The organism is Streptococcus sp. LYSM12, assembly GCF_004569635.1.
In the GTDB taxonomy this organism is placed as follows: domain Bacteria; phylum Bacillota; class Bacilli; order Lactobacillales; family Streptococcaceae; genus Streptococcus.
The window spans coordinates 1-44709 of record NZ_SPOZ01000022.1 but is presented as its reverse complement, the minus strand read 5'-3'; the positions used below and the strand labels follow the sequence as shown (position 1 = coordinate 44709).

Genomic DNA, 44709 nt, shown 5'->3' with positions numbered 1-44709 from the left:
TCATATGTATGGGAAGTAGCTCAGCTTGGTAGAGCTCAAAGCACGGCTTTGAGGTTGGAGATAGGGATTTACGGCGTAAATCGTCCTTACAAGTACTCTACAAGTGAGGTCTGACCACTCATTATTTACGGGAAGTAGCTCAGCTTGGTAGAGTACTTGGTTTGGGACCAAGGTGTCGCAGGTTCGAATCCTGTCTTCCCGATTGTAGCAACCTGGATACAGGTTGTTTTTTCTTGCTCGGTTTTCATTTTAGTAGGGTGAACCAAATGTGTTATAGCCGTTTCGTTTATTTTTAGTACTAGGCAAGGAGTCGCAGGTAGTTGAAATAGTTGATAACTATTTCAAGTGACAGATAAGAAAAGTGTAACTTTTCTCAATGGTACAGCAAGACGAGTGAACGAAGTAATAAAAGATAAATGAAAGGACTATAAAAGGCAGAAAATAGGTTTCACTTTACTTTTTCATGCTTGTCCTGTCACCTAAATAGAAGCTGGATGACAATAGTTGTGAGAAAATTGGCTTCTTAGCCAACAGACAGGATTTTGTGGGACACTTGTTTGATGTTCTATTGTGTAGGTGTCAGTATGACATAGAGGAAATATCTGACCAATAGCTGATGGATAGGCTTCGTTAGTTATCCTTGATAGTTTTTTGAAACGAGCATTGAAATGGGGCTTAGCCAGCTGGAATTGTTGGTTTAGTGAAAATATGTTGAAAACGCATGTAACTAGCCTTTGCTTCATGTGATGCCTATGGAGTGACTCGTGATGAGTGGACATGGTACTTTTTAGATTTTTTTGTTATAATCATGGTATGATTAGTTTAGACGATAGATTAACAGCCCTACCTGGTGTGGGTGAGAAGTCGGCTGAGAAATTTCAACAATTAGGATTAGAAACGGCAGAGGATCTGCTATGTTATTATCCTTTTCGTTATGATGATTTTGCTGCTCGGTCGGTGTTAGAGCTGGAAGATGGTGAAAAAGCCTTGGTTTCTGGTCTTGTAATGACACCTGCGACTGTACAATATTATGGTTTTAAGCGCAATAAGCTACGTTTTTCACTCAAGCAGGGTGAGGTAGTTGTTGCGATTTCATTTTTTAATCAGCCTTATCTTGCTGAGCGGATTAAAGTGGGTCAAGAAATAGCTGTCTGGGGGAAATGGGATAAGACAAAGGCTGGGATAACAGGGATGAAGTTAGTGGCTCAGTTAGAAGATAAATTGCAGCCAATTTACCATGTTGTGCAAGGAGTCTCGCAAGCTAGTATTGTAAAATTGGTCAAGGCAGTATTTGATAAGGGATATGATGCATTATTAGGAGAAAATCTGCCAGAATCGCTTAAGGAACGTTACCGGTTAATGGAACGAAGACAAGCGGTGCGTGCGATGCATTTTCCAAAAAATCTAGCAGAGTATAAGCAAGCGTTGAGGCGTGTCAAATTTGAGGAATTATTTTATTTTCAGTTGCGTTTGCAGCAGTTAAAGGTAACCGATAAGGTGGCTTCAGATGGAGTGGCTATTTTATATCATGCTCATAAGGTGAAAGAAAAAATTGATTCTTTACCATTTTATTTAACGGAGGCACAAAGAAGAGCTTTAGATGAGATTTTAGCGGATATGAAATCGTCACATCATATGAATCGTCTTTTACAAGGAGATGTGGGTTCGGGGAAAACGGTAGTGGCCGCTTTGGCTATGTATGCAACTTGTACGGCTGGGATGCAGGCAGCAATAATGGTGCCAACTGAGATTTTAGCTGAGCAGCATTTTGAGAGTTTGTCTCAACTCTTTCCTGATTTATCCATTGTTCTCTTGACGGGTAGTATGCGGGTAGGACCTCGTAGGGCTGCTTTGCTGGCGATTGAATCTGGGCAAGTGGATATTATCGTAGGAACACATGCCTTGATTCAGGACGGAGTGATTTATCATCGTTTAGGTCTTGTGGTCACGGATGAGCAGCATCGTTTTGGGGTCAAACAACGGCGATTGTTGCGAGAAAAAGGGACCAATCCTAATGTTCTGATGATGACAGCAACACCTATTCCTCGAACGCTTGCGATTACTTCTTTCGGTGATATGGATGTTTCAATTATCAATCAGCTTCCAGCAGGGCGCAAGCCTATTGTGACCCGCTGGGTCAAGCATGAGCAGTTTCCAGCTGTATTGGAATGGTTAGAAAAAGAGGTGGCTAGGGGAGCGCAAATCTATGTTATTTCGCCGCTGATTGAAGAATCAGAAGCGCTTGATCTGAGAAATGCTATTGCTTTGGAAGAGGAATTGGTAGCTTATTTCAAGGAAAAAGCGACGGTAGCTTTGCTACATGGTCAGATGAAAAATGATGAGAAAGATGCGATTATGCAGACCTTTAAAAAGGGGAATATAGATATTTTGGTATCTACTACAGTGATTGAGGTCGGTGTCAATGTACCTAATGCAACGGTTATGGTTATTATGGATGCAGATCGTTTTGGACTGAGTCAACTTCATCAATTACGAGGGAGGGTTGGTCGTGGTCAGAAGCAATCCTATGCGATTTTGGTAGCCAATCCCAAAACAGATTCGGGCAAGGAACGGATGCGGATTATGACGGAAATAACCGATGGTTTTGTATTGGCAGAAGAAGATTTGAAAATGCGGGGATCTGGAGAAATTTTTGGGACGCGTCAGTCAGGTTTACCTGAGTTTCAAGTGGCAAATATCATTGAAGATTATGCCATTTTAGAAGAGGCAAGGCGAGTCGTGGCTCATATTGTGTCAAAGTCGGACTGGCAAAGTCAACCAGAATGGCAGGTTTTGCTACCGTATTTAACCAAAGAAGAGAGATTAGATTAACAAACAACTTCTAGGACAAAAGAGAACCGCCTTAAAGGTAGCTAGGAAAAGTCTACCTTTAGGGCGGTTCAAACTTTTGAATTTTTAAAATATAGTCCTTTCGTTTACTTTTAGTACTAGGCAAGGAGCTGCAGGCTGTACTAGAGTACGGCAAAGCGAGTGAACGAAGTAACAAACGATAAACGAAATGACTATATTAGGGTACAAACAATGTGACGCAATAGTCAGGGGACTAACATAATCCAGTGGATTGCGGTTAGCCTGAGCCTGGAAACTAGAAGACGAGGTACTCTAGACTTCAAAATCACAGTTTCGTTTTATTCCCCAAATCGACATACTTAGAGAATGAGGGCAGGTGATTTTCCTGAAATCACAAGGTCTTCTTTCGGTTTTTAATTGTCTTCATCAGCCCTCCATGTATTCTTTCAATTCGGCTCCGCTTAAGCCAGCGTTTAGCGCGATGAGAAGTTTAAGGCGGGCTTTAGGTGCATTGAGCTCTTTAACAAAGAAGATACCATCTTGGCTCAATTTCACTCCTCCACCAGCGTAGGCATAGACGGGTTCTGCAATGCCGTTGAAACAGCGAGAAACAAGAGCGATTGGAATCCCAGCTTCAAGGAAGCTGCGGAGTTTTCTTGCAACTTCCTGCGGAAGATTTCCTGCGCCAAATGCTTCAATGATAAGACCGTCTAGTTTCGTACTATCTAGCATATCCAGCAATTCCGTCTTCATACCAGCATAGGCAGGGATAATCGGAATAAAGCCGGAAATCTTATCTAAATCAAAACGCACGCGGGGCTCTGCATTTTTGAAGTAGAGAATTTCATGTTTCATCACCAGGCCAAGTGGTCCATGGGTCGGTGTTTGGAAAGTCCCGACATTGGTTGTGTGGGTCTTTGTGACGTATTTTGCAGCATGAATTTCGTCGTTCATGACGACGAGGACACCTTTATCCCTTGCCTTGTCATGACTGGCTACCCGTAGGGCATTGAGGTAGTTGTAGACACCGTCGCTGCCTAACTCATTTGATGAGCGCATAGCGCCTGTTAAGACGACGGGAATATGGGGCAATTCCATCGTGTCAAGGAAATAGGCGGTTTCTTCAAGAGTATCTGTCCCATGTGTGATAACGACTCCATCATAGTGGGCAGCTTCTTCCTTCATCTTGTGGTAGAGTTGGAGCATGTGAGTCGGGGTCATATAAGGACTAGGAAGATTAAAGATGTCTAGTGCTGTGACTTGAATTCCATCGAGTGGCACAGAAACGTGATTCATAGGATTTTCTTGATTTGTGGTAACCTTTCCTGTGCTATCAGCCTGCATAGAAATGGTCCCACCTGTATGTAAGACAAGAATATTTTTCATAAACTTTCAGATTCTTTCCAAATGTGGTATACTAATTGTACCATAAAATACAGGAAAGTAGGTGGGATGTTGGAGATTAAGGCTGTTTTTTTTGATATAGACGGGACCTTATTGACTGATAATCGAACAATCAGCCCTTTGACGATCTCAGCTATCAATCAGTTGAAGAAACAAGGAATTCTGGTGGGGTTGGCTACTGGGCGTGGTCCTCGTTTTGTCCTTCAGTATATGGCATCATTGGGTTTGGATTTTGCAGTGACGTATAATGGGCAATACATTCTATCGCGAGAAAAGGTTCTCTTCATGCAGGAGTTACCAAAAGAAGATATGCCGGCCTTGATTGAGTATGCTAAAAAATATAAAAAAGATCTCTCTTTTGGGACGGCTTTTGGAGTAGCGGGTAGTCGAATTATGAGTTTTGGTGGAGGTAATCTCGCTTATCGTCTGACTCGGATGATTCCAGCTTCATGGGCGGGACTAGTCAATTTTATCTTCAACAGATTTGTGCGAAAAGTGAGCCCTCAAGATAAGGAACAATTACGGATTATCTCTGAGCGTTCAATCTATCAAATGATGCTATTAGCAACAGAGAGAGAAACGAGAAAATTAGCTTTGCAGTTTCCCAATTTGGGTTTTACACGCTCCAGTCCCTATGCGGTGGATATTATTTCCAAGGGAAATTCGAAGTTGGAGGGGATTAAACGTGTTGGGGCGCACTACCAATTTACGATAGATGAAGTAATAGCTTTTGGGGATTCCAACAATGATTTGGAAATGCTAGCAGGTGTTCCCTATTCAGTTGCTATGAAAAATGGGACAAAAAAAGCCCGACAAACAGCTTTTTATGTGACAGATAGCAATAACCAAGATGGTATTTTTAAAGCTTTAGAGCACTTTGAACTTATCAAAGGAGGGGTTGATGTTTCGCAGTAAAGATGATCAGTTCAATGCAGTCAAGAACTTTCATGCTAAAATGGACGGGATGACCCAAGAGTGTCCGAAAGCCTACGATGCAAAGACAGCTCTACACAGAGCAGACTTTAAGTTGGAGGAACTGGTTGAATTTTTATATGCTACTTCAAGGAATAACGAGGAATTTGCAGACCTGCTTCAGGAACTTCATCAGGCGTTAGATCGGGCAGCGGCAAAATCGAAAAAGAAAGTCAGACCTAGGAGTTTATTGCTGGGTCAAGTAGATGCCTTGCTTGATTTGCTTTACTTTACCTATGGTTCTTTTGCTTTAATGGGAGTAGATCCCCAGCCGATTTTTGATATTGTTCATCGGGCTAACATGGGGAAGATCTTCCCAGATGGACGAGCGCATTTTGATCCCGTTACTCATAAAATTCTAAAACCAGATCATTGGGAGGAAGATTATGCACCTGAGCCTGCTATTCAAGAAGAATTGGACAGGCAAGTGAAAGCTTGTCAGAAATCAGAAGTAAATGGGGATTAAGTTTAGATTCCTAATGTTGTAGAAATCTGCGGTTCTATTTCGTTTTTCTTGTTGTTTGAGCTGAATAGACGCTACTTGATCGGTTGTTCTAAGGTTTTATCGGTAGTCCCACGTTTGGATGGTGAGTCAAACGCTTCATATTCGTCACCAATCAACTGTTTCCAGCCTTACCTCACCTTGTTGAACTTCCGTTCTACCTTTGGTGCAGAGGGGGAGGGCTTTGCTATTTTTTCACATTCTTAACGGTGAAAGTTAGCTAGATGTGGCTGTTGATAGAGTATCAGATTATAAATTCAAACGAGGTTGGAAACCTGTATCCCAACCTCGTTTATATTATATTGTTTTGTCTTTATCACGTACAACCAGCAGATCAATAGAAGTGTGGCGTAGGATATATTCGGAAGAAGAGCCGATGAGGAGACGTTCAAAGGTATTGAGCCCTGTTGCACCTAGGAGCATTAAATCAGCACCTGTTTCTTTTGGAATATCGTGGGCAAGTAGGGTCTTAGGATTACCGAATTCAAGAACGACTTGTACGTCTGATAGACCAGCCTGCAAGGCTTTCTCTTGGTATTCCTTGAGAAGCGTTCGAGCTTCCTGCTCAAGTGTTTCATAGATGTTAGCATCGAAAACTGCAACGCTGGTAAGCGCACGTGTGTCAATGACATGGGCAATAATCAGTCGTGCCTGGTTGCGTTTTGCAACGTGAATAGCTTTGTGTAGAGCCAGTTCCGCTTCTTTTGAACCATCGACAGCGACCAATATCATTTGATAAGACTGTGTCATAAGTCGTCACCCCCCTTTTTCATATATATTATAACATCTTTTTTTCGAAAGTTGAAGTAATTCTTGTTATTTTAAGGGATTTAGGCTAAAATAATACCAGTAGAAAGGCGAGGTAATCTTGATGAGACAGTTTAATAAATCAATGAAATTAGATGATGTAGCCTATGATATTCGTGGACCGGTCTTAGATGAAGCCATGCGTATGCGAGCAAATGGTGAGCAGATTTTACGCTTAAATACGGGAAATCCTGCTGAGTTTGGTTTTACAGCGCCAGATGAAGTGATTCATGATTTGATTCACAATGCGCGAAAATCAGAAGGATACTCTAATAGTAAGGGGATTTTTTCTGCCCGTAAGGCCATTATGCAGTACTGTCAGTTGAAGAAGTTTCCGAATGTGGATATTGAAGATATTTATTTGGGAAATGGGGTCAGTGAGTTAATCGTCATGTCCATGCAGGGACTTTTAGACAATGGTGATGAAGTCTTGGTGCCGATGCCCGATTATCCCCTTTGGACAGCAGCTGTCAGCTTGGCAGGTGGACATGCGGTTCACTATGTCTGTGATGAGGCAGCGGATTGGTATCCAGATTTGGCTGATATTGAAGCGAAGATTACTTCCCGAACCAAAGCGCTTGTTTTAATCAATCCGAATAATCCCACTGGTGCTTTATACCCGAAAGAAATCCTTGAGGGAATCGTTGATATTGCGCGTCGACATGAGCTCATTATTTTCTCAGATGAAATTTATGATCGTATGGTCTTTGACGGGGCGGTGCATATTCCCATAGCAACCTTGGCGCCAGACTTATTTGTTGTGACCATGAATGGTCTGTCAAAATCTCATCGTATCTGCGGTTTCCGAGTGGGGTGGATGGTCTTGTCTGGACCCAAACGGCATGTAAAAGGCTATATTGAGGGAATCAATATGCTGTCTAATATGCGTCTGTGTTCCAATGTATTGGCTCAACAGGTTGTGCAAACCTCACTCGGTGGCTATCAGTCAGTTGATAAGCTCTTAATGCCAGGTGGCCGTCTTTATGAGCAACGGGAATTTATTACAAAAGCGATCAGTGACATTCCTGGACTGTCTGCCGTAAAACCGAGGGCTGGATTGTATATCTTTCCGAAAATTGACCGTGAAATGTATCGGATTGATGATGATGAGCAGTTTGTATTGGAGTTCTTGAAGCAGGAGAAGATCTTGCTTGTCCATGGACGGGGTTTCAATTGGCAAGAACCTGATCATTTCCGGATTGTCTATCTCCCGCGTGTGGATGAACTAGCGGAAATTCAAGAAAAAATGACGCGATTCTTGCGACAGTATAGACGTTGAGGTCGGTCAAAAAATTTCAAGCTTGAAACTAATAGCAAAGAAAATCGCTTAAATGAAAGACTGAATGACTTGATTTAAGCGATTTTTCTATTCCAGAAGATGCCTGGTTTTGGTATTTGAAACCTAATACTGATCAAGCATCAGCTTCATCTGTCGTTTGTTCACTCACCTTGTGGAACTTCAGTTCTACTGTTGATTTTATAGAGCATCAGCAAGCTGGGTTGTATCTATCGTTATTAAAATGGTTCAATTATGGATAGTTGTTCTGTATGAATTGTCATAGATTTTAGAACAATATGTAATTTTCTGATAATTGTTGAAATTCATACCTCTTTTTGGTATAATGAAAGCAATTACAGAGTAAAGAGGAAAATATGACTACATTATTAGAAAAGACGCGGGATATCACGTCTATTTTGAAGCGCTCAGAGGAGCAATTATCAGAGGAACTTCCTTACAATACGATTGCGGAACATCTTTCTGAAATTATTGATTGTAATGCCTGCATTATCAATAGTGAGGGAGAGGTCTTGGGCTATTACATGAAATACAAGACCAATAATGATCGTGTGGAAGAATTCTTTCTGACCAAGCAATTTCCAGACGGTTATGTCAAGGGAGTGGCGCAAATCTATGATACGCAAGTCAATCTTCCAGCAGATAGCGAATTGACAGCGATTCCGGTGGAATCTCGCTCTATGTATCCTAATAGTCTGACTACGATTGCTCCAATTCATGTGACGGGGATTCGGTTTGGAACCTTGATTATATGGCGTAATGATGAGCAGTTTGATGAAGACGATTTGATTTTGGTTGAAATTGCGTCGACAGTAGTAGGAATTCAGCTCTTGAATTTCCAGCGGGAAGAGGATGAGAAAAACATCCGTCGCCGTGCAGCAGTTAATATGGCGGTCAATACCCTATCTTATTCAGAAATGAAAGCTGTTTCAGCTATTTTAGGCGAGTTGAATGGTGATGAGGGACAGTTGACTGCTTCTGTTATCGCAGATAGGATCGGGATTACCCGTTCGGTGATTGTCAATGCTCTACGGAAATTAGAAAGTGCAGGCATCATCGAAAGTCGTTCTTTAGGAATGAAAGGGACTTATTTGAAAGTCTTGATACCAGCTATCTTTGATGAAATTAAGAAACGAGATTATTAATATGACGAAGGCCCTTATTTCGATTGACTATACGGTAGATTTTGTAGCAGACAAGGGGAAGTTGACGGCAGGAGCTCCAGCTCAAGCGATTTCACAAGAAATCTACAATGTAACTAAGCAAGCCTTTGACCAAGGGGACTATATCTTTTTTGCCATTGACTTGCATAAAGAAGACGATCCCTTTCATCCAGAAAGTCGCCTTTTTCCTCCGCACAATATCAAGGGAACGAGTGGTCGGCATTTGTATGGTCCCTTAGCAGATTTTTACAGGGAGCATCAGGATGATACGCGGGTCTTTTGGATAGACAAGAGCCATTATTCAGCTTTTTCTGGGACGGACTTAGATATTCGTTTGCGGGAAAGACGGGTAGATACAGTGGTCTTGACAGGTGTTTTGACGGATATTTGCGTGCTTCACACGGCTATTGATGCCTATAATCTTGGTTATCGGATTGAGATTGTGGCTTCAGCCGTGGCTAGTCTAACAGAAGAACGGCATCAATTTGCCCTGAGACACTTTGAACAGGTCTTAGGAGCAACCATACGATAAAATTGCAGAGGCTGGGCTTGGTGCTTAGTCTCTTTTAGATGTTAGAAAAACTCTAATCGGCTTCTATTGTATTGTCAACTCATCCTGCCTAGCTTCTGTTATAGTCATTTCGTTTATCTTTTATGACTTTGTTCACTCGCTTTGCCGTACTCCAGTACAGCTTGCAGCTCCTTGCCTAGTACTAAAAGGAAACGAAAAGACTATATTTCTGTGGGACGTTTCCTATTCGGTGGCAGGTGTTTAACTCAACCAGTATCACCCAAAGACTATCTTTATCCGTCAGCGAATATCGTCTGGTTATGCTACAGCAGCAGGAGAGTTTGTATCTGCAATATTCCCATACTAGAAGCAAAGTGGAAGTCTATAATAGAAAGATGCGTTTTAGAATGATATTTCATTGAGGAAGCCAAGAGATTTGTGGTAAAATAAGAGGGATACGATATGGGAAATCAATAGAAAAATCGGAGTTTAACGGTTTTTGATTTTCTTTTGAGTATGAGGAAGAAAGGATACAATGATGAAAATTACACAAGAAGAAGTTCGTCATGTGGCTAATCTATCAAAGTTGGCCTTTAGTGAGGAAGAAACAGCAGCGTTTGCGACAACCTTGAGTAAGATTGTCGATATGGTTGAGCTGTTGAATGAAGTTGATACAACAGGTGTTCCTGTGACAACGACAATGGCAGAGCGCAAAAATGTGATGAGAGAAGATATCGCCCAAAAAGGCGAAGCCAGAGAAGAACTTTTTAAGAATATTCCTGAAGCTCACAATCATTTTATTAAAGTTCCAGCTATTTTGGACGGAGGAGGAGAGGCTCAATGAGTTTTAATCACTATTCTATTGATGAGTTGCATGACCTTCTTTTCAAGAAAGAACTGTCGGTGGTTGAATTAACGAAAGCGACCTTGAAAGATGTCAAAGCGCGTGAAGAAGCAGTTGGTAGTTTCATTACTATTGCAGAGGAAGAGGCCTTGGCTCAAGCTGCGAAAATCGATGAAAAAGGAATTGATGCAGATAATGTCATGGCAGGGATTCCGCTAGCGGTCAAGGACAATATTTCTACCAAGGGAATTTTGACAACGGCAGCTTCGAAGATGCTCTATAATTATGAGCCGATTTTTGATGCAACATCGGTAGCCAATGCCTATGGAAAAGATATGGTTGTCATCGGAAAAACCAATATGGATGAGTTTGCTATGGGGGGCTCAACTGAAACCTCTTACTTTAAACAGACCAAGAATGCTTGGGATCAAACCAAGGTGCCAGGAGGATCATCAGGTGGTTCTGCCACAGCTGTGGCTTCTGGTCAGGTACGTTTATCGCTTGGTTCTGATACGGGTGGCTCCATTCGTCAACCGGCTGCTTTTAATGGTGTTGTCGGTATGAAGCCAACCTATGGAACGGTGTCGCGTTTTGGATTGATTGCCTTTGGTAGTTCGTTGGATCAGATTGGTCCATTCTCGCAAACAGTCAAAGAAAATGCTCAGTTGCTCAATGTGATTGCAGGTCACGATGCTAAGGATTCGACATCAGCTCAGCGTGCGGTGACAGATTATGCTAGCAAGATTGGTCAAGACATCAAGGGGATGAAGATTGCACTTCCGAAAGAGTATATCGGAGAGGGGATTGATCCGCAAATCAAGGACTGCATTTTACAGGCAGCGAAACACTTGAATAGTCTGGGAGCAGTCATTGAGGAAGTCAGCCTGCCCCATAGCAAGTATGGTGTAGCGGTTTATTATATTATTGCTTCATCTGAGGCCAGCTCAAACTTGCAACGTTTTGACGGAATTCGCTATGGTTTCCGTGCAGAAGATGCGACGAATTTGGACGAGATTTACGTTCGTACGCGCAGCCAAGGTTTTGGTGAAGAGGTGAAACGCCGTATCATGCTTGGAACCTTTAGCTTGTCATCTGGTTATTATGATGCCTACTACAAAAAAGCGGGTCAGGTTCGCAGCTTGATTATCCACGATTTTGAGCAGGTATTTGCCAATTATGATTTGATTTTAGGGCCAACTGCTCCAACGGTTGCTTATGGTCTTGGAACCATGAACCAGGATCCTGTTGCGATGTATCTAGCTGATATATTGACCATTCCAGTTAACTTGGCAGGTTTACCAGGAATTTCGATTCCTGCCGGTTTTGTAGAGGGATTACCAGTTGGCTTGCAGTTAATTGGACCGAAACATAGTGAGGAAACCATTTACCAAGTGGCAGCAGCTTTTGAGGCAACGACAGATTACTATAAGCAACAGCCTGCGATTTTTGGAGGTGAACGTTAATGAATTTTGAAACCATCATTGGACTAGAAGTCCATGTTGAATTGAATACCAATTCAAAAATTTTCTCTCCGTCGTCTGCGCACTTTGGAGAGGATCCAAATGCCAATACCAATGTTGTTGACTGGTCTTTCCCGGGTGTCTTGCCTGTTTTGAATAGGGGCGTTGTAGACGCAGGGATTAAGGCGGCTTTGGCCTTGAATATGGATATTCACCAGCACATGCATTTTGACCGTAAGAACTATTTCTATCCAGATAATCCTAAGGCCTATCAAATTTCTCAATTTGACGAGCCGATTGGTTACAATGGCTGGATTGAGATTGAATTAGAAGATGGCTCTACCAAGAAAATCCGCATAGAGCGGGCACATTTGGAAGAAGATGCGGGGAAAAATACCCACGGAACAGACGGTTATTCTTATGTTGATTTGAACCGTCAGGGGGTGCCCTTGATTGAGATTGTTTCTGAAGCGGATATGCGTAGTCCAGAAGAGGCGTATGCCTACTTGACAGCACTGAAAGAAATTATCCAGTATACAGGCATTTCAGATGTGAAGATGGAAGAGGGGTCGATGCGGGTCGATGCGAATATCTCTCTTCGTCCTTACGGTCAAGAAGCGTTTGGTACTAAAACGGAGTTGAAAAACCTGAACTCCTTTAACTATGTAAAAAAAGGTCTGCAACATGAAGTGGAACGCCAAGCTAAGATTTTACGTTCTGGTGGTCAAATTCAGCAGGAAACACGCCGCTATGATGAAGCAACGGGCGAAACGATTCTCATGCGTGTCAAAGAAGGATCAGCTGATTATCGTTATTTCCCAGAACCAGACCTGCCCTTGTATGAGATTGACGATAGCTGGATTGCCGAAGTGGCCTCAACCTTGCCGAAGTTTCCGAAAGAGCGCCGCGCAGATTATATGGAGCACTTGGGCTTATCAGCCTATGATGCTGGGCAACTGACAGCAACGAAGACCTTATCAGATTTCTTTGAAGCAGCGATTGCACTTGGTGGAGATGCCAAACAGGTGTCTAACTGGTTGCAAGGTGAGGTGGCTCAGTTCTTAAATGCGGAGCAAAAGACCTTATCAGAGATTGCTCTTTCACCAGAAAGTTTGGCTGAAATGCTTGGCTTAATCGCAGACGGGACGATTTCCTCAAAAATTGCGAAGAAAGTCTTTGTGCATTTAGCAAAAAATGGTGGATCTGCGCGTGAATATGTGGAAAAAGCTGGTTTGGCGCAGATTTCAGATCCATCTGTCTTGATTCCAATCATCCATCAAGTCTTTGCAGACAACGAAGTGGCTGTAGCAGACTTCAAGTCTGGCAAACGGAATGCGGATAAAGCCTTTACTGGTTTCTTGATGAAAGCAACCAAAGGGCAAGCCAATCCACAGGTAGCGCAGCAATTACTAGCCCAAGAATTGCAGAAATTACGGGATTGATCGGTGGTGTTTGTGACAGATCAGACGTACTGAGGTTACACACTATATTTTTCAAAATCTTGCTCGTTCCCCTCAGACTATGGATTAGAGTTTGCCGATTATTTGGCAAGGCTGAATGGGGAACGAAGACGTTAATTTTGACAGGATATAGTCATTTCGTTTATATTTTTATTACTTCGTTCACTCGTCTTGCTGTACCATTGAGAAAAGTTACACTTTTCTTATCTGTCACTTGAAATAGTTATCAACTATTTCAACTACCTGCGACTCCTTGCCTAGTACTAAAAATAAACGAAACGGCTAGAAAAGGCTTAAGACCAATACATGGATTGTTGGTCTTAAGCCTTTTCTAGTTGGTTGGAGTTTACAAACTGCTTTCTCTCAGAGTTAATTGTGTCCCTAACTTAACCATACGTGGGTGATAGGTGGTCGGTTTTTGAAGCATGGCATCGACTAAGTCAACTGCTTGGATTCCCATTTCTTCAGTAAAGACTGTGATACTTGATAGGGCAGGATATACTTGTTTGGTAATGGGTGTGTCGTTAAAGGTGATGAGTTGGACACGATTGGGAACTGTGATTTGAGCTTCTTGCAAGGCACGGAGGGCCCCGACTGCTAGGCTATCATTTGCAATGAAAAAGGCGGTCGGTAAGTCCTCTCCTAAGCTATCAATCGCATCTTTCATTAATTGGTACCCTGCTTGACTGGTAAATGGACCGGTAAAGACAAATCGTTTCTGGTAAAGATGATGATCAGACAGGTATTGCTTAAAGGTTCGGAGTCGTGGATCTAACAAGGTCATTTTTTTATCATAGGTTTCTTCCTGACCTGCAATCATACCGATTTCCGTAATCCCCTGCTCCAGATAATGGTCAATGACCCGAATGACAGAGCGATTGAAATCTGTTGTCACACAGGAAAATCCCTCTGCCAGCGTATCGAAATCTACAAAGACCAGCTGTTTGTGCTGCTTTGCCAGTTCAGTCATTTGTTGCTGGCTGAATTTTCCGATAGCAATCAAGGCATCAACCTCTTTTAGCAGAGGCGAGGAAATATCGTGGAAACAGCGAACGATGTCATAGCCTAGTGCAAAGGCATGTTGTTCTAAGCTAATCCGAATAGAGTAGTAGTAGAGGTCATCCAATTCTCTGCTTTCTGTGTACCATTGAAGGATACCGATCTTTCGCGTGCTACTATCTAGCTGCTGCTTGTTCAAATGTTTGGTATAGCCTAACTCTTGGGCAATAGTAAATACCTTTTCGCGCGTATCAGGACTGACAGATAAACTTGCATCTTCTTTCAAGACACGAGAAACTGTTGCAGTAGATAACTGTGTTTTTTGTGCAATATCTTTTAAAGTCACCATAATTCTTCTCCTCAGTTCTTTTTCATTATACCATAATTGAAAAAGAATAGATTATAAAGAAAATGTTTTTAGTAAATTTTACTAAATATATTGACAAACAAATCGAATCAGTTTACAATAAACTAAAAACGGTTACAATGGAGGATTGTATATGAAAACAGTAGAACTTCAACAGGCTTTTCAAAGGATTTTTGGACAGGAAGCAGATGCGACTTTCTTCTCTCCGGGACGGATTAATTTGATAGGAGAGCATACAGATTACAATGGCGGGCATGTCTTTCCTGCTGCGATTACCTTAGGGACCTATGGTGCAGCTCGTAAGCGTGAAGATCAAGCCCTGCGTTTTTATTCTGCTAATTTTGAGGACCTTGGAATAATAGAGGTGAATTTGCAGAACTTGGTCTATGATAAGGCAGATAATTGGACGAACTATGCCAAAGGTGTCTTAAAATATTTACAAGAAGCAGGGCATAGGATTGATACAGGTCTCGATGTCTTTGTCTATGGGAATATTCCCAACGGTTCTGGTCTGTCATCTTCTGCTTCTTTGGAATTATTGATTGGGATTATCGCTGAGGAACTGTTTGATTTGGAATTGAGCCGCCTTGATTTGGTTAAGATAGGGAAACAGACAGAGAATGAATTTATCGGGGTTAATTCAGGTATTATGGATCAATTTGCTATTGGTATGGGAGCGGACCAGCGGGCTATTTATCTGGATACCAATACACTTGAGTATGAATTGGTGCCACTAGACTTAGGAGAGCATGTCATCGTCATCATGAATACGAACAAGCGCCGTGAATTGGCAGATTCGAAGTACAATGAACGCCGGGCGGAATGTGAAAAAGCACTCGAAGAATTAAATGTTGCTTTAAACATTCAAACCTTGGGTGAGCTAGATGTACAGACCTTTGATGAATATAGCTACTTAATCCAGGATGAAAACCGTCTTAAACGGGCCCGCCATGCTGTTTGGGAAAATCAGCGGACCTTGCAGGCAAGACAGGCCTTGGAAGCAGGAGATTTGCAACAGTTTGGTCGCTTGGTTAATGCTTCACATGTATCTTTAGAGTATGACTATGAAGTAACAGGATTAGAATTGGATACCTTAGCACATACAGCCTGGCAACAAGAGGGGGTACTTGGCGCGCGTATGACAGGTGCTGGTTTTGGTGGTTGCGGTATTGCTATCGTGGAAAAGAATAAGGTTGATCGGTTTATGGAAAATGTCGGTAAAAGGTATGCGGACATTGTGGGCTATGCCCCAAGCTTTTATATTGCTGAGATTGCAGCAGGTTCCCGCGTCTTATCTAGAAAATAAGTAGGTAGAATGAATGATAAGAAGTGTACTAGACAGGTTTGTGGACTGTATCATCTCAGAAAGTAATTATGAGGAATTAGATCGTACCTATCTTGGTAATCGCATTATGGCCCTTGTCGGTGAAGCAGGCTTGGAGAGAAAAAGTCATGCCGAGACAATCGCGGAGTTCAAGGATGAGTTGGTTGCGATTGCTGTTGAAAATGGTCTTGTTGGTGCCTTGCTTGAAGAGCAGGAAATGCTTGGTGCAGCGCTAATGGATTTGATGACACCAATCCCTAGTCAGGTCAACCAGCAATTTTGGCTTCAGTATGAGCGTAATCCTGACCAAGCTATTGCGGATTTTTATGACCTTAGCAAGCGCAATGATTATATTAAGGTCAAGGCGATTGCCAAAAACATCTATTATCAAGTATCGACAGAGTATGGTGATTTGGAAATAACGATTAACTTATCCAAACCCGAGAAAGACCCCAAGGCCATTGCAGCTGCGAAATTAGTAGAAACTTCTCATTATCCGAAATGCCTTCTCTGCATGGAAAATGAGGGCTATCAAGGGCGGGTTAATCACCCTGCGCGCGCCAATCACCGGATTATCCGTCTGGATTTGGGAGAGGAAAAATGGGGCTTCCAATATTCACCCTATGCTTACTTTAATGAACATGCTATTTTCTTACATACAGAGCATGTGCCAATGGCTATTACACGAAAAACTTTTGCACAACTGCTTGATTTGGTAGAGTTGTTGCCGGGTTATTTTGTGGGGTCTAATTCGGATTTGCCCATATCAGGCGGATCTATTCTTACCCATAATCATTATCAAGGGGGACGGCATCGCTTTGCTATGGAAAAGGCAGTAATAGAGCGTAGGCTAACCTTTGCAGGCTTTGAAGAAGTAAGTGCTGGACTTGTCAAATGGCCTATGTCGGTGATTCGCTTGGCTTGTGAAGACAAGGAGCGTCTGGTAGGATTGGCAGTCAAGATTTTGGAAAAATGGCGGAGCTACTCTGATGAAGCGGTACAGATTCTTGCGTCTTCAAATGGTGAGCCGCATCATACCATCACCCCTATTGCCCGAAAAAAAGGGCAGCAATTTGAGCTGGACTTGGTCTTGAGGGATAATCAAACGTCAGAAGAATTTCCAGACGGCATCTATCATCCTCATCCAGATGTCCAACATATCAAGAAAGAAAATATAGGTCTAATCGAGGTGATGGGGCTTGCTATTTTACCACCTCGTCTCAAGAACGAATTAGAAGAGGTAGAGGCTTATTTGCTAGGAGAAGTAGATCAAGTTGCAGAGTATCATCAAGAGTGGGCGAATGAATTGAAAGGACAGCATGCTGAGATTTCTAGAAACAAGGCAACCCAGATTGTGCGCGATGCAGTCGGTCACGTCTTCGGACGGGTTTTAGAGGATGCTGGTGTTTATAAACGGACACCAGAAGGTCAAGCAGCTTTCTTGCGCTTTGTGGAGTTTGTTGGTTTGGTAGATAAAAATAAGTAAATTTATAGGAAGATACGAGGGTGTAAAAAAAGCGACTGTACCCTGTGCCTAAGAAATTCTCCGCTGGATAGTTTCTTCCATATCTGTAAAGCAGGCACAGCCTGCAACAGCTACGGTAAAAATAGGAAAGATGACGAAGCATCTTTGCTTCTAGGAATTTTTCTCTTTTTCCACGCTTTTAACCCGAGTTCAATTACACAAGACACGAGGGTGTACAATGATGAAGTAACTCTCCGCTGGATAGTTTTCTGTATTCATAAGCGGATATCGTTCACAAGGGCTACAGCAAAAATTGGAAATCTGACGAGTGAAAAGCTCTAGTGGAGGTTTTCAGCCTATTCCCTTAAAGTACGAAAGAACAATGTCCTATCTTCGGCTGCTTTTCCTGGTCTATTGTCTTTAAAGTACGCGTTGTCTTGCAATCAATGGCTTCTCTTTCTAATTTCAATGCTCGTGCTAACATCATCCACTGTTTCAACCTCGCATATTCATTTCAATGCTCGTGCTAACATCATCCACTGTTTCAACCTCGCATATTCATTTCAATGCTCGTGCTAACATCATCCACTGTTTCAACCTCGCGTATTCATTTTAAGGCTTGGGCTAAAATAATCCACTGGATTATTTTAGTCCCCTCCGTAGCGTTGCATTTCAGTATCAACCTGGTCGCTTGTGATATAGCTTTTAAATAAGTATGTTCAAAAAGAATACGGATGAATGTTCCTCTGCTTTTGTGTTATAATAAAAAGAAGTGAAAACAAGGAGAGGTGTGGAAATGAACGAGAAGATGAAAGGGACACTCTTGACCTTAATAGCAGGGGTTGCTTGGGGATTATCAGGAGTAAGTGGGCAGTTTGTCATGGCAAGAGGTGTAAATGTAGAGTGCTTGACTGTCCTACGTTTGGTGCTTTCTGGTATCGTTTTGCTTGCCTTAGCTGTCTATCAAAATCCACAGCAGCTCAAGAACTTATTGACAGATAAGAAAGCCTTGATTCGCTTGCTACTCTTTTCGATTTTTGGTCTGGTCCTTAATCAAGTAGCCTATTTAACAGCGATTTACCATAGCAATGCAGGAACAGCAACAGTACTCCAATACCTGTGTCCAATCTTAGTCTTGGTCTATGTTTGTTTAAGGCGGGGACAAAAGCCGACAGTGGTTGAGGTAGCTGCAATCTTCCTTGCTATTATAGGTACCTTTTTGATTGCGACCCATGGTCAAATCCATCAGTTAGCAGTGACACCAAAAGGCTTGTTCTGGGGTCTGTTTTCTGCAGTGACCTATGCACTTTACATCCTTTTACCAACGACCATTATCAAACAGTACGGGAGCCTGACTGTGATGGGGATTTCTATGCTACTGGGGTCGATTGAAGCCGGTCTATTTTTTCAGCCATGGAAGTATGCAATGCCCTTTAATGGCGAGATTTTTTGGGGATTGGTTGGTATCGTGGGAGTTGGAACAATCTTTGCCTACACCGCCTTTTTAAAAGGAGTGAGTATGGTTGGCCAAGTTAATGGGAGTTTGCTTGCCTCAATCGAACCGATTTCCTCCATCTTTTTTGCAGTTTTAGTGGTCAATGAGACTTTCTATCCAATGGATTGGGTGGGAATGGTGTTGATTTTATTTGCGGTTCTACTCATTTCAGTTAAGGACATGGTTTTAGTGCGACAAAAAGGAAAGATAAGACCACTAAAGGAATAAGAGCTAGATTTATCATTCAGCCTGTTATTCAAGGCTCGTTTCCATACCACAGATAGTCAAAATACCTTGATGAGCGGAGATGCTCTCCTAAATGGAGGAGCTCACGTGTGAATACTATGGTACATGCATGAAAAAGATTCGTTTTTTGGAAATGGACATGTCACAAGTGAGGCGGTTTGTAAGAAGAGGGAACAGGTGTTCCAATACTATTGCAAACGAGATATAGTCATTTCGTTTATCTTTTATTACTTCGTTCACTCGTCTTGCTGTACCATTGAGAAAAGTTACACTTTTCTTATCTGTCACTTGAAATAGTTATCAACTATTTCAACTACCTGCGACTCGTTGCCTAGTACTAAAAATAAACGAAACGGCTATATTAGCCACATTGCAGGGTAAGTTTTGTAAAAATATTTTGAAAAATGGGAGCGGGAAAGAATGTGACAGCTCGAAAAAAGAGTTCAGTGTTTCCTCACTTCTTACATTCTAGGTTCGGGCTGCAATAATCTGGGAATAGACCGGCTCACTCTCTCCACAGTTGATGAAGCCAGATTTGGAGCGTAAAAAGTGAACAAATAGAGGTAAAAACCTCCTTTTAGCCTGTTCCTTTGAAATAAAAGGGAACGGCAGTTCATTTCTAACTTTCAACGGCATTTTCGTTAAAGCAATCAATCATTGAACGGAGATGTTGGTGCAAACTCTGAGAAGTGGAGCTGGACTTTTTGTTCAGCTTCATTTTCTTTCTGCATTTGCTCCTGTGTGAAGCTAGGTTCCAAGTACGCTCTTATCCGTTTTATGGTATACTAAAAGAAAAGGCTTCATACATGGAGGTACTTTGATGAAAGAGTTTTGTGCGGAGAATCATGTGCGGATTGCGCAAGCCATTGCCTTAGGGGCAGGCCGAATTGAGTTGTGTGACAATTTAGCAGTAGGGGGAACGACCCCCAGCTACGGAGTTATTCGGGCAGTGTGTGATATAGCCCATGAACAAGGGGTATCGGTTATGACCATGGTGAGACCCCGTGGTGGTGATTTTTGCTATGATGCATCAGAAAAAAAGATGATGCTAGAAGATGCAAGAGTTGCTAAAGAACTGGGTTCAGATGGACTTGTTTTTGGTGCTCTTACCGAGGATAATTGGCTAGATGAGGACTTTATCGTTCAGTTGTTGGAAGAAACGGGTGATTGTGAAAGTGTTTTTCATATGGCATTTGATATGATCCCGCGCAAACGGCAATTTGAAGCTATCGATTGGTTGGTTAAGCAAGGAGTGGTCCGAATTTTGACACGCGGTGGTATTCATGGGGCTGCTGATGACAATGTAGTCTGGCTTAAAGAGTTGATTGCCTATGCAGATGGTCGCATTGAAATCCTTATCGGAGGTGGTGTTACGAGAGAGAATGCAGAACCTTTGATGAAAGAGTTGGGTGTTACACAGGTTCACGGAACACGCTTGTTTTGGTAAGTATTGACGCACATCTGTTTTTCTATCGTTACCTCATCTTGCGGAACTTCAGTTCTACTTTCGGCAAAGATGAGGGCTTGGTGATGTTATTGTTGGGCTTTTAGCGTTTGTTGGAAGCCTTGAATGTCTTTATTGTGGTGCCTAACTTCCTACTATTTTTGCTTTCAACGGCTGGTTACGAGGAGCTATCGGTTATTGCAATCAAGTGTTTATTTGGGGATAAAGCTTATTTTTTACTATGCAATCAGCTGGCTTGATTGTGACGGCGATTGCAGTTGGTATAGCTTTAAGCTGAGAAGTTCATTGAAGAAAAACGTGATGAAAAAGAGGATGACAGCTTTTAGACAAGGATAGAAGAGGTGCTTGATACTCATCAGGCACCTTTTATTTTCCATTCGCTATTTACCTTAAATTATGGTAAAATAGCTTTTAATAAAGAAGAGAGTAAGACGGTCAAAGTAGAAAGATAATCAGTAATGGAATGATTGGTCTACTCTCAGAACAGTGGAGAATAGTGTGACGATTGAGAATTACATGCCGGATTTTGTGCTTGAAAAAGCCTATGATGTGACAGTAGAGAGTTTGCAAACTTACCACATTCGGACAGTTTTTGTGGATTTGGATAATACGTTGATTGCCTGGAATAATCCAGACGGAACTCCAGAGATGCGGAAGTGGTTACATGACTTGCGTGATGCAGGAATACATGTGGTAGTTATTTCGAATAATAAATATGAACGTGTCAAACGAGCAGTAGAACGATTTGGAATTGATTTTGAAGCCTTTGCACTGAAGCCTTTTACTTTTGGGATTGAGCGTGCGATTAAACGTTTTGGTATCAAGAGAGAAGAGGCGATTATGATTGGGGATCAGCTGATGACTGATATTCGGGCGGCCAAGCGGGCAGGTATCCGCTCTGTCTTGGTACGGCCACTCATTGAAACAGATTCGATTAACACCCAGATCAATCGCTGGCGTGAACGCCGTATGATGAAGAAAATTACTGCCAAGTATGGCGCATTCGACTATAAGAGGGAAATGTAAGTGGAAGAATTGTATTGTATTGGCTGTGGAGCCTTGATTCAGACTAAAGAAAAAGAAAACGCCGGCTATACACCCCAGTCTGCCTTGGAAAAGGGTCTTGAGACAGGTCAGCTCTATTGCCAACGTTGCTTCCGTCTCCGTCATTATAATGAAATTTCAGATGTCCATATTTCAGATGATGAGTTTCGGCTCCTGCTTCATAGTGTCGGTGAAAGTGAAGCCTTGGTTGTAAATGTTGTTGATATTTTTGATTTTAACGGCTCGGTTATTCCTGGATTGCCACGTTTTGTATCAGGCAATGATGTCCTTTTAGTTGGAAATAAAAAGGATATTTTACCGAAGTCTGTTAAGGAGGGAAAAGTCATTCAATGGCTGACCGAACGAGCTCATGAAGTAGGGCTACGCCCTGTTGATGTGATGTTGACATCCGCCCAAAACAAGCATGCTATTAAGGACTTAATTGATAAGATTGAACAGTATCGTAAGGGACGAGATGTCTATGTGGTTGGTGTGACCAATGTTGGGAAATCGACGTTAATCAATGCTATTATTCAGGAAATTACAGGAAACAAGGACGTGATTACGACCTCTCGTTTCCCTGGTACAACCCTAGATAAGATTGAGATTCCTCTGGATGACGGTTCGTACATCTACGATACGCCAGGGATTATTCATCGTTATCAAATGGCTCATTATTTGTCTGCCAAAAATTTGAAATTTGTTAGTCCTAGGAAAGAAATTAAGCCCAGGACCTATCAGTTAAATCCAGAGCAAACCCTCTTTTTGGCTGGCTTGGGACGTTTCGACTTTATTGCTGGAGAAAAGCAGGGCTTTACTGCCTTTTTTGACAATGAATTACCGCTTCACCGTACCAAGTTAGCAGGTGCTAGCACTTTTTATGAAAAACATGTAGGGAGTTTGTTAGTACCTCCAACTTGTTCAGAATTAGAGGACTTTCCCGAATTGGTGCGACATGAATTTACCATTACTGAAAAGACGGACCTTGTCTTCTCAGGTCTAGGCTGGATTCGCATCAATGGAGTAGCCAAGATTGCAGCTTGGGCACCAGAGGGGGTCAGCGTTGTGATTCGTAAAGCAATTATATAGATTGATATAGAAAAAGGAAATAGTATGACATTAACATCAAAACAGAGAGCCTTTCTCAATAGTCAGGCGCACAGTTTGAAACCCATTATTCAGATTGGGAAATACGGCTTGAATGACCAGATTAAGACCAGTATTCGTCAGGCCTTGGATAGACGCGAATTGATTAAGGTGACGCTGTTGCAAAATACGGACGAAAATATCCACGATGTAGCAGAAACGCTAGAAGAAGAAATAAGGGTAGATACTGTGCAAAAAATTGGTCGAACCTTGATTCTCTTTAAGCAATCAAGCAAGAAAGAAAATCGCAAACTTTCTGTCAAAGTAAGAGAAATATAATGGGGCTTTCCCAAACAAAATGGATGAGTTGGATAAGGAGTTGGAATGGCAATTGAGCTCTTAACACCCTTTACAAAGGTTGAATTAGAAGTTGAAAAGAAAGAAACAAATCGCAAGCAGGTTGGTATTTTGGGAGGAAATTTCAATCCTGTTCATAATGCCCATTTAATTGTGGCGGATCAAGTTCGTCAGCAGTTGAAGTTAGATGAAGTCTTGTTGATGCCTGAATTTCTACCGCCTCATGTTGATAAAAAAGAAACGATTGATGAATTGCACCGCTATGATATGCTGAAAATGGCTATTGCAGGAATTGAGGGGCTAGGTATTGAAACGATTGAGCTGGAGCGCCGAGGCATCAGCTATACCTATGACACCATGAAACTGTTGAAAGAAAAAAATCCTGATACGGATTACTATTTCATCATCGGTGCAGATATGGTAGATTATTTGCCTAAATGGCATCGAATTGATGAACTGATTCAATTAGTGCAATTTGTCGGAGTACAGCGCCCTCGTTATAAGGCAGGAACCTCCTACCCGATTATTTGGGTAGATGTTCCCTTAATGGACATTTCGTCAAGTATGATTCGCCAATTTATTCAGCAAGGTCGCGTACCAAACTTTATGTTGCCGCATGAAGTTTTGGATTATATTGAAGAAAAAGGGCTTTACAAATGATTGCAGCAGATTTATCCTTTGATCGTGAACAACTCCTAGAAAAAATCGGGGCTGCTATGTCAGAGAAACGCTTCCGCCACGTCCTTGGTGTAGAAGAAGCGGCACTTGAGTTGGCCCGCCAGTATGGTTGTGATGAACGTAAGGCAAGTCTTGCAGCCTTGCTCCATGATTATGCCAAGGAAGTGGCTGACCAAGTCTTTCTGGACTTGATTGACCAATACCAGTTGGGGGAGGACTTGAAAGTTTGGGGCAATAATATCTGGCATGGATTGGTCGGGGCTTATAAAATCAAGCAAGATTTCGGGCTAGAGGATCAAGAGATTTTACAAGCCATTCAACGCCATACAGTGGGAGCGGCTCAGATGACCTTGCTGGATAAGATTATCTATGTAGCCGATTACATTGAACCAAACCGTGATTTTCCCCAAGTAAAAGAAGCAAGAAGATTGGCCAAGGTATCCTTGGAACAAGCGGTAGCTTTTGAGACAGCCCATACAGTGGCATATTTAGCACAAAAGGGTGTTCCCATTTATCCTCAAACTATCGAAACCTACAATTCTTATATAAGATATTTGAATAACTAATATCCGACTGCAATCAAAATAGCTTCGTAGTGCTACCTGTCGTTCGTTTATGTTTGATACGTAGCAAACGAGCTGGACGTAACCTAATCGTTTTGGAGTAGATTGCATTCCAAACAAAAAAGTGAGTCTTGCTGCACCAGTCTTCTAGTCGAGGAGTACTGCATGTGTTTGGACTATCTCAAAAACGTTTAAAAAGAGTTTGTTTAGCAGTTGGTCAGTGGAACTAATAATGAGGTAAAACGTGAAAGAAAAAGAATTAGTAGAATTAGTCGTAAAAGCGGCTGATGAAAAACGAGCAGAAGATATTGTTGCACTTGATGTGACAGCCTTGACCAGTGTGACAGATTATTTTGTTATTGCTAGTTCGATGAATAACCGTCAACTAGAAGCGATTGCAAGCAATATCCGAGAAAAAGTAAAAGAAGCAGGTTTTGGGGCAAGCCAAATCGAGGGTGATTCAGCAGGTGGCTGGGTACTCTTAGATTTAGGAGGGGTCGTTATCCACATCTTCTCAGAAGAAATGCGTACCCACTACAACCTTGAAAAATTATGGCATGAAGCTGAGAGTGTTGATATAGCTGAGTGGCTATGAGCTTCATCTCGTTCTAGTTGATGTCGTTGACAGGGTGTGATGTAGGATTTTTGCACCTCCTTGTCAGGTATTGCGTACTGCTACTCCATAAAAATCGAAAACTGGTTTGATTGCAGGTTCAGCAAGCTGGGTGAGGAAAGAGGAGATTGGATTTTTGATGACTATCCAATGACATCAAAAGAGGTTCGTTTACACAATGCAAAACTCAGTTGGGAGCCGACTGAGTTTTTTCGAGAAAGGAGAGGAATACTATGGCAGCTTATGAAATGTTTGCTTCGGTCTACGATGCAATTATGGACGATAGTCTATACGACCAATGGACAGCGTTTAGCCTGAGACATTTTCCAAAAGAAAAGACAAAACTGCTGGAATTAGCTTGTGGGACAGGCATCCAGTCCATTCGCTTTAAAGAAGCAGGCTTTGATGTGACCGGTCTGGATCTTAGTCGAGAGATGCTTGATATAGCACAAAAACGCAGCCAGGAAGCAGGACTAGTGATTCCCTTTTTAGAGGGCAATATGCTGGACTTGTCTAGCCTTGGTTGTTTTGACATGGTGACCTGTTATTCGGATTCCCTTTGTTACATGGAAGATGAAATTGAAGTTGGTCAAGTCTTTCAAGAGGTTTACCATCATCTCAATGAGGGTGGACGTTTCCTTTTTGATGTGCATTCAACCTACCAAATGGATGAGATCTTTCCAGGGTATAGCTATCATGAAAATGCAGAAGACTTTGCTTTTGTCTGGGATACTTATGCGGATGAGGCGCCGCATTCTATCGTGCATGAATTGACTTTCTTTGTGCAAGAAGAAGACGGTCGTTTTATCCGAGTTGATGAAATCCATGAGGAACGGACCTATGACCTCTTGACCTATGATGTGTTATTGGAGCAGGCTGGCTTTAAAAATATCAAGGTCTATGCGGATTTTGAGGACAAGGAGCCGGTAGAGACAAGTGCTCGCTGGTTCTTTGTGGCAGAAAAATGACCGTTACAGGCATTATTGCAGAGTTTAATCCTTTCCACAATGGGCATGCTTACCTGCTTTCACAAGCGAAAGGAGTCAAGATTGTTGCCATGAGTGGGAATTTCACTCAGAGGGGGGAGCCTGCGATTGTGGACAAGTGGACGAGAGCACAAATGGCGCTTGAACATGGAGCGGATTTGGTGGTCGAATTGCCCTTTTTGGTTACCGTACAGGCGGCAGATTTTTTCGCACAGGGTGCGGTAGATATCCTGACTCGCCTGGGGATTGAGCAGTTGTCCTTTGGATCTGAGGAACTTTTGGATTACGGAAAAATAGCAGAGCTATACGATGCAAAACGTGCTGAAATGACAGATTTTATGGTTCGTTTACCCGATAGCCTCAGCTACCCCGAGAAAACACAGGCCATGTGGCAGAACTTTGCAGGTCTAACTTTTTCAGGAAATACGCCAAATCATGTCCTAGCTCTAGCCTATGCTAAAGCCGTTGCAGGAAGAGGGATAGCTCTTCATCCTATTAAGCGAAAAGGTGCCGGTTTCCACTCCTTGGACAGTCACTTGGAGTTTGCATCAGCAACAGCTCTGAGAAGTCGGATTGATGATACAGACTTTGTTGCGGCTTTTAGTCCGAGTGCGGATTTAATCCTGCAGGCGGTGCATGTTTCGTGGACAGATTACTTTCCCTATCTACGGTATCAAATTCTGTCAAATCCTAATTTGACAGAGGTTTATCAAGTCAATCAAGAAATGGCGAGTCGTATCAAAGAAGCCATAAAAAATGCTACATCTTTTGAGGGCTTGGTGGAGAAGGTTGCGACCAAGCGCTATACCAAGGCACGGGTGCGCAGGCTTTTGACTTATATCTTGATACAGACAAGTGAATCACCACTTCCAGAAGCTATTCGTGTACTTGGTTTTACGGAGAAAGGACGCAAGCATTTGGCTAGTTTGAAGAAGAAAGTTCCGCTTGTCAGCAGAGTTGGGAAAGACCCGTGGGATCGCTTAAGCCAGAAAGCTGACAAGCTGTACCAACTGGGTCATCCCTCACTGTCTGAACAGAATATTGGCCGAGTACCAATAGGTATTGACCAGTAGAAGTTGTCAGGAAGTCTGATAGACAGAAAGGGACAGGTTGATGCGACCAATCCTTGCATGCGATTTTCTTCTTTTTAGACTCTATAAACATCAACATCTGACTGGCTTTCCTATGGAGAATTGTGAAAGATGAGGGCCAAGGCGAGCAAGACTCTCTCCCCCCATAAATCGGCAGGAGAACTGGAGTTCCACAAGCTGAGCGAAAGACGGAAAGAAGTTGATGTTTGGTAAGACTTAAAACATTAAGAAGCTACTACACTATAGCAGTTGCAACACCTCAGGGTTCACACCAGGGGGTGTTTTTCATAAAATTCACACTGTTCAGATAGCTTCAGTTTAAAGTAAATGAAAGATGATGTCCTAATTCTAACAATAGAATAGCTATAGTCTTTTAGTATAGCCGTTTCGTTTATTTTTAGTACTAGGCAAGGAGTCGCAGGTAGTTGAAATAGTTGATAACTATTTCAAGTGACAGATAAGAAAAGTGTAACTTTTCTCAATGGTACAGCAAGACGAGTGAACGAAGTAATAAAAAATAGAAACGAAATGACGATAAATGTTGATTTTGAAACCATTTTACAGTAGTCACCTAAAGATTGTTTAACCTAGTTTTTAGGAAAGTGCCTAGAATTAGCCTGTTCTCTAAATGGTAATCCTACAGCCTTTATCGGTATATTCTGGGGCAAGGCGGCTTTTTATATTATTTAGGTAATAATGCTAACACATAAGACTAATTTATGATAAAATGACATAGAAGAATAGTATTTAAGGAGGATTTATGAACATAGAAAATAGGAAACGTTTTTCATTAAGAAAAATGTCAGTTGGACTAGTGTCAGCTATCATTGGAACTGTATGCTTGTCATTTCAGTCTAGACCAGTATTAGCAAATGAACAACAAACGCATAAAGTGAACTATCAGTACGTTAGTGAAGATGAGCTGACAGAAGCCGAAAAGCAATTAATTGTGAATGAATTGCCGAAGTTCGATCAAAAAGAAGAGAGTACGTATTATTTAGTTTATCGACCAAATAAAGCGACAAGCCCATTACCGTCTACAGGAAGTGACGGATCTCTTCTTCTTTCTTCAGCTGCGGTACTGTTTATAGTAGTGGGGATTGCCGTTGGTAAACATTCTAAACGAAAAGTAACCTCCCTCTTACTGGTGACTGTTTTAGGGAGTTCTGTCATTTCGCCTAGCGCACTTGCCTTATCTAGTCATGCACTAGCAACCTACAATCAAACACTGGCAGTGAGTGATCCTGAAAATATACCAACGCCGCTAGACATCCCCAATTATCGCTATATTGGGTATATAAAATTAGACCAGTCACAACCTCTCTTACCAAGGCCTAATGAACCACAACCGAAAGATCAAGAGGAAGAGGCTGGTGGTCAAACCACTTCACAAATAGAGATGGTTCCGTTTGATACAGTGTATGCTTCAGACGATACAATGCCTTATGGACAAACTCAAGAAGTACAGGCGGGTCAAAACGGTGAAAAAGCGATTACAATGAATGCTGATTCCACTGAAGTAGTGGGTGAAACACTCACAAAAGCCTCGGTCCCTCGTATCGTAGCTGTAGGGACAAAGCCAGTCATAACAGTCGAAGAGCTTCCGTATCGTGAGCAGCGGATAGAGGACGATACCTTAGAACAAGGACAAGAAGTTGTTGAACGTTCCGGAGAAAATGGTACAAAGACAACAACTGTCACCTATACATTGAATCAGCAAACTGGACAAGTGACACAAAGTGAACCAGTGATAACAGAAGAGCCAGCTGTTGATAGGGTGGTTAGAGTAGGAACTAAAATAAAAGAAATTGAGACGCGGGCAGAAATACCATTTAGTATCCTATATGAATCAGATGATACAGTATCACCTGGTCAAACAAAAGACCTCCAAATCGGACAAAATGGCGAAAAAGTAATTGTTCGACGGGCAGATACACATGAACTTATTCGTGAGACACTCACGAAAGCTCCGGTCCCTCATATCGTAGCTGTCGGCACCCAACCAAGGGTAACAACAGAGGAAATTCCTTATAATGAACGTCGTATCACTGATGATACCTTAGAACAGGGGCAAGAAGTTGTTGAACAGCCTGGACAAAATGGACTAAAGACAACGACCATAACCTATTCATTAAATGAACAAACTGGACAAGTGACCCAGAATGAACCAGTTGTAACAGAAGAGCCAGCTGTTGATAAAGTGGTTAGAGTAGGCAGTAAAATACGGGAAGTTGAAACTCGTACAGTTCTGCCATTTGAAACAGTATATTCGGCAGATGACACCTTAGCGCTCGGTCAAACAAGGGAAACACAATCTGGACAAAATGGTGAAAAATTAACGGTTACACAAGCGGATACAGGTGCTGTTATTCGTGAAACCGTCACAAAAGCTCCAGTTACACGCCAAGTCATAGTAGGTACTCAGCCAACCGTCCTCACAGAAGTGGTACCTTATAGCGAACAAAGGATAGAGGATGACACCTTAGAACAAGGGCAAGAAGTTGTTGAACGTTCCGGAGAAAATGGTACAAAAACGATAACGACAACCTATACAGTAGATGCACAAACAGGACAAGTCATCCCAAATAATCCAACGACAGCCCTCCAACCGCCAATAGATAAAGTGATTAAAGTGGGCACGAAGGCCAAACAGAAGCCGACAGTAACGGTAGCAACTGTCACGAAAAATGAAGCCGGTAAGTCAGTGTCCATGACCTTTACATTGAGCAATCCAAGTCAGACCTATCAGTCAGCGAAAGTAAAATTATATAAAGGTGATGTATTGGTTCGTGATATGGCTATTACGGATATCAACGCACCACTGACGATTGAACAATTAGAGTATTTTACACCATACACCCTTAAAACAGAAGTAACCTATGATTTAGGAAATGGTGTACAAAGCGAGGTACAACAATCAACGGATGTTGAATTAGAGTATAAGAAAATTGAATTTAAAGATATCAGCGGTGTTGAACTATATAAAAAAGTTGGAGAAACGTATCAATTACAAAGTACACCGCAGTTAACGCCAGAGAATATTCGGACACACTTTATTAAAGTATTATCAACAAATGGGAAGCCACTATGGTTACCGATTGCTGATAGTAAGGAAGAAGAAAAAAATGGGGTACCTGTTTATAAAGTACGTGTTGATTTACCAGAACTAGTACAAGATGAACAAGGAGAATATAAAGAAAACACTGTATTTTATCTTCCAAAGTCTGGACAGACATCAGGGCAATTAAACAATTATCGAGTAGACTATACCACGGTACCAAATGCAACAGCAGAACGTACAATAGCCTACTCCAATACAGAAAAATTACTGCCGTTTTATAATAAAGAGTATCTTGTGCATATGGGGAATCAAATCTCACCCTCACAAAAATTGTATCAAACCAATTTACGTGACGTTGTGCCAATGATAAATCATCAACCGATTATGGATATTCATACCAACAAAACGGCTATCAATCGCTTACTATTGCATTATGATGATAACACAATAGAATATGTGGATATTGCTTACAAGGGAGATTTTAAAAATAATCGCATAGCAGAGTATACGATCGCTGGAACATCACTATTATATACACCAGAGGTGTTAGTAGATGACTATGCGGCCATTGTTGATGCTGTTTTACCAACCTTGTCAGCGATTGAATTAGATTCACAAGCAATTCGCCAAACCTTGAATATTCAAGAGAATGATCCGAGAAAGTCAATTCATGATCTGTATTTGGATAGTGCTTTCCAGACTGTCAAGGCAAACTTAGGCGAAGAATTGAGAAAGGTACTGTCAACAGATGCAGCGATTAATATTTCAGAGGGGGCTGTAAAAGAGGCGCTTATTGAAAAAATTAAAGCAAATGCGACACCGTTCCTTTTAGGTTTAACGTATTTAAACAAGTGGTACAATATCAATTACGATGCGGTGAATGTCAAAGATTTGTCGGCTTATAAATTGGACTTCTTTGGCAACCAGGCTGTATCTACGATCGATCATATCATTCGATTAGGAACTTCCGGATTTGACCTACTAAAAGCATCAAATAATGTTCAAGCCTTTGATCGTATCATTGGTCCGTCTAAACATCAAAGGACACTATTTGAGTATGTTGAGAACTATCGTCAACTATTTTTACCAACAAAGTCAAATAATGAGTGGTTGAAAGAAAATAGTAAGGCTTATATTGTAGAAACTGTATCAGGTATAAATGAAGCGCGTCAAAAACAAGATGCAGCGTATGGTCAACGAAATAATAGATATTCTGTAGGTGTTTACGATACTATAACAAGTGATAAGTGGTTCCATCGGAATATGTTATTGCCACTATTAACCTTACCAGATGAGAGTGTATTTGTTATATCAAATATTGCAGGTGTTTCATTTGGCGGATATGAGCGCTATAAAAACGCTACACCATTAACAGGAGATGAGTTCAAGGCTTATGTACGTGAACGTGTCAATACTGCCGCAAACTGGCAACGTGATTATTTTGATGTTTGGTATAACATTTTAGATGATGCCTCAAAAGATAAGCTCTTTGCGACGATTTTGACCTATGATGGATTTAACTATTCTAATGGTCCACGCTCCTGGTCTTGGCGTACACTGCATGATAAAGATGATTCCATTCAAGGTTTCTTTGGACCTGTTGGTCGCTATTATCCTAACAATGGTTTAGGGGCATATGCCACAGGAGTCATTATTCATTTTGTTGCGGATAGAGTGTTAGATAAATTTGGCTCTCAAATATTTACGCATGAAATGACCCATAATTTAGATGGGAAAGCGTTCCTTAATAATTTGCAACGTCGAGAAGGACTTGGCGCAGAATTCTTTGCATATGGCTTATTAGAAGCTCCTGAAAGAAATGCTTCCATTATTGGTATCAATACAATGTTTACAGAACCTGTTGATCATGAAGATAGATATCATGCAGCTAACCCATTAGAGCGTTATCAAAGCATGGCAGATGTCGATCAATACATCACTCGCATGTTTGATGTCATTTATACATTAGATTATTTAGAAGCGCATTCACTTTTAAAACAGTCGAATGATGTGAAGAAAAAATGGTTACGTGTTATTGAAAATAAATATATGATCGATAAAGACGGCCAGCAAACCCATGCCTCTAATAAGATTAGACGTTTAAGTGATGATGAAGTACAAAATATTCAAACCTTGAATGATTTGGTAGAGCACAATATTATCAACAGACGTTCTTACTATGATGAAGCAGAGTTAGCTCGCAATAGCTATTACACGATTTCCATGCTATCGCCAATCTATGCAGCATTAGCAAATGATAAGGGCGCCCCAGGTGATATCATGTTTAAACGCATGGCATTCGAGCTTTGGGCAGCTAAAGGCTATAAAAATGGCTTCTTACCTTACGCTTCAAATCAATATGGACAAGAAGCGCTTGATAGTGGTAGTCGTACCTGGTCAAATTGGTCGAAACGATACGTTGGATTGGTGACGGATAGTTTGATATTTGATAAGGTCTTTAACAATAAGTATCATTCATGGAGTGAGTTTAAACAGGCAATGTATGCAGAACGTATTGGAAAAGCATCATTACTAAAACCAATTACGATTCAATATGAATTAGGTATAGCAAGCTCTAAAAAAGAAGTGACGATTACCTCTGTAGAACAATTACAAGATTTAATGGATGCAGCGATGGCAAGAGATGTGTCAAATATTGATCGAACAACATCGCATGCACCAGCTAGTTGGGTTCACTTCTTAAAATCTAAAATTTATAAAGCCTATCTACGTCAAACAGATGATTTCAGAACATCTATTTACAAATAAAGACAGTGGTTTTATAGTACGTGTAATCCCCACCTTTTCGGTGGGGATTACTTGTTTTTGTCGACTCTAGCGCTTATATCGTCATTTCGTTTCCTAGTACGAACAGCAAAAAGCAAACTAAAAAACTATACTATTTTAAAATGTAATTCCTGTCACTCCGTCAACATCTTCCCTCAATCATCTAGTAGTCAACAGTTTTTCCTTTGAACATTTTCAAAATCTAGCACTCTATCTCATCTCTCAATCATTGGCAGATAGTTTTTTTGATGTTGGACGAGGATAAGCACGTATATACCTCTAAAAATGGGGCGCTGTCAACTGTAGTGGAGATTGAAGAAAAGGCGCGGCCAATAATAAGGAATAATCACGCAATTTTTATTTCTTATGTTGTTTGTCCTGCTTAATACTCTATAAAAGAGTTGCTTGTCCTCTGTTTCTAAGGTGATTGACCTTGTTTCAGTGAGATAGAGGTTTGCTTGAAACATCCCATGTTTATGAAACCGAAATGATTGTTGACAATGCTAGTCTAATTTTTAGATTAAAATGTACAGATAATTCAAAGAATGTTATAATAGTCACAAACAATGAAAGGAGTAGTAGGGTGAGTCACACTCAGAAACTGTCACGAGAGAAGAAAAAGTATTTGTTGGCAAGACTGAGGGAGCAGGTACGACCGAAGATGAGGGTAGTTTATGTGGCTGCTTTTTTGTCATGGGTTCAGTTCTTGGTTCGGATTTTGAATTTTTACTGGATTAGTCAAGCTTTTGCAGCTTATGTGGTAAAGGAAGTAGTTCATTTCAGTGACTTGGTTCTTCGTTTACTGGTCTCCAATCTAGTTGGTTTTGCGGTTGCCTTACTTGCCAAGCGTTTGCAGGGAATTGCTTCCCAGTTTGCCCGAGATGCACTAAAGAAATCCTTTTTTGATGTCTTGATTGCACAGGATGGTCAATTTGAATCAGAAGCGACAGCAGCCGAGGTCTTTACGGTCGCATCGCAAGGAATTGATAGCTTAGATACTTATTACTCTCATTATCTAAACCTATCACTTCGAACCTACTTGAATTGTACAACGGTCTTGATTTTAGTAGCTTGTCTATTTCCATTAGGAAGTCTCATTTTCATTTTAGCACTTCCCTTGATTCCGATTTCGATTGTTCTCATGCAAAAGCAGTCGCAGCGCATTATGAATCGCTACTGGATGTCTTATATGGATGTTGGAAATCTCTTTCTGGATGATTTGAGGGGGTTAAATACCTTGTATGCCTATCAGGCGGATGACTTGTATGAGAAGAATTTCAATGAGCAAGCAGAAGAGTTCAGGGATGCGACCATGGAGTTATTAGGCTTTCAATTACAGGCGGTAGGGTACATGGATGCGGTTATGTATCTAGGGATTGGTATATCTGGCCTTGTAGCGATTGGTCAATTAGTTGCGGGAAACTTATCCTTATTTCACTTTCTCTTTTTTATCCTGATTGCGACTGAGTTTTTTGCCCCTATTCGAGAGCAGGGGTACGGCATGCACCTGCTGATGATGAATACCAAAATGGCAGATCGTATCTTTGGTTTCTTAGATCGTATGGAGGAGGAAACTGCGGAGAAACGTATGGTTTTGGAGAGCTTTAATCGGGTCTGTCTGAGAAATCTCTCCTTTGCGTATGGAGAGAAAAAGATTTTACAGGACATTAACATGGATATGTCAGCTGGGCATATCTATGCTATTGCAGGAATATCTGGTCAAGGAAAGACGACCCTGGCTCAGCTGTTGATGAAACGTTTGATTGCTCAGCAAGGAGAAATTGTATTTGGTGAAACATCGCTTCGTGACCTGTCTCAAGCGGCTATCAATCGCCAGCTTCTCTACGTATCTAGCCAATCTTATCTTTTAAACCAGTCCATTTACGATAACCTGGCCATGGCTTGTAATTGGACGAAAGACGAGGTGTTTGTCTGGATGGATAAGCATGGTATTTTACAATTCATTCATGATTTGCCAGATGGTTTAGATACGATAGTGGGAGAAAATGGGCAGGGTCTTTCTCCTGGCCAACGTCAACAGCTTATCTGTGCTCGAGCAATCTTGGCTAATCGCTCTTTGTATATCTTTGATGAGATGACATCTAGCGTAGATGTGGAGAATGAAGCACTCATCTATCGTTTGATTCAACTAGTAGCACAGACCGCAATCGTTGTCATCATTACCCATAAGATGAAGCACGTTTATCTAGCAGATACCATTCTTTTTCTAGCAGATCATCAAGCTTATATAGGTTCAGCAAAGGAATTATATACTGGGAATCCAGCCTTTCGTCACTTAGTAGATACTCAGAAAAATTTGGAGGAGCTTGTCTATGGCTAAGGAAAGATACCCAACAAGAATAGTGATACCACGGTTGATAAAGACCATGCAGCACTTGCTTCCCTACATCGGTCTTGCAATCTTCTTTGCGATGATGGGTTTTGTGACGACCGTGGGGATTCCTGTTCTGTTGCTGCAACTGGCAGAGCAGGCTTTAGAAAGGGGAGTAACACCCTCTTGGTTATCTCTGTTCATCCTTGTCATGCTAGGTTTGTTACGTGGTGTTTTCCGATATGGTGAGCATTACTTCGGACACTATGTAGCCTTTCATAGTCTAGCTACTTTTCGCAAAATGATGTTTGCTAAATTACGCCGCTTAGCGCCAGGTCAATTTGAGTGTCAAGACAGTGGTGTCTTGCTCAAGATGATTAGCGAGGATATTGAAGCCTTGGAAATCTTTTTTGCTCACACCTTGGCACCTGTTTCAACAGGGATTTTGGTTGCAGTCCTTATGTTTGCTATCTTTGTTAGGTATGGGTGGGAATTGGCTGCTCTAGCGCTTGTGACCTACTCCTTGCTTGCTCTTATCTTACCGAATCGATTTGCTAAGCATCTGACCCCTATTTTACAGGCGCAAAATCAGGAGCGGAATGTCTATGTGGCCTCTTTTCTTCAAGGCCTAAAAGCGGTCAAGGATTTGTTGCAATTTCACCAAATGGAAGCCTACACTAAGGTCTTGCAGGCGCAAAGTCAGCAAGTCAATGCCAGAGAAAGACAGGTAGCCCAGGCCAACTTTCTACAACAGACCTATAGTTTTGCAGTGATGGGTCTGGGGATGACAATCTTTGCTTGGAAAACGCTGATACTAGTCCAAATGGAGGACTTAAGCATGTTTACAGGTCTATCATTAGTGGTTGCCTTTATCAGTTCCTTTACGCCATTTTTGGAATTGAGTCGCTTGCCATTAGGATATAAGCGGGCTGTGAATGCAGGGCGTAATATCTTTGCCCTGCTTGATGAACCAGAAAGGGAAAAGACAGGTGTCCCTTTCTTGGAAACCATTGATGAGATTGACATTTGTAATCTACAATTTGTCTATCCGGATAACGGAAAGGCGGTGTATGATGGACTGTCTGTTGATTTTACAAAAGGGGGGATTGTCGGTATTGTTGGTCCGTCAGGTGCGGGTAAATCAACCCTGATGAAATTGCTAATGCGTTGGTATGATTGGCAAGGAGGGAGCATTCAGTTGAACAAGCAAAATAGTCAGACCTTACATCCTGATTATTTACAGGCTCATTTTGCCTATGTTCCTCAGATTCCTCAACTTTTCAAACAAAGTATTCGTGAGAATCTAGTCTTGGGACGAGGGGATATTTCAGATGAAGAGATCCTTTCTTTAGCGGAAAAATGCCAGATGAAAGAGCGGATTTTAGAGATGAAAGCAGGTCTTGATACAGTTATCGATGCTACCAGCTTCTCAGCTGGTGAAGCCCAGCGGATAGAATTGATGCGGGCCTTGTTGAAGCGGGCAGACTGCTATATTTTTGATGAGCCAACTAGCAATCTGGACTCGCTCAATGAAGCCTTGTTCCTTCAGCTGGTCAAGCAGGAGTGCAGAGGTTTCGTCTTTCTCATCTCACATCGGGAAAGCACCCTCGCCTGTTCGGATCAGATTTATCGAGTTGAAAATGGTCTTGTGACCTCTCACGACAAACGGGTGAAAGGATGAGGATGAAACCTCCAAATTTCCTAAAAAAGTAGGAACACTGCATCGAGGTTCCCTATAGGAATACCTCCTATAAAACAGTAGGTTCAGAAATGTTAATGCCCAGCCTTTAGCGTGCGTGCATACGGTGAAAGATAGACACTAATGGTTATTCGTGGTATCATAGTATCATTTGAACGAGCTGCCTTACTCAGTTTAGTACTCGTCAACCGTCAACTGTTTCTATCGTTATACTAGGAATATCCTTTCCTTTTTTCAACGGCTATCATGCCCTTGAAATCATCAACGACTGCGCTGAGATCTTGATGCCCATTCTGAGAAGTGGAGAGGGGCTTTTGTTTAGCCGCTATCTCCAACCTTTTATAGTCATTTCGTTTATCTTTTATGACTTCGTTCACTCGCGTTGCTGTACATCAGTACAGCCGGCAGCTCGTTGTCTAGTACTAAGAGTAAACGAAAGGACTATACAATTCTCAATGGTGAAAGCAAGTCAGATAGTGATTGTATAGAGTATAAAAGTTGCTTTACTGTTCATACTAAGCTAGATATGGAGAAAATAATGAAACAATTAAAAGTAAGAGATTTAATGGTAACAGGGGCTTTTGCGGCTCTCTACTTTCTATGTGTGGGGCTGGGGACCTTGGTAGCGGCGATATTTGACCGTTCGGGTAATATGATGTATGCTCCAGCTTTTGCGGCCATTTTAGGTGGTCCAGTCTATATGCTTCTGTTGGCTAAGGTCGGTAAATTTGGTTCCATTAGCCTGGTGGGTGCTGTGATGGCTTGCTTCTTTTTCATGTCAGGTTACATGGCAGCAGCTTTTTTACCCAGTCTGGTCTTTGGTATCGGAGGAGATTTGATTGCAAAGCAGGGACAATACAAGCAAAAATGGTTCAATACGATGAGTTTTGTCGTCTTTTCTTTTGGAAATTTAGGACCGATTATTCTCATGTGGTTGATGAGAGATGCCTACGTGGCCAGTCTTGTAGCACGCGGAAAATCGGCAGAATACATTGCGCGTGTCATGGTTGATTTTACTCCTGTACATGTGCTAAGTTTGACGGCAACGATTGTGGTTGGAGCCTTGCTTGGAGCTTTTTTAGGTCAACAGATGCTTGCTAAATCCTTCAAAAAATCGGGGTTATTGGAATGAGATTTGATGCCAGAAGCAAGATTTTATTGGTCATTTTTGCAGGTGTCACCTATGGTATGCATGTGACAGCCTTGGAACGTGGCTATCTGCTAGTAGGTATTGCAATTTGTGGTCTCCTTGAGGGGCGCATTAAAATGGCACTCGTGACTTTATTAGGTTACCTTGCGGTTTATCAGATGAGCCAAGTAGCGATGCTTCCAATGTGGCTCTTTCGTTTTACCTTTATGCTGAGCCATATCTGGGTTCCCCTTATGGCTGGGCATTTTCTACTCCTCACGACGTCAGCCTATGAGCTGATTCATGGTCTTAGAAAATGGTACCTACCAGAGAGTTTTTTGCTGACTTTAGGGGTCATGTTTCGCTTCCTTCCTCTGATAAAAAAAGAGGTTCGAGTGATTCAAACATCTTTGAAAACACGGGGAATATTTTTGAGGAAATATGATTTTTTTCTGCAACCCCATCGTTATATCGAATATGTCTTGGTACCTTTGATGATGTCGCTTCTGCGCTCGGTGCAGGATCTGACAATTGCTACTTTGACCAAGGGGCTTGCGGTGACCAAGAGACCAAGTGAATTTGTGCTATCTCACTGGACATGGTTAGATTGGAGTGTATGTGCATGGTGTCTCAGTTTTCTCATTCTGAAATTCAAGTAGAAGCCAGGTCCTTGCGGCTTCGATATGCTCATGGCGAGAAACTAGCCTGTCAGGTGGAGGAGTTACACCTTGCAAGGGGACAATGTCTGATTTTGTGTGGTCCGAGTGGATCTGGTAAGTCCTCGCTTTTACATCTTATCAATGGGTTGGTTCCAGAGTATTACCCAGGAGAGATTGAGGGGAGCCTGCGAATCGGGCAGCTCTCCTATCAAGAGGCCAGTGTTGAACGTTTAGCCAAACAGGTAGCTTCGGTCTTCCAGAATCCAACCACTCAATTTTTTCATCAAGAAGTTCTACAAGAGCTCGTCTTTCCTTGTGAAAACCAAGGAATGACACACGGTGCGATTTCTGAGCGATTGGCAGAGATAACAGAAGTTTTTCGGTTGGAGCAGTTGTTACAGCAGAATCTGGAACATCTATCAGGTGGGCAAAAGCAGGTTGTTGCTATTGCAACTGCAGCCATGCAGGGAACGGACATCATGGTTTTTGATGAGCCGACTGCTAATTTAGATGCGATAGGTGTAAAGCGAGTTCAGGAATTGCTCCTCGCCTTGAAAAAGCAGGGGAAGACCTTAATCATCGCAGAGCATCGTTTGGCCTATCTAACCGAGATAGCAGATTTCTATGCTTATTTTTATGAGGGTCAGTTGTTAGAACAATTACCAGCACCAGACTTTATGGCTTATTCTGAGGAGAAGCGAGCGGAATGGGGCTTACGGACAACTGATTTAATCCCCTATCAAGCGCGTGTGAAAGATCTAGCTCACGTCTTTACGAATGACCAAGCAGGGCTTGAATTGCATCAGTTCCGTGTGTATCACCATGGGGACTACCTCTATCAGCTGGATCAGCTGGTGTTAGCACCTGGACAGGTTGTTGGTCTTATCGGTGCAAATGGGTCTGGGAAAACGAGTTTTGCTCGTTCTTTGGTGGGCTTAGAGGGTGATAAGACCGGTCCTGTTAATTGGAAAGGGCAGGTCTTACATGCCCGAAAACGTCTTGCTAAAATGGCCTATGTCATGCAAGATGTACGCCAACAATTAGTGACGGAACAGGTCGAGAAAGAATTGAGCTTAGGACGTGCGTCTGATAAACTAGACTACGAAGTATTGAGGGCTTTTCGACTTACTCAACTCCTAGATCGTCATCCTATGAGCCTATCGCTGGGTGAGCAACAGCGCTTGATGATTGCGGCTAGCCTATTAAGCGATAAGGAAATCATTATTTTGGACGAGCCCTCAAGTGGTCTTGATCGAGAGCAAATGGAGCAACTGGCAACCCAACTCCAGTATTTAAAGGCCAAAGGGAAACTGGTACTGCTCATCTCTCATGATGATGAATTGCTAGCCAGAGTTTGCGATAAGGTAGTAAATATAAGATACGAGGGCGTGTAAAAATTCGTATGAAAATAGGAAATTGACGCCGTGTCTTAGGACACAAGGCAATTTATACCTAAAGGTAGCCACACCTGTAAGCAACTAAAGTTGCAATAGTTGCGTTTCTTTTTCGCACAGAGTTTAGGGCGTGTTCCACTATAAGATACGAGGGTGTTTGACACGAGCGCTACTCGTTTTATAGTCATTTCGTTTCTATTTTTTATTCCTTCGTTCACTCGTCTTGCTGTACCATTGAGAAAAGTTACACTTTTCTTATCTGTCACTTGAAATAGTTATCAACTATTTCAACTACCTGCGACTCGTTGCCTAGTACTAAAAATAAACGAAACGGCTATATTTCCAACATTCCACAGTCTTTCTAGCCTATCTATAAAGCCAGAATGTAGATAACTTATATTCCTTGCTTTATTATTTTTAAAAATGTATAATGAAAGCGATAACAGAATTTTGGATTAGAAAGGAATAAAATAGGAAACAATACTATCCAAAATTCAAGTTGTAAAAAGGCGTAAGTTAAATGATAGTGAATTGAATAAAGGTTAGGACCTTGTTAATGATAGTTCTTCAGTTTTTAACTAGTACGTATTATAATCTCTATACGGTATATGGAATAGATTTTAGAAAACGTGTAATTGCCTACAAAAATTCAGGGCATTCCAAACAAGAAACCTGCAAGGTCTTTGGTAGTAGTCGTAATACCCTCTATCTCTGGGAAAAACAACTGGAAGCTACTGGTACATTAGAGATTGCTCCTTGAAAAAGGAAGCCTCGTAAACTTCCATTAGACCAGTTGGAAGCCTATGTCAAGGAACAACCAGATGCTTTTTTGCGAGAAATAGCAGACCATTTTAACTGCCGTCCCCAATCTGTTTGGATAGCGTTGAAGAAAATTGGAGAAAAGACCACACATTGTCGCGAACAGAGCCTAGAAAAGGTTAGACGCTTCCTAACTGTCCTTTCTGCCAAAACAATAACGGAGTTTTGGGATACTATTTTAAAACTGATTGTCTATAATATCAGTCATCTGCATTAGCTTGCGGTATTCTTTTGTCAGTCGACTATTATGTAATTTAGAAAAGTTTCATTATGAAAAAGATAACAAAATTAAAAAGGTTTTTCTTAACGCTTTTAACTCTTAGTATTACTACATTATTTGGTATAACAACTGCATACGCGTACGAAAATACTCAACAAGTGAATTCAACAAACGACACAATGCTGGAACCTAATCAACCAAATATACCCATTCAATCAACAGATGAGCGAATTGCCTACATAGATCAAGAAACAGAAGTCGCAATGAACTATATTGTCCATTATAATAACCGAATGTACTTTGATTTAGATAGAGCACAAAAAGATGGTGTTTCAGGTGAAGCACTTGATATTGGTTTAGCAATTGAAGATGTTAGTAATGAATATATGAGTGGAAAATTTATTCCAAGTACTTATTTTCGCTCTGTTCCGCTTCCTATATATGGTAACTACTGTGGGCCCGGACATAGTGGGAATAACTTTACATTACCTCCCATTGATCACTTAGATTGGGGTTGTATGCAACATGATAAATGTTACAAGCCTTGGTCTCCAGGACAAAATTGTGAGTGCAATAGGCAACTCATCTATTTCATTCAAACAAATCGAAGATGGATGCCAGATTCTGCACTTCCAATCGCTAACGCTATTAGAGCATATTTTGAAAGAGTAGGACTTATTGGATGTTAAAAAGGATAAAGGTAATTGGGAACAAATATAGTCATCATGTTATCGGAATAATGTTATTCATTTGGATTTCCCTACTCCTCCTTCCCGGTCAATATTTAGGAGAGAATTATTTTATCAGAAATAAAATACTGCTTGATATATTTCCGGTGATTGGAGTGCTACTCATTGTTTTATCTGCTCTATGTAAAAACATAAAATATTTGATTTTGGGTATCAGTTTATTTTTCGCTTTCTATCTCACCATGCTACTTGGCTATCTATTCCTCGGAGGTTAATAGCCATATAAAGGATTTTTAGACATATAAGATAAGAAAGGAAGTCTGGGATAACCATAGAAAAATAGGAAACGCAAGGACAGGACCAGTACTGATAGGGATAAAAGTATGGCTGGCTTGTATAATCTGGAACATTGACATAAAGGAGTGGACTTCATGTGGAGATTGAAACCATAATGAAGTTCAGCTCCTTTTTGGGTTCTAGTTGGTATCTGTTTAAGGTTTCTATCAGAAAAATTTAACAATTTTTTCAGAAAATAAACCTATACTCTTTCTATATTAATCGTCTACACAAATCCGAATCGTGGATTGGAGTAGCGAGAAGAATAGAATGGAGAAAATCTGAATGAATGTAAACCACATGTTAATGTCATCTGTCACGCTATTGAGTATGAGTTTCCTTGTTGCTTGCTCAACGGCTACAGGTCAATCACCCACTAACTCGCAAACCAGTCAGGCTATGACGACACTCGCAAACCAATCATCTAGTACGATTGATTGGGATAGCTTGCCGACCAAGGAAGTAACCTTGAGTAATGAGGGGATAACGATCACAGAAGCAGGCACCTATGTGTTGACAGGTACCACAACAGCAGGAGTAAAGGTCAATACGACTGGTAATGTCCGTTTGATTTTGGCAGGAACGACCATTTCAAGTCAAGATACAGCTGCAATCTATGTAGAAGCAGCAGACAATGTTGTGCTAGACTTAGAGGACGGGACGGAAAATACGGTGTCAGATAGTAAGCAGCACATCGATAGCGATGTCGCAGGAGCGATTCATTCTAAGGCTGATTTGACCATTACAGGCACAGGTAGTTTGATTGTTGAGGGAAATTTTGAGGACGGGATTGTGTCTTCGGACGATCTCGTCATTGAGGCTGGTACTATTCAGGTTATTGCTTCTGATGATGGTATCCGAGGGAAAGATTCAGTGACGATTACAGGTGGTACGATTGATGTGACCGCGGCAGGTGACGGGATTAAGTCCAATCACGATCAGGATATGAGCAAGGGGAATGTCTTGATTGCAGGTGGTATCATAACTGTTCAAGCCGGTGATGATGCAATCAAGGCAGAATCAAGCTTGATCATGAATGATGGGCAAGTGACAGTGACAAAAAGCACCGAGGGACTAGAGGCCACAAATGTGACCCTCAATGGCGGAAGTCTCGCTATTACCGCAACAGATGATGGTATCAATGCTACAAGCGATGCCATGGGAGCAGATATTTTTATCAAAGTGACAGGTGGGACCACCAAGGTTACTGTTAGTCAAGGTGATACGGATGCGTTTGATTCAAATGGGAATCTCTTCATCTCAGGTGGGAGCATCGCTATCACAGCGCCAACATCAGCTTTTGACTTCGATGGGACAGTAGAGTTTACCGGCGGTGATGTGACAGTCAATGGGCAAAAACAAACCGAGATTGTTGCAACAGGACCGGACAGTGGTTTTGGTGGTGGACGTGGAGTAGGCAACCGTCCTGGTGGTTGGTAATCGTTGTAGAATGTTCTATTCCCCAAAGCAATCTGTAATGGAGTGTGACTTTCTACTGTTTACTCCCGTATATGTTTTCTAAAACAATCTCTTATGCCGCACCAATGTAGTCTTAGGACTAGGCACCGAGCTGCAGGTTGTACAGGCTGTACTTCAGTACTATCTGCGACTCCGCTGCCTAGTACTAAAAATAAACGAAATGGCTATAAAAAATAAACAAAAGACTATAGTGGGGCATACTTTTTGGAAGTGGAGCTGCTATCAAGACAAGAAAAAGAGGAGTAGGTCTTACTCCTTTATTTCCTATTTTCAAGCGAACCACTCCACTGGCTTACTCTTGTTTTCTGGCTTCGGGACTTTAGGGTACTCGCCATACATCAAACTAGTACTCGTCAACAATCAAACTCTGATGTCGTTTCCTCACCTTGCTGAAAATCAGTTTTACCTTTGGTTTCGTTTCCTATTTAGATGTTGATTGTAGAGAGTATAGGATTATAGAACTCGTAACGAACTCAAAGGAAACCTATATCTGTAAAGCAGGTACAGACTGCAACGGCTACGGCAACATAGAGGAAACTTGGCGAAAAATCTTAGGGAGCATTTGCTCTGCAAACGCCTATTTCCAGCCTTTAACAGCTGAAGCAATCTGAGGTATTGATGTGAAGCTTGAGAGTGGAGAGGGGCTTTTTCCCTAGTTTTCATCCCCAGCTTCATCATGCTTCCTTGTGAAATCGAGTTAAATGCCACTGTTTAGAGGATGTAAAAAACTGACTGAGGTTGGGACTTTGAACGGCTCCCTGTCAAGTAGACAGTCAAATAATAAAAGATATTAAGCAACCTGATTCCTGAATTCTATAGGAGTCAGGTTATTTAATTTGGTCTGATAGCGTCGTGTATTGTAAAACTCAATATAGTGTTCGATGTCTGTGACGAGCTCATCATAGGTCTTATATTTCTTCAGGTGATAAGCTTCTGTCTTGAAATGCCCAAAGAAACTTTCGATTGGGGCGTTATCAATACATTTACCAACCCGAGACATGGATAAGGTTAATCCAGCTTGTCGTGCAAAGTATCGATACGCTTTAGAAGTATACTGGCTCCCACGATCGCTGTGAACCAGTGGTGTCGCACCTG

Annotated in this window: 31 protein-coding genes, 1 tRNA gene and 2 pseudogenes; 30 read left to right on the top strand and 4 right to left on the bottom strand. The window is 41.6% G+C overall.

What is annotated here, in order from left to right:
* The first annotated feature begins 128 nt into the window (after positions 1-128).
* Positions 129-202, top strand: a tRNA-Pro gene (locus E4T79_RS08145).
* Positions 203-813: 611 nt separating this feature from the next.
* Positions 814-2832 (top strand): ATP-dependent DNA helicase RecG, encoded by a 2019-nt coding sequence (gene recG, locus E4T79_RS08140; RefSeq protein WP_135029329.1) that lies wholly within the window; start codon positions 814-816, stop codon positions 2830-2832.
* 405 nt (positions 2833-3237) lie between these two features.
* On the opposite strand, the gene E4T79_RS08135 is transcribed toward recG, so the two are convergent.
* Positions 3238-4197, bottom strand: coding sequence for an asparaginase (locus E4T79_RS08135; protein WP_135029323.1), 960 nt, complete (start codon positions 4195-4197; stop codon positions 3238-3240).
* 69 nt (positions 4198-4266) lie between these two features.
* Between E4T79_RS08135 and E4T79_RS11330 the strand changes: the two are divergent.
* Positions 4267-5653, top strand: a pseudogene (locus tag E4T79_RS11330) (Cof-type HAD-IIB family hydrolase).
* A 333-nt stretch (positions 5654-5986) separates the two neighbouring features.
* Here the strand turns inward: E4T79_RS11330 and E4T79_RS08120 are convergent.
* On the bottom strand, positions 5987-6439 hold the full coding sequence (locus E4T79_RS08120; RefSeq protein ID WP_135029319.1) for a universal stress protein: 453 nt from the start codon (positions 6437-6439) through the stop codon (positions 5987-5989).
* A gap of 121 nt (positions 6440-6560) precedes the next feature.
* Here E4T79_RS08120 and E4T79_RS08115 point away from each other — a divergent pair, with 121 nt between their 5' ends.
* From E4T79_RS08115 to gatB, 6 genes are all read left to right on the top strand, one after another.
* Positions 6561-7775 carry a pyridoxal phosphate-dependent aminotransferase gene (locus E4T79_RS08115; RefSeq protein ID WP_135029317.1) on the top strand — a complete coding sequence of 405 codons (1215 nt, stop codon included), beginning with the start codon at positions 6561-6563 and terminating at the stop codon, positions 7773-7775.
* Between the two features lie 374 nt (positions 7776-8149).
* The gene (codY, locus tag E4T79_RS08110; RefSeq protein ID WP_135029315.1) at positions 8150-8938 is read left to right on the top strand and encodes a GTP-sensing pleiotropic transcriptional regulator CodY; all 789 of its coding nucleotides are present in this window, start codon (positions 8150-8152) and stop codon (positions 8936-8938) included.
* 1 nt (position 8939) lies between these two features.
* The gene (locus E4T79_RS08105; protein WP_135029313.1) at positions 8940-9488 is read left to right on the top strand and encodes an isochorismatase family cysteine hydrolase; all 549 of its coding nucleotides are present in this window, start codon (positions 8940-8942) and stop codon (positions 9486-9488) included.
* 517 nt (positions 9489-10005) lie between these two features.
* Positions 10006-10311: an Asp-tRNA(Asn)/Glu-tRNA(Gln) amidotransferase subunit GatC gene (gatC, locus tag E4T79_RS08100; RefSeq protein ID WP_135029325.1), complete on the top strand. Its 306-nt coding sequence runs from the start codon at positions 10006-10008 to the stop codon at positions 10309-10311.
* On the top strand, positions 10308-11774 hold the full coding sequence (gene gatA / locus E4T79_RS08095; protein ID WP_135029311.1) for an Asp-tRNA(Asn)/Glu-tRNA(Gln) amidotransferase subunit GatA: 1467 nt from the start codon (positions 10308-10310) through the stop codon (positions 11772-11774). Before gatC ends, gatA begins: the two co-directional genes overlap by 4 nt.
* A complete protein-coding gene (gene gatB, locus E4T79_RS08090) occupies positions 11774-13213 on the top strand; it encodes an Asp-tRNA(Asn)/Glu-tRNA(Gln) amidotransferase subunit GatB (protein ID WP_135029309.1) in 1440 nt (479 codons plus the stop codon). Before gatA ends, gatB begins: the two co-directional genes overlap by 1 nt.
* A 364-nt stretch (positions 13214-13577) precedes the next feature.
* Here the strand turns inward: gatB and E4T79_RS08085 are convergent, their stop codons facing one another.
* A complete protein-coding gene (locus E4T79_RS08085; RefSeq protein ID WP_135029307.1) occupies positions 13578-14579 on the bottom strand; it encodes a LacI family DNA-binding transcriptional regulator in 1002 nt (333 codons plus the stop codon).
* 151 nt (positions 14580-14730) lie between these two features.
* Between E4T79_RS08085 and E4T79_RS08080 the strand changes: the two genes are divergently transcribed.
* The 21 genes and pseudogenes from E4T79_RS08080 to E4T79_RS07980 all read left to right on the top strand — a co-directional run bounded on the left by E4T79_RS08080 (position 14731) and on the right by E4T79_RS07980 (position 43575).
* A complete protein-coding gene (locus tag E4T79_RS08080) occupies positions 14731-15903 on the top strand; it encodes a galactokinase (protein WP_135029305.1) in 1173 nt (390 codons plus the stop codon).
* Between the two features lie 13 nt (positions 15904-15916).
* Positions 15917-17407 carry a UDP-glucose--hexose-1-phosphate uridylyltransferase gene (galT, locus tag E4T79_RS08075; protein WP_135029303.1) on the top strand — a complete coding sequence of 497 codons (1491 nt, stop codon included), beginning with the start codon at positions 15917-15919 and terminating at the stop codon, positions 17405-17407.
* Between the two features lie 775 nt (positions 17408-18182).
* Positions 18183-19109, top strand: coding sequence for an EamA family transporter (locus tag E4T79_RS08070; protein WP_135029301.1), 927 nt, complete (start codon positions 18183-18185; stop codon positions 19107-19109).
* An 835-nt stretch (positions 19110-19944) separates the two neighbouring features.
* Positions 19945-20574 (top strand): copper homeostasis protein CutC, encoded by a 630-nt coding sequence (locus E4T79_RS08065; RefSeq protein WP_135029299.1) that lies wholly within the window; start codon positions 19945-19947, stop codon positions 20572-20574.
* Between the two features lie 516 nt (positions 20575-21090).
* The gene (locus tag E4T79_RS08060) at positions 21091-21618 is read left to right on the top strand and encodes a YqeG family HAD IIIA-type phosphatase (protein WP_135029297.1); all 528 of its coding nucleotides are present in this window, start codon (positions 21091-21093) and stop codon (positions 21616-21618) included.
* Positions 21619-22725, top strand: coding sequence for a ribosome biogenesis GTPase YqeH (yqeH, locus tag E4T79_RS08055; protein WP_135029295.1), 1107 nt, complete (start codon positions 21619-21621; stop codon positions 22723-22725).
* 24 nt (positions 22726-22749) lie between these two features.
* Positions 22750-23061 (top strand): ribosome assembly RNA-binding protein YhbY, encoded by a 312-nt coding sequence (gene yhbY / locus E4T79_RS08050; RefSeq protein WP_135029293.1) that lies wholly within the window; start codon positions 22750-22752, stop codon positions 23059-23061.
* Positions 23062-23106: 45 nt separating this feature from the next.
* Entirely contained in the window at positions 23107-23739 is a 633-nt protein-coding gene (locus E4T79_RS08045; RefSeq protein ID WP_135029291.1) for a nicotinate-nucleotide adenylyltransferase, read from the top strand.
* Positions 23736-24323 (top strand): bis(5'-nucleosyl)-tetraphosphatase (symmetrical) YqeK, encoded by a 588-nt coding sequence (gene yqeK / locus E4T79_RS08040; protein ID WP_135029289.1) that lies wholly within the window; start codon positions 23736-23738, stop codon positions 24321-24323. The genes E4T79_RS08045 and yqeK overlap by 4 nt, the downstream gene beginning before the upstream one ends.
* A 241-nt stretch (positions 24324-24564) precedes the next feature.
* Positions 24565-24915, top strand: a complete 351-nt coding sequence (rsfS, locus tag E4T79_RS08035) for a ribosome silencing factor (protein WP_135029287.1) — start codon at positions 24565-24567, stop codon at positions 24913-24915.
* A 251-nt stretch (positions 24916-25166) separates the two neighbouring features.
* Entirely contained in the window at positions 25167-25901 is a 735-nt protein-coding gene (locus tag E4T79_RS08030) for a class I SAM-dependent methyltransferase (RefSeq protein WP_135029285.1), read from the top strand.
* Positions 25898-26992, top strand: coding sequence for a nucleotidyltransferase (locus E4T79_RS08025; RefSeq protein ID WP_135029283.1), 1095 nt, complete (start codon positions 25898-25900; stop codon positions 26990-26992). The genes E4T79_RS08030 and E4T79_RS08025 overlap by 4 nt, the downstream gene beginning before the upstream one ends.
* A gap of 778 nt (positions 26993-27770) precedes the next feature.
* The gene (locus E4T79_RS08020; protein WP_135029281.1) at positions 27771-32840 is read left to right on the top strand and encodes a ZmpA/ZmpB/ZmpC family metallo-endopeptidase; all 5070 of its coding nucleotides are present in this window, start codon (positions 27771-27773) and stop codon (positions 32838-32840) included.
* A 679-nt stretch (positions 32841-33519) separates the two neighbouring features.
* On the top strand, positions 33520-35199 hold the full coding sequence (locus E4T79_RS08015; RefSeq protein ID WP_228063824.1) for an ABC transporter ATP-binding protein/permease: 1680 nt from the start codon (positions 33520-33522) through the stop codon (positions 35197-35199).
* Positions 35192-36871: an ABC transporter ATP-binding protein gene (locus E4T79_RS08010; RefSeq protein WP_135029276.1), complete on the top strand. Its 1680-nt coding sequence runs from the start codon at positions 35192-35194 to the stop codon at positions 36869-36871. The genes E4T79_RS08015 and E4T79_RS08010 overlap by 8 nt, the downstream gene beginning before the upstream one ends.
* Before the next feature lie 556 nt (positions 36872-37427).
* Entirely contained in the window at positions 37428-38021 is a 594-nt protein-coding gene (locus E4T79_RS08005) for an MptD family putative ECF transporter S component (protein ID WP_135029274.1), read from the top strand.
* On the top strand, positions 38018-38677 hold the full coding sequence (locus E4T79_RS08000) for an energy-coupling factor transporter transmembrane component T (RefSeq protein ID WP_135029272.1): 660 nt from the start codon (positions 38018-38020) through the stop codon (positions 38675-38677). Before E4T79_RS08005 ends, E4T79_RS08000 begins: the two co-directional genes overlap by 4 nt.
* Positions 38641-40071 carry an ABC transporter ATP-binding protein gene (locus E4T79_RS07995; protein ID WP_135029270.1) on the top strand — a complete coding sequence of 477 codons (1431 nt, stop codon included), beginning with the start codon at positions 38641-38643 and terminating at the stop codon, positions 40069-40071. The genes E4T79_RS08000 and E4T79_RS07995 overlap by 37 nt, the downstream gene beginning before the upstream one ends.
* A gap of 556 nt (positions 40072-40627) precedes the next feature.
* A pseudogene (locus tag E4T79_RS07990) lies at positions 40628-41107 on the top strand (IS630 transposase-related protein).
* A gap of 53 nt (positions 41108-41160) precedes the next feature.
* A complete protein-coding gene (locus E4T79_RS07985; protein WP_135029268.1) occupies positions 41161-41799 on the top strand; it encodes a phospholipase in 639 nt (212 codons plus the stop codon).
* A 621-nt stretch (positions 41800-42420) separates the two neighbouring features.
* On the top strand, positions 42421-43575 hold the full coding sequence (locus tag E4T79_RS07980; RefSeq protein ID WP_228063823.1) for a carbohydrate-binding domain-containing protein: 1155 nt from the start codon (positions 42421-42423) through the stop codon (positions 43573-43575).
* A gap of 829 nt (positions 43576-44404) precedes the next feature.
* Here E4T79_RS07980 and E4T79_RS07975 read toward each other — a convergent pair.
* The coding region (locus tag E4T79_RS07975) for an IS3 family transposase (RefSeq protein ID WP_167752581.1) at positions 44405-44709 on the bottom strand (305 nt) is incomplete at its 5' end.

Coding starts and splice junctions, on each gene's coding strand:
- recG (WP_135029329.1), top strand. CDS start 814: ATGATTAGTTTAGACGATAGATTAACAGCCCTACCTGGTGTGGGTGAG.
- E4T79_RS08135 (WP_135029323.1), bottom strand. CDS start 4,197: ATGAAAAATATTCTTGTCTTACATACAGGTGGGACCATTTCTATGCAG.
- E4T79_RS08120 (WP_135029319.1), bottom strand. CDS start 6,439: ATGACACAGTCTTATCAAATGATATTGGTCGCTGTCGATGGTTCAAAA.
- E4T79_RS08115 (WP_135029317.1), top strand. CDS start 6,561: ATGAGACAGTTTAATAAATCAATGAAATTAGATGATGTAGCCTATGAT.
- codY (WP_135029315.1), top strand. CDS start 8,150: ATGACTACATTATTAGAAAAGACGCGGGATATCACGTCTATTTTGAAG.
- E4T79_RS08105 (WP_135029313.1), top strand. CDS start 8,940: ATGACGAAGGCCCTTATTTCGATTGACTATACGGTAGATTTTGTAGCA.
- gatC (WP_135029325.1), top strand. CDS start 10,006: ATGAAAATTACACAAGAAGAAGTTCGTCATGTGGCTAATCTATCAAAG.
- gatA (WP_135029311.1), top strand. CDS start 10,308: ATGAGTTTTAATCACTATTCTATTGATGAGTTGCATGACCTTCTTTTC.
- gatB (WP_135029309.1), top strand. CDS start 11,774: ATGAATTTTGAAACCATCATTGGACTAGAAGTCCATGTTGAATTGAAT.
- E4T79_RS08085 (WP_135029307.1), bottom strand. CDS start 14,579: ATGGTGACTTTAAAAGATATTGCACAAAAAACACAGTTATCTACTGCA.
- E4T79_RS08080 (WP_135029305.1), top strand. CDS start 14,731: ATGAAAACAGTAGAACTTCAACAGGCTTTTCAAAGGATTTTTGGACAG.
- galT (WP_135029303.1), top strand. CDS start 15,917: ATGATAAGAAGTGTACTAGACAGGTTTGTGGACTGTATCATCTCAGAA.
- E4T79_RS08070 (WP_135029301.1), top strand. CDS start 18,183: ATGAACGAGAAGATGAAAGGGACACTCTTGACCTTAATAGCAGGGGTT.
- yhbY (WP_135029293.1), top strand. CDS start 22,750: ATGACATTAACATCAAAACAGAGAGCCTTTCTCAATAGTCAGGCGCAC.
- E4T79_RS08045 (WP_135029291.1), top strand. CDS start 23,107: ATGGCAATTGAGCTCTTAACACCCTTTACAAAGGTTGAATTAGAAGTT.
- yqeK (WP_135029289.1), top strand. CDS start 23,736: ATGATTGCAGCAGATTTATCCTTTGATCGTGAACAACTCCTAGAAAAA.
- E4T79_RS08030 (WP_135029285.1), top strand. CDS start 25,167: ATGGCAGCTTATGAAATGTTTGCTTCGGTCTACGATGCAATTATGGAC.
- E4T79_RS08025 (WP_135029283.1), top strand. CDS start 25,898: ATGACCGTTACAGGCATTATTGCAGAGTTTAATCCTTTCCACAATGGG.
- E4T79_RS08020 (WP_135029281.1), top strand. CDS start 27,771: ATGAACATAGAAAATAGGAAACGTTTTTCATTAAGAAAAATGTCAGTT.
- E4T79_RS08015 (WP_228063824.1), top strand. CDS start 33,520: ATGAGGGTAGTTTATGTGGCTGCTTTTTTGTCATGGGTTCAGTTCTTG.
- E4T79_RS08010 (WP_135029276.1), top strand. CDS start 35,192: ATGGCTAAGGAAAGATACCCAACAAGAATAGTGATACCACGGTTGATA.
- E4T79_RS08005 (WP_135029274.1), top strand. CDS start 37,428: ATGAAACAATTAAAAGTAAGAGATTTAATGGTAACAGGGGCTTTTGCG.
- E4T79_RS08000 (WP_135029272.1), top strand. CDS start 38,018: ATGAGATTTGATGCCAGAAGCAAGATTTTATTGGTCATTTTTGCAGGT.
- E4T79_RS07995 (WP_135029270.1), top strand. CDS start 38,641: ATGGTGTCTCAGTTTTCTCATTCTGAAATTCAAGTAGAAGCCAGGTCC.
- E4T79_RS07985 (WP_135029268.1), top strand. CDS start 41,161: ATGAAAAAGATAACAAAATTAAAAAGGTTTTTCTTAACGCTTTTAACT.
- E4T79_RS07980 (WP_228063823.1), top strand. CDS start 42,421: ATGAATGTAAACCACATGTTAATGTCATCTGTCACGCTATTGAGTATG.